The following is a 56,851-nucleotide window of genomic DNA, read 5'->3' as shown; positions in this document are numbered from 1 at the left end:
ACAGAGCCACCCACAGCATTCCGTCCCGGTCAATGGTCATCCCGTCGGGAGATCCTTGCGACTCCGGAAAGCGGTAGACTGTTTTCGGATCTGATACGGCTCCGGTTTTAGGATCGTATGCATAACAGACGATTTCCTGCGTCGGAGTATCAATATAGTACATCAGGTTTCGGTCCCGATCCCAATCCAAACCGTTCGAAGTGGAGACCTGGTCTTTTATTTTGGCAAGGCTGCCGTCCGTATTCAGACGGTACAGAGAAGCCTCCTCTTCTTTGCCTTCCATGCTCGTCGTCCCCGCCCATAATCTTCCGGACGGATCGCATTTTGCGTCATTGAAACGGATATCTTCCCGCATGTCTTTCGGCTGCTTCATCTTCGTCAATGTGTCTTCCCGGAGATTGTACAGGTAAAATCCGTCTTTCATCGTCATCACCAGCTCTTCCTTTGAATACAAGGCCAGAGCCGTGACAAATGATTTGAATTTAACGGAACGGTTGATTCCGTCAGCCGGAGTAAAAATATGGAGCTGGCTGCCCAGTATATCTACCCAGTACAGGCATTGCTTGTCCTTATCCCACAAAGGGCCTTCTCCTATAACTGCTCTCGTATCTGCTCGTAATGCTGCTTCCATGTGTGAACACCTCTTCTTTTGCTTGTCAGTCTTCTATATGTTATTCCCGACAAAGCGGCGTCCAAACTCAATCTTTTTTAAAAAGAATCGTAATCACCGTTCCGGCGCTGATTCTGCTGTTGACATGAATGGTTCCGTTATGGAGGTGAACCAGCTCCTTGGCAATGGCGAGCCCGAGCCCAGTTCCTTCTGACGGCCCCTTCGTATTCGTTCCCCGGTAATAACGGTTAAACAGCTGGTGAATCGTTTCGTCGTCCATTCCTCTTCCGTTATCTTTCACCTTCAGAATGAGCTGTTCTGCTGATTCCTCAAGCACGACCCGAATGGCGGTCCCTTTCTTATTATGCTTTACCGCGTTTGCCAGCAGATTCTCCAGAATACGGCGGAACCATGCTTCATCAATGGCGAAAAGAATATCTTCCTTTTTGGTTTCAAAGGCGATGTCATAGCCTTCCGAGAACGTGTTTTTCGTGAAATCGTTCGTGACGTTTCTGATAAACGGAACGACGTTGATCAGACGCCGTTCGATCGGGAGGGCGGCGTTTTTCAGACGGTATGTCAAGTTCAAGTCCTCAATCAGCTTCGACATATATTCTGATTTTTCCCGGACGATCTGCCCCATTTCTTTGACTTCTTCCGGGGTCCAATCGTATTGCTTCGATTCAAGCATCATGCTGTAGCCGTAAATCGTGCTCAGCGGGGTTTTCAAGTCATGGCTCAGCCCGGCGATCCACTCTTCCCTTGTCGCCTGGATTTTTTCTCTGTTTTTCTTATCCCGCTTCAGCGTGTCCGTCAGCTGATCCATTGATTCGAAAATCTCGGCGAAAAAGCGGAACGGCTGCTTTGTTTTGCCTTTTTTGTTTTTGCTGACCGGCTGTCCTTTGCGGTTCTTCGGCTCTTCAAGCCGGCCCTTTGATAAATTGACGAGCCATTTGATGGTATGAAACAGCGGCCAGCCGAAACGGAAAGAGTACCAGATGGTCAGGATGCAGATCATCAATACTAAGATTCCGATCAAGAGGAAGAGGGTTTTCATCACATTTCTCAGAAATGACTTGTTAAACTCATGATCGGGAATGTACACGGGATTCGGCACAGACGCGACCATCCATTTCGTTTTATCGAGTCTTTTAAAAGAAATTTCCCGCTTGTAATTCCACGGTTTGGAATTGTATTTCAGCAATTCAAGCTCATTGACGGTGTTCCGCTCTTTTTTGGTGCTGTTGATATCCCCGAGCAGTCTGCCGCTGTCTTCGAGAAGGTAGACCGCCCCTTTTTCCCGTTTAATATAATCAACCGTGCTTTTTTTATATTGAGAAAGAGAAGCGAGGGATGGCTCCTGGGACTCGATGTAAGTGAGAAGCTGCTCACTGGCGGATTTCCAGCCGAACAGAATCAGATAGGTCTCATCATTAATCGTGACCGTCCAGTAGTTCAGCTTATAGTTGTCAAAATTCCGGTACTGATAAATGGATAAGAGATCTTTTCTGCTGTAATGGCTCGGGACGTCTTTCGGCACTCTGTACGCGTAGTCCGTTTTTTCTTTGTCATTAATGATCTGCAGCCAGCCCTTCTGCTTTCTGACCGACATCTTTAAAAATTCATCGACATCCCATGTGCCGTCTTCGTTTTTATCAAGCCACGCTTCAAACGAGTCTGCCGTCGCTTTAGTAAGTCCCGCATTGGCTTCCGCTTCGCTGAAACGCCAATCCAAATAGAAGAAAGAAGCGACGGCCAAAACGGACATCAGCAGGATGACCAGCAGCAGCTGACCGAAAAAGTGAAGCAGAAATTTTCCGCGCATTCTCATGAGCGGGTTCCTTTTTCTCCTTGATCGGGAATAAACCGATAACCGAGGCCGCGCACCGTTACAATATAGGACGGATTGCTGGGGTCTTTTTCAATCTTTTCTCTGAGCTTGCGGATGTGAACCATGACGGTGTTGTTGTCGCCGTAAGACGGATAGCCCCACACTTTTTCATAGATCTGATCTTTCGAGAGCACCACATCAGGATGTTCACAGAAATATTGAAGCAATTGCAGAAGCTGTGCGGAGCAGCTGACGGGCTCGCCCCCGACGATCAGCTCGGCGTTTTGCGGCGAATAGGAAAAATGGCTGTATGAGTACGTTTTTACCGCCGTTTTCTCTTCGCGCTTATAGGTTCTCTTCAATGTCGCCCTGATCCGCGCCGCCAATTCCAGCGGATTAAACGGCTTTGTTATATAATCGTCAGCTCCCAATGCAAATCCTGACAGCTTATCCGCATCAGACGACCGGGCAGTCAGAAAAAAGATCGGAGCGTCGGTATAGTTCCGGATTTCGGCGCATGCCTCAAAACCGGACATGCCTTCCATCATCACATCCAGCACGAGCAGATCCGCTGTCTCATGTTTAACAAACTCAATCGCTTCCTCTGCGCTGCCTGCCGTCTTAATGTTGTGATAGCCTTCTTTGACGAGAACGCGCTTGACCATATCAACGATCGCCTTCTCATCGTCTACAATTAAAATTGACGCATTTTCCACCTTGGACGTTCCTTTCTCTTTGTTTTTTTCATCATATCATTATATGGATAAGATTTGGTACTTTTTTAGTGCGGAGGTCTTGCGGGGAAACAGAAAAGAAAAACGAGACCGGACGTCTCCTCTCGTTTTTCTCGCGGTGTCAGAGCGGAATCCCAATCATCCCGCCGCTTTGTCAGGAGCTTTCATTTATAAGATGAAGAATAAATTCCCAAAATCCCGGCACTTCCTGGCATAACAGCATGTCTGCTTTCTCTACGATTTTAATCTTCAATTCCTGTTCCAGATCTTCTCTTTCCTGGTAAGACGTATTGCTTAGTTTTTTTTTATCATTGGCGAAAAACGCGAAATCAAGAGTTCCATTTCGTCGATATCTGTTTTCCCCTTGTTGAAGTCAAATGGCCCGTTCACTGCTTATTTTCCCCCTTTTTTCTGCTTGTCCAGCTGCTTTCTGAGATTGTCGAGACCCTTTTTATGAATATTGGAAATGTTCTGCCGCGATTCCCCCAGAGACTCGGCAATCTCCTTCATTGTCGCTCCGTGAAGGTAAATATTCGTCAGCACGCTTTTTTGTTTATCGGTTAACGTCTGGAGCGCTTCGTATAAATCCCGGTTTTGGACATGCTGGCTCAAATCCCCCTGCTGCCGCAGAAACTCTTCATACGCGTCTTTTCCCATTTCATAGGGAAGCGCTTCACCTCCTTCCGGCTGATCCACCGTAAGCGGATAGCGCTTCTGATTTTTGCGGATGCGCTTGTCAAAGTCGATGGAGAAAATCCGGATCATAGAATTCATATATTTGATGATCCGGATTTCCTTATAAAACTGCTTAAAATGTTCGTCCAGTGATTTTGCATCCTTCTCGTCTGAATGTTCGAGCACATTTTTAAATTTCTCGTAATGCTTAGGGTCACTCAAGAAATGTTTGACGATCGGATGTTTCATGATTTCCTTGCATTTTGACCGTAAAAGAACTTGATAGTCCATAAAACCGCCTCCTATTTAAATTAAATGAAAGAAAGCAAAAAAAAGTAAACTACTCCTTTCCGACTAAGGTTCCACACTCCTTATGTCCCGGTTTTTCCGCAACAAAAAAAAGACCCTCCGCCCGGATATCAGGTTTACAAGAGCAGCACCTTCTTTCACTTATATACATGACTGCAGGTCAAGTCAGGAGGTGGCTGGTGATGGATCAGGTTTTTATAGAAGAAGTTGTCAGACAGATCGGCAATCTCGGCTTTCCGGCTCTGATTGCCATGTACCTTCTCACCCGGTTTGAGAAGAAGTTTGACGCCCTGATCGAGCTGATGGCGGAGCTGAAAGACCAGAAAATGAAAAATTAATTTTCACACGAAGTTGACTTTTCATCAGGACGCATCACTTAACAAAGCAGAAGGGAAAACGAAAGGCCTTTCACATTCTCTTTCTGAAAACCAAAGCTTGAGAGGAGACGATTTACATGTCAAAAGAAAACAACTGCAATATCCCGCAGCCGATCAGAGGAGACAAAGGAGCGACCGTCACGATACCGCGCAACCTTGAAAGAGACCGCCAAAATCCCGATATGCTGACGCCGCCGGAAACGGATCACGGCACGGTGGATAATATGAAATTCTCTTTCTCAGATGTGCATAACCGGCTGGAAAAGGGCGGATACGCGCGTGAGGTAACCGTCCGCGAGCTGCCGATTTCTAAAAATCTCGCATCTGTCAACATGCGTTTAAAACCGGGCGCCATCCGTGAGCTGCATTGGCATAAAGAAGCGGAATGGGCATATATGCTGACGGGCAAAGCGCGGGTCACAATTGTTGATGAACAGGGACGCAGTTTTATTGATGACGTGAAAGAAGGAGATCTGTGGTATTTCCCGTCAGGCCTGCCGCACTCCATTCAGGCGCTGAAAGAAGGCTGTGAATTCCTTTTAGTCTTTGATGACGGTTCATTCTCAGAAAACAGCACATTCCAAGTAACGGACTGGCTTGCCCACACGCCGCTTGATGTCATCGCCAGCAACTTCGGGGTTTCAGAAAAAGACCTTGCCGGACTGCCGGGGAAAGAAAAATATATCTTTGAAGAACCTGTTCCCGGCAAGCTGAAAGATGACATTGTGGAAGGACCGAACGGCGAGGTGCCTTACCCGTTCACCTACCGTCTGCTGGATGAAGGTCCGACTGCTGAAACGGACGGCGGCAAAGTATATATTGCGGATTCCACAAATTTCAAAGTGTCCAAAACGATCGCTTCAGCGCTTGTCGTGGTCGAACCGGGCGCAATGAGAGAGCTGCACTGGCATCCGAATACGCATGAATGGCAGTATTATATTTCCGGTAAAGGAAGAATGACGGTGTTTGCTTCGGACGGCCATGCGAGAACTTTCAACTATCAGGCCGGAGATGTCGGCTACGTTCCGTTCGCCATGGGCCATTATGTAGAGAATCTGGGGGATGAGCCGCTCGTCTTCTTGGAAATCTTCAAGGATGACCACTACGCCGATGTGTCTCTGAACCAATGGCTCGCCATGCTTCCTGAGAAATTCGTCCAGCAGCATCTTGATCTGGGCAAAGGCTTTACGGATATTCTTTCGAAAGAGAAACACCCTGTCGTCAAAAAGAAATGCTAAAGACACACACCGACTTGCAGAGTCCGTCTCTGCAAGTCGGTGTGTGTAAAAAGGAGCTGAGCAGATGATCAATCAAAACGGGCCGAAATTGTTTTTTCTCCGGGTGCTCAGGTATGCCCTGGCAGCGGCCGCCGTATTATTCGGGTATTTCATCGTGATGATGACCGTTTTTTCATTAGCCGGGACGAGCTACGGATCAATGGCGTACGTCCTGCTTTTTTCCGTGCTTTTTATTCTTCTCGGTTTATGTTTTGAACCGCTTGAGCGGCTGATGATACATAGCTTTATTTTTTTTGGGACGGGCAGGCTGCCTTTTCTTCTTTTAGCCAGCACCGTTCAGCTGCTGTTCCTCTGGATGACCGCGTATACGACGGATAAACTGATTGAAAAGATTTGGCTGTCAACGACCGAGGAGCTGATTGTGGCGGGGGTTTTTTTCGTTTTGGATAAATGCGTCTCCGGGCAAAAGCAGCCCCGGGCGCAATAAAAAAACGCAGACCGAAATGGTTCTGCGTTTTTACCGTCATACCGTGGCATTTTCATGCCGGATTAAATCGTATGTCAAGCAGACGGGTTTGTTCGTGCGCGGATCTTTAACGATCTGTGCGTCAATCTGAAACACGTCTTTCAATATGCCGGGCGTCATGACTTCCTCCGCCGTCCCTTCCTTGATGACGCGCCCTTTTTTCAGCGCAATCATATAATGGGAAAAACGGGCGGCATGGTTCAGATCATGAATGACCATTAAAATCGTGCGCCCCTGCTCTTTGTTTAATTTGTCCAGCAGCTGCAGTATCTCAAGCTGATGGGCGAGATCTAAATAAGTGGTCGGTTCATCAAGAAGCAGCAGCTCCGTTTCCTGAGCGAGCGCCATGGCGATCCACACACGCTGCCGCTGCCCGCCGGAAAGCGCTTCGATCGGCCGGTCGTAAAATTCGGCCATCCCCGTCTCTTCAAGCGCCCATTTGATCATATCACGGTCTTTATCACTCAAGCGGCCCATTCCGGACTGATGCGGAAACCTGCCGTAAGAAACAAGTTCGTATACCGTCAGCCCGCTCGGCGCTTCAGGCGTCTGCGGAAGGATGGCCATTTCCTTGGCGATGTCCTTCGTGGATTTTTGCATGATCGCCTGTCCGTTTAAATAGACGGCGCCGGATTTCGGTTTCATGATTCTTGACATCGTCTTAAGAACCGTCGATTTTCCGCATCCGTTTGGGCCGATCAGCGTTGTGATTTTTCCTTTCGGTATGGCGATGTCCAATTCTTTCGCTATCAGACGGTCTCCATAACCGACAGTAAGCTGTTCCGCCGATAATGAGTTCATCGCGGCAGTCTCCTTCCTCTATTTCGTTTTCATCAGCAAATATACAAAATACGGCGCTCCGAGCACGGAAATCACCAAGCCGACCGGAACCTCGGACGGCGCAAGCACATTTCTCGCCAGCGTATCAGCGAGCAGAAATAAAAATGCGCCGATTAAAGCCGAAACCGGAATAAGCGTTTGATGGCGCGGCCCGGTAAGCCTTCTCGCCAAATGCGGGGCAATCAATCCGAGAAAAGCGATTCCGCCGGCTGCCGCAACACATGACGCGGCCAAGGCGGCGGCTGAAAACAGCAGAATGCGCCGCTCCTTTTCGACCCGGGTGCCGAGTCCCGCCGCCAGCTGGTCACCGAGCTGGAGCACGTTTAAATATCTCGCTTTATAGAGGCTGAACGGCAAAAGAACCAGCAGCCACGGCAAAATGGACAGCACCATTTTCCAATTGGCATTCCAAATCGAACCGGAAATCCATACAAGCGCCTGCATGAAGTCCCGCGGGTCCATCTTCAGCTGAAAAATCAGGAGAAGCGCATTAAACCCCGCATTGACGCCGATCCCGACCAAAATGAGCCGGACAGGCGAAACACCTTTTTTCCAAGCGAGCACATAGATGAGCAGCGCAGCCAGAAAAGCCCCCGCCAAAGCGCTCACCGGAAGCAGCCATGTACTGAACATGCTTAAATCAGCAGCGGACCCTTGGAAAAAGAAGATAAACAAAACGACCGCCAAAGACGCCCCGGCGTTAATACCGAGAATGCCCGGCTCCGCCAAGTCATTTTGAGACACGCTTTGAAAAATCGCGCCTGAAACGGCGATTCCGGCACCGACCAGCAATGACAGCACCATGCGCGGCAGCCTGAATTCAAATAAAACGAGCTGATCCCGGGCATCCCCCTGTCCGAAAAAGACACGTAATGCATCGAAAGGCGCAATCCGGATCACACCCATATTTAAGCTGATAAAAAAGACGATGCATATGAGCAAAAACGTAACGGCTGTAACCGCCAGCGGTTTTTTCGATTTCACATTCATTACAGCCCTCTCCTTTCCCTGCGCGCCAAATAAAAGAAAAAGGGAACGCCGATAAGGGCCGTTAAAGCGCCGACCGGTGTTTCAAACGGCACATTGACGAGTCTTGCCGCAATGTCACTGAAGACTAACAAAACGGCGCCGAATACCGCCGAACAAGGAATAATCCATCTGTAATCTACACCGACTAAAAAACGGGTGATGTGCGGAATCACCAAGCCGATAAAAGAAATGGCTCCGGCGACTGATACTGAAGCCCCCGTCAAGAGGACAACGACAACCATTCCGATGACTTTCACAAGCGCCGTGTACTGCCCGAGCCCTTTGGCAAGCTCCTCACCCAAGCTCAGCACCGTCACTGAGCGCGCAATCAGAAATGCGAGCAAAAGTCCGATGACGCCGACTGCCAAAAGCAGCTGGACGCCCTCCCATTTCACGGATGCGACTCCTCCGGCATACCAGAACTTCACATCCTGAGCGACATCAAAACGGATCGCAATCGCGCTTGAAAGCCCCGTTAAGAAATAGCCGACCGCCGTACCGGCCAGCGCGAGCTTCACCGGTGTCAGCCCGCCTTTTGAAAACAGGCCGATGCCAAACACAATGAGCGCCCCGATTCCCGCTCCCATAAAGGACCACAAAACAAGCCCCGCGGCAGAGAGCCCCGGAAAAAAAGCAAATGCCAAAGCGATCGCAAATCCCGATCCCGACGTCACGCCCATAATGGAAGGCTCAGCAAGCGGGTTTCGCGTCAGCCCCTGCATAATAGCCCCGGACACAGCTAAAAAAGCCCCGACGAGCGCGGCGGCAGCAGTTCTCGGCAGCCTCAGATCGCGTATGATTTGATGAGATGTATTTTGCGGCTGAAAGTGAAAGAGAGCATCCCACACCGTCCGCAGATGAATATCGGCAGCTCCGATGGAAACAGACAAGGCCGCGCCGATCAATAAAACCGCAATACCGGCACACAGCAGCACAACCGCCCGGAATGAACGCGCCGTCCACTGGATTTTGCTCCCTGATGCCCCTTGAGCCGTCATTGTCTGCTTCTTTTTTAATAGACCCAACACTCGTTCTTCCTTTCTCAAAACAAGAATGGTAATGATAATGATTATCAATGACTTGTTTCAGTATAGCACTATTATCTTCTCTTTTAATAGACCTAATTTCATATGACAATAGAAAGTTTTTCTTTAAAAAGAGCGTGCTTCTCTATAAAAGCAGTGATATAATCACACTGATAATGATTCTCTTTATCACTATTTTTTTTATGAAAGAAGGAATGTCAGATGTTCCATACATACAAGAAAATCGGCGCTGCGCTGATTGCCGTGCTGCTCATCGCCGCTTTGGCCGCATGCGGAAATTCTTCAGACACGAAAGGCTCTTCTGAAACAGGAGAAACCGTCACTTATAAAGCCGAAAACGGCAATATTAAAATTCCGAAGCACCCGAAGCGTGTCGTCGTCATGGCTGACGGCTACTACGGCGACTTCAAACAGCTCGGCATCAATGTTGTCGGCGCGCCGCAAAACGTATTTAAAAACCCGTATTACAAAGGGAAAACAAACGGTGTGACAAACATCGGCGACGGCACGTCCGTTGAGAAAATCATTGACTTAAAGCCTGATTTAATCGTTGTCTGGACGACACAAGACGCCGATATTGAAAAACTGGAAAAAATCGCGCCGACCATCGCCATCAAATATGACAAGCTCAGCAACATTGATCAATTCAAAGAGTTTGCGAAAATGACGGGCACTGAAGATAAAGCAGACAAATGGCTGGCTGAATGGGATAAGAAAACCGCTGCCGCTAAAACAAAAGTTCAAAAAGCGGTCGGCTCAAAAACCATCTCCATCATGCAGACAAACGGAAAAGACATCTATGTATTCGGTAAAGACTTCGGCCGCGGCGGAAGCATCATTTATGACAAACTCGGGCTGAAAGCCACAAAACTGACGAAGGAAAAAGCCATTAATCAAGGGCCGGGCTACGCCAGCATTTCACTTGAAAAACTGCCTGACTTCGCGGGAGACTATATCTTTATGGGGCCATGGCAGGCCGGCGGTGACGACAAAGGCGTGCTTGACAGTTCAATCTGGAAGAATCTCGATGCCGTCAAGCAAAACCATGTCTATCACATTGATCCGATCGGCTTCTATTTCTCAGACCCGATTTCACTCGAAGGCCAGCTCGACTACATCACAAAAAGCTTAACAAAGTAACCCGGGAGCCGCTGTCACAGCGGCTTTTTATGACGACAAAACTTGACAAAAAAATTCATTTATGCTATAATTTACATTTTTGGATTAACATGTATAATAAGATTCTCCCGGCCGGAGATTGACGTAAATAACGGAGGATCTTTAATATGAGAGAAAATAAGGCGAGTATGACTTCCCTGCTGTCCGCTTTCGTAAGGGCGTACCACAGTAAATACGACACACCGGTGATATTTGATGATTTCTTGGCACAAGATCTTTTATCTGAAAAAGAGCTGTCGGACATCAGCGATCATTTGATTCAAGGTATATCATTTTTCAGCAAAGACATGGCCCGGAAGCTTCAAGGCAAACCGGATGACATCTTAAAATGGGTGACTCAAGTTCAGCTGTCTCCTACACCGTTAGCCCGTGCGGCGTATTGTGAAGAAGTGCTTTTGAATGAAGTGAAGCTCGGGGTTAAACAGTATGTCATCCTCGGCGCAGGGCTGGATACTTTCTGTTTCAGGCATCCCGAGGTGACAAACGGCACAGACATCTTTGAAGTGGATCTCCGCGCTTCACAGGAAGACAAATTAAACAGATTAACACGTCTTGAGCGCGATATCCCGAGCCGTCTTCATTTTGCGCCGATGGACTTTACGGCTCCGCTTTCTTTCAGCCGACTGAATCAGGAAGGTTTTTCCCGCCGAAAAACCTTTTTCAGCCTGCTCGGTGTGTCATACTATCTAACGAAAGAGCATCTCGCCCGCCTGCTTACACAATTATTTGCCGAAGTCCCGCCCGGCAGCTCTGTCGTGTTTGATTATGCGGATGAGTCGCTCTTTGAAGAAAAAGGACTGTCAAATAGAGTGGAGAACATGGTGAAAATGGCTGCGGCAGGCGGGGAACCGATGCTGTCGTGTTTCAGCTATAAAGAAATTGAAAAGCTGTTAGAATCATCAGGCCTGCTTATTTATGAACATTTATCTCCAGCGGTTATCAATGACCGTTTTTTCAGCGGGCGCACTGACCATTTAACCGCATTCGAGACCATTCATTATATACACGCCGTCAAAAAGTAATCCGCTGACGCCAAAAAAGACATCCCACAGACGTGAGATGTCTTTTTTTTATACGGATTGTCTGTTGTTTGCAAATTTCTTTGAAACAAAAGGATATAACAGCAAACCGACGAAAAACAGTCCGATACCGAGAATAAAGGTCGTTAAATCGGCCGTTCCGGTAATAATGACGTAAAAAGAATAAATGCAGGCAAGGATGGCGATGAAACCGTCCTTCACTCTTGAACCCTTGATTTCGTCATACGTTTCACCCGTCAGCACGAGCTTCAGGCTGTAAAACGCAGATACGAGATACGGAATCAGATAAGCGAGTGTCGCCGCCGTTGTTAAAAACGTAAACGCGTCACTGATTGTCCGGGAAATAACCGAAAAGATAAAGATCTGTGACATCACATTCGTGACGATTAACGACACAACCGGGCTTCCCTGTTTATTCGTTTTTGCAAAAGCGGCGGGAAAGTCTCCTGATTTCGCGGCTTGATACGGAACTTCAGAGCCGAGAAGAATCCAGCCGAGCATCGTCCCGAACAGACAGAGGATCGCCAAAATCGCCATGATGATGCTTCCCGCATTGCCGACAATCGCGTATAATACGTCAACAAACGGTTTTTCCGAGCCGACAAGCTTACCATGCGGAAGCACGCCCATCGTAATCAATGTCACGATAATATAGATGCTGAGCGCGATCAATAAGCCGGTAATGGTGGCGCGTTTCACGTCGCGCTGCGAACGGGCGCGCCCGGATAAGATGACGGCCGATTCAATTCCGACGAACGCCCATAATGTTGAAATCGCCGCATTGTGGACCTGACCGCCGATTCCCTCAACCGTGTGAGGACCTGTTTGAACCGGAAAATAAAAATGATCGAAAAACGACGTTTGAAACACAAACAAACCTGCAATGATAAAAAAGATAAATCCTAATACTTTTGAAAACGTCGTAACGAAATTTAATTTACTCGCACCGTTCATGCTGGAAACGAGAATCGTGTGAGTGCCCCACAATAAAACCGTACATACGGCAAACGTCAGCAGCTGGCCAAGTGTAACCGCCTGACCGCCGATTGAAAACATTTCACGCTTATCCGTTAAAATCGGGAAAAAAGAAGTTAAATATCCGGCAAGGCTGGTGATGATCGCCACGTTGCTGATCCAGCTCGCCACCCAGTAGCCCCACACCATCGTGAAACCGGCTGCGTTCCCTTTTTTCCGATCACTGAACAGCGCTCTCGCATAGCTTTGCGGCCCCGCCGTCAGCTCAGGCTTGCGGATGGATAAGTGACCGAAGACAAGCGCGATCATTAACACACCGGCTCCCGTTAAAAGCCACGCCGATGTAGCGCCGAACGGGCTCGCGATTTTTGCGAGCGTGCTCGGAAGGGAAAAGATGCCCGAGCCTACCATATTTCCTACGACAAATGCCGTTAATAACCAAAAACCCCATTTTTTCGTCTGTTCCATTCCTGTACCTCCTGGTTGTTCATTCGTACGGACCAGACCCCGAGACCATATTTACACACAAAAAAAGCCTGAACAAAAGTCCATGCTTAAAGAAACACACACCCTTGATCTCCGGATAGCCCTCCGCGAAAAAGCACGCGGCAGTCCTGCACTTATTCAGATACAGTCCCAGCATAAAGAAGGATCGGCTTTCTTTACACTTCGGCGCTGATGCCTTTAACACATGTTTTGCGGCCCCTTATCAGCCTGGCATGTGCGACTCATCATCAAGCGCAACCTCTACCTCACCGAGAAAGAGTGAGGATTTTTATCATTCAATTCTACTCAGAGGTTATCAGAGATAAAAAGATCTGTCAAAGGGAAAAATTAGACGGAAAACGGATAGAGCATTTGCCCTACCCGTTTTTTATAGTCAGCGGTTGTTTTTTTTCTTTTGAACAGCTTCTTGAAGCGGATCGTCTTTCAAAGCTGCACCGGCGTCCTCAAGCGCACCTTGAATGACGTTTTTGTTTTTATCGCTGTTTTTGCCTTTTTCTTTGTTAAAGAAAGCCATCTGTATCACCTCTTTATCAAATATAGGTACACCTATAATGTGTCTTTTTCCGCGGCAGAATATGCGGAATCCGATCCTCCTTCCTTTTGGCGGAACAGGTAAAGTTTGTTGATCAAACATGCATTCTCTTGATATATTTGTAATTCAGGGGATCTGGTAAAAATAAAAAGGAGAAGCGAAAAATGACAGGAAAAACACACATCATGGGAGGCATCGCTTCTTGTTCCGCAATTGCGTATTATTACGGGTATGATCCGGTCCTTATGACCTCTGCGGGTGCCCTCGGGGCGCTGATTCCCGATATATGCCATACGAAAAGCAAAATCGGCAGAACGCTGCCCGTTCTGTCCAAAATCGTAAGCACGGTGTTCGGCCACAGAACGTTTACACACAGTCTGCTGTTTATGCTTATTATGTTTTTCATCACGGCAGCCTATATCCCGAATCCAAGCATCTCCGCCGGACTGATGATCGGAATGGCAAGCCACCTTGTGCTTGACGCATGGACCGTCAACGGCATTAAACTGCTGTTTCCGTCTGCCATCCGCTTCCGTCTTCCCCTTTATATGAGGACGGGGAGCTTTTCGGAGCAGCTTGTGCTGGCCGGGTTAACGATTGTATCCTGCTATTATTTATACGAATTGGTTCACGGCCGCATCTCTTAGACAAAAAGCGTCTTTTCGCTTTTAGGGTGAGGAGTCATACATATGAAAAAATCCTTTTTCAGCAATCATCGGTTTTTATGCCTGTCCATCCTATTCATGTGGATAAAAACATACGCCGTTTACAAGCTTGGTTTTGATCTGCAAAACAATTCGGTTCTTGAGGAATGTCTGCTTCTCATTAATCCGCTGAGCTTTATTGTGCCGCTGTTCGGCATCGGCCTGCTGCTGACGGAAAAGAAGCAGCGGATCTTTCTGCTTTCGGCAAATGTGATGCTGACGGGGATTTTAATCGCGAATACGGTGTTTTACGGGTTTTATATTGATTTTATCACCATACCGGTTTTGTTTCAGGCGAGCAATATGGGCGATATGGGAAGCAGCGTCCAAGAGCTGTTTCACCCGCTGTACATCGCTTTATTCGCGGATATTGCGGTTCTGTTTTACCTATCTGGAAGGCATAAAGCCGGTAAGGGAAAAGCGGGCGCCCGGACCGTCAAAGCGTATGCGTGGGCATCAGCCGGCCTCATGCTGTGCAACCTTGCGCTGTCTGAGGCCGAGCAGCCGAAGCTGTTCAGGCATCCTTTTGATCGTGAAGCGCTCGTAAAAGGAATCGGCCTGTTCCACTTTCATTTGTATGACACCATTTCGCAGACGCTGAATGCAGGGGCTAAAGCGTTTGCCGACGAAGACAGTCTTGCCGCGGTCGCGAACTACACCCAAGCCGACTACAGCCGCCCGTCCGATGCAAAGTTCGGGCTTGCTAAAGGGCGTAATGTGATTTTTGTCACGCTTGAATCAACACAGCGTTTTGTGATGGATGAACGGGTCAACGGGCGGGAGATTACCCCGTTTATGAATAAGCTGCGGAAAAAAAGCTATGACTTCACTCACTTTTATCAGCAGACCGAACAGGGAAAAACCTCAGATTCAGAATTCATTACTGCGAATTCGCTGTATCCGTCTTCAAGCGGCGCCGTTTTTTTCACCAAAAGCGGCCACCGGTTCAATACGCTGTACCATACGTTAAAAGACCATCAGTACTATTCGGCCGTTCTGCATGCCAATCATAAAGCCTTTTGGAACCGGGATGAGATGTACGGGGCATTCGGCATCGACCGTTTTTTCGACGCGGATGAATTTAAGGTGACACCGGAAAATTCAACGGGCTGGGGTCTGAAGGACAAGGAATTTCTCGAACAGTCAGCGGAAAAATTAAAGAAGCTTCCGCAGCCGTTTTACGCAAGCCTGCTGACTTTGACCAACCATTTTCCTTTTGAAATTGATAAACAGGATCAGCTCATTGAGGAACCGGACACAAGCAGTGATTTGTTAAACCGTTATGTGACGACGGTCCGCTATGAAGATGAGGCGCTAAAACACTTTTTCAACAAGCTGAAAAAAGAAGGGCTGTATGACAACGCGATGATCGTCCTGATGGGAGATCATTACGGCATATCCGAAGCCCACAATAAAGGACTTGCCGAATTCTTGGGCAAAGAAGAAATCACGCCGTTTGATACGGTTCAGCTCCAGCGCGTGCCGTTTATCATTCATATTCCCGGGGTGACCGACCGTGACCCGGAAACGATCGCTTCCGCCGCGGGACAGGTTGATGTAAGACCGACGCTGCTTCACTTGCTCGGCATTGAAACGAAAGGCAGCATTCAGTTCGGCAATGACCTGTTTTCCAAAGAGCGGACTCCGTTTGCTGTGCTGAGAAACGGCAGCTTTATCACGGATGATCATATTTATACGAAAAATACATGTTACAGCCGCAAAACGGGCGAACCGCTTTCTGACATAGGCGCGTGCAGCGATGAGAAAGAAAAAGCGGAACAAGAACTGATGCTCTCCGATAAAATATTAAACGGCGACCTGCTGCGGTTTTACAAACAATAAAAAATCCCTCCGTCATTGGAGGGGTTTTTTATGTTTCATATATGAGCCGACCGGTCATTTTCGTATCATATCCGGATAATTGAGAAAGCTGAGACTTGAATTCCCCGGAATAGAGAATGTCCTGCACGCTTTGAACAAGCTCCCGGTTTTGTTTTAAGACGACCACATCGTACTGCTCACTGATTACCGGGATAAAATCCGTGCCCGCCATATGCGCCGCATGCTGCGAGCCGATTCCCGCATCCGCTTTTCCGCCTGATACTTGTGAAGCCGCTGACAAATGATCCGTGACAATGTCATGGTAGCCGGCAACCTCAGACGGCGTGATGCCGAATGATCTGAGCTGTTCGTCCAGCAGCACCCTCGCGCCTGATCCTTTTTCGCGATTGACGATACGGACATCCTTTCTGCTCAAATCCTGAAAGCCCTGAATGTTCAGCGGATTGCCCTTTTTCACGTATAATCCGGCCTGCCGAAGCACGACATGAAAGAGCGCAAACGGCTCTCCTGAAAGAATGCGCTTCACATACGGGATGTTATACTCCCCCGTCTCCCCATCATACAGATGCAGACTGACGATGTCGCAGGCTCCCCGGTACATCTCGATCAGGCTGTTTAAGCTGCCGCTGTACTTGCGGAGCGGGGACGCCTGTATTTTTTGTTCCAGCTGTTTGCTGAGGAGATCCATCGACACATCCTGGCCGCTGATGATAACAGACTGCCTTTTTTCCGGCTCCGGCCTGCGGGGCGGGTCAGCCGCCTTGACTGCTGATGGCTCTTTAGACATCCTCATGTTTGCTTTATATTGTTTTAAGCCTTCTTCATCGACCCTCATCTGTCTTCCGACCCTGTACGCCGGAATGAGTCCTTTTTTTATCAAATCATATACTGTCAGTTTTGAGACCTTCAAAAGGCCCGCAACTTCTTCTATTGTATAGGAAGTGGCTTCTGTCATATTATCACGCTCCATTTTTATTATAACTGTTCAGATATTGAAAAAAAACCGCACCATTACGTACAATTGCGTTATAATTAGTTTGATCTAATGATATTTAGCTATAAGGGGTGCACAATGTTGAAAAAGAAAGCGACACTACTCACAACTGCGGCTATGGCCGTTTTCCTCGCAACTGCGGGCTGCTCATCCGGACAATCGTCCAAAGGCGGACAAAACGAAAAAGTAACACTGACCGTTTCCGCGGCGGCGAGCGCTCAAGACGCGCTTGAAGAAATCCAAACCAACTACGAAAAATCACATTCAAACGTGGCCATTCAAGACAACTTCGGATCATCAGGCACACTGCAAAAACAAATTTCCCAAGGCGCGGGAGCTGATTTATTCTTCTCGGCAGCCGAAGATAAATTCGAAAAGCTTGTTCATGACGGCGATATCGACAAAAAGGACAGCACAGACCTTTTGAAAAACGATCTGGTCATGATCGTGCCTGAGAAAAACAGCGCACACCTTACACATCTGAATGACCTGAAAAAAGACAGCACGGAAAAAATCGCGCTCGGCACGCCTGAATCCGTTCCGGCCGGACAATACGCCAAACAGTCATTGACTAAATTATCCCTGTGGGACAAGGTAAAAGATAAAGTCGTCTATGCAAAAGACGTCCGCCAGGTGCTTTCTTATGTTGAAACCGGAAATGTCGATGCCGGGCTTGTCTATAAAACAGACGCGCTGATTTCGAAAAAGGTGAAAATCACCGATGAAGCACCGGCGAAAACGCACGATCCGATCGTGTATCCGCTAGGCATCGTCAAGGATACAAAGCACCGTAAAGAAGCAGAAGCGTTTTATCAGTATCTGCAGTCAGATGCAGCGATGAAAGTGTTTAAGAAATATGGATTTACTGCCAAGTAACATTACGGCTTCGGAATTTTTCACCCCAGTCGTATTGTCTTTTGAGGTGGCTTTGGCTTCGGGCATCGCCGTCATCCTTCTCGGAACGCTTGCAGGCGCCTGGATGGCGAAAGCGCGATTTCCCGGAAAAACGGCTGTGGAGACTCTGTTTATGCTCCCGCTCGTTCTTCCGCCTACCGTTGTCGGCTTCATTCTCATTATCATTTTCGGGAAACACAGCTTTATCGGCCGGGCGATTGAGCGGATTTTTCACCAGCCCGTCATTTTCACGTGGTGGGCCGCGGTGATCGCTTCGGCCATTGTCGCCTTCCCGCTTATGTATCAGTCTGCCAAAACGGGTTTCGCCGCGGTTGATTCTGACATCGAAGGAGCGGCGAAAGTAGACGGAGCCGGCAGGTGGCAGGTATTCACCCGCATTTCCGTCCCGCTTGCCTTTCCGTCCCTTTTGACCGGAAGCATTCTCAGTATCGCAAGGGCGCTCGGTGAATTCGGGGCGACTTTAATGTTTGCGGGGAATATCCCGGGCGTCACCCAAACGCTGCCGACAGCGATTTACGTCGCCATGGATTCCGGCAATGAAACACTCGCCTGGGTGTGGGTGATCTGTATTATGATGATTTCTTTTCTGATGCTGTTTTTCATCCAACTGAAAAAACCGGCTTGACCGATCCGCCTTCCGACCACATTTCGCCGGAAGGCTTTTTGATTTAAAATCGGATGGTATATAATGAAACAAAAACACAAAGGGTGCGGCTATGAAAATTAATGTCATTATCGCGGATGATAATTCTTTCATCAGAGAAGGAATGAAAATCATTTTGCATACATATGAGGAATTTACAGTATCGGCAACGCTGGAAAACGGATTAGAGGCGGCAGAGTATTGTAAACACAATCCCGTCGATATCGCCTTGCTGGACGTCCGCATGCCGGTGATGAACGGCGTCGAAGCCGCAAAACGGATCGCGGAGGAAACAGATACGAAGCCGATGATCCTGACGACATTTGACGACGACGAGTATATTTTAGAAGCGATTAAAAACGGCGCAAAAGGATATTTATTAAAAAATACCGAGCCGGAACGGATCCGCGATGCGATCAAAAGCGTCTTCAACGGGCACAGCATCCTTCAGGACACCGTGCTGGATAAAATAAAAGACAGCCTTTCCCGCCCGGCGGAAGCCGCGCATCAGATTGATGAAAGCCAGTTTACTGAAAGAGAGCTCAGCATCATGTCGCTTATTGCGAAAGGCCTGTCGAACAGAGAAATTTCAAAACAGCTTTTCATTTCTGAAGGGACGACGGCCAATTATATTTCATCTATTTTAGGGAAAACCGGTCTTGAGCACAGAACGCAGATCGCAATTTATTATATCACCGGGAAGGTGGATAACGAGCGTTGAACGGTTTGGATTTTTGGATGCTGATGAGCAGACTGATCGTCATTTTTTATACGGCCTTTTTGTTCGTATCGGCCGACCGCCTTTACATGCCGTACGCCGTCTTGTTTCTGCTGCTTTATCTGTGTCTGGGCATTGCGGTCTGCATGATCAGGCCGACCGCTTGGAGGCGCGGGATCACCCTCATGGCGCTGGCATTGACTGCTTGGCTTTCCGCCTTAGGCCATCCGGCGTTTCTATTTCTTTTGCCGCCCGCCATTTTTGCCGTTCTTGCCGAATATCCGGTTCACCGCTATGTGTTCTGCCTGCTCGTGTTTTTGCCGTTTTTATTTGTCCCGTACGGCGACCTTCCGACTTATATCGTCATGACCTTGTTCTGCTTGGCGATATTCGTTTTGGCCGCCCGGTCCAGCGACCGGCTGAAAAAATATGAAGAGCAGTCAGACAGCATGCGCTCAAGCATTGAAAAACTGACGAAACAGCTGCACAGCAGCACAGAATATATCAAACAATCGGAGTATACCGGCAAACTCGAAGAAAGAAACAGATTGTCCCAAGCCATCCATGACAAAATCGGCCATTCCATGACAGGCGCGCTCATTCAGATGGAAGCGGCGAAACGGATGCTCGGCTCCCATCCGGACAAAGCGGCTGAACTGCTCCAAAACGCCATTACCATTTCCAAAGAAGGCATAGAGGATATCCGCATAACACTGAAAAATATGAAACCGCCCGCTGAACAAATGGGCATTCACAGATTAAGAACGTTTATTGATGAATTTTCGGCCAAAAACGGGATGCCGGTTCCGTTTACGCATCAAGGCGATTTGGACAGGCTGACGCAAATGCATTGGAGAGTCATTCAGGAAAACGTAACCGAAGCCTTGACCAATGCAATGAAATACGCCGATGCCACGCAGATTTTCATTGATATCCATGTGCTGAACAAAGCCGTGAAAGCGGAAGTCAAAGATAACGGAAACGGCGCCGTCCGCTTTAAAAAAGGCCTCGGCATGCTCGGTATGGAAGAACGGGCGGCCGTCTTGCACGGAACCGTTATTTTTGACGGCACGGCCGGTTTTTCCGTCACGACATTGCTTCCGGTTGAATAAGTGAATATTTTCATGTGAAAAATATGAAGATTCTCACGTCAAAGGAATGAACAGCTGCACTAACGGCCGTTCATTCTTTTTTTTATAATTAGAGCATCATAAGACATAGAGGTGGAAACATGAACATTTTGGAGCTCAAACAGCTGAGTAAGAAATTCGGCGATTATGCCGCCGTTGACCAAATGTCGCTTGCTGTAAAAGAAGGTGAGATTTTCGGGTTTCTCGGCGCAAACGGAGCCGGAAAAAGCACGGCCATCAACATGATCTCAGGCCTTTTAAAACCTTCTGACGGAGACATTCTGTTTCTCGGAAAAGATATTTTCAAACACAGCAAAGCCGTGAAAATGAATATCGGCATCGTCCCGCAGGATCTCGCCATTTACGAAGAATTAAACGCCTATGAAAATGTGAAGTTCTTCGCCGGGCTGTACGGGCTGAGAGGAGCAGTTTTGAAAGAACGGGTCGAGGAAGCCCTGACATTCGTCGGCTTGAGCGATAAACATAAATATCTTCCGAAGCATTTTTCCGGCGGAATGAAACGCCGGCTCAATATTGCCTGCGCCCTTGCCCACCGGCCGAAATTGATCATCATGGATGAACCGACGGTCGGCATTGACCCGCAATCAAGAAATTATATTCTGCAATCAGTGAAAAAGCTGAATGAAATGGGCTGCACGATCATCTACACGAGCCACTACATGGAGGAAGTTGAAGAAATATGCACGCGCATCGCCATCATTGACCACGGGAAAGTCATCGCAGAAGGCACAAAGGAACAGCTGACTTCCATTATTACCGACACAAAGGACGTCGTGATTGAGCTGTCATCCGGAAACGGTATCAGCCTCGGCGATATTCAGGATCTTCCCGGCGTCAGAGCCGCCGCACTCGAAGAAAACAGCGTGAAAATCAGCTCTGACACAGGGGTCAACAATTTAAACCGATTGATCCGGTACTTCATGGACAAAGGAATTGAAATCCGCTCTTTACAGGAACAGGCCCCTGACTTAGAAACGGTATTTCTCACTCTGACAGGCAGAAGCCTGCGCGACTGACTCAACTGAAAGGAGGATTGCAAATGAATATTCTGCACATCGCCGGGAAAGAAATCAAAATCAGTTTCCGTGACAGACGGACCTTTATTTTCATGCTTGCTTTTCCGATCGTCTTTATGATGATTCTCTCTGCGGCATTATCAAACGCCTTTGATTCAGAGGTGACGGTCGGACACATCAAGGTCGAATATACGGACCAGTCAAACGGACCGCTTTCTCATCATTTTACTGAGTTTATGAAAGCCGCAAAAAAAGAGCATGTCTATTTTCACAAAGCGGACACGGAGGCAAAAGGCAAAAACGACGTTCGTGAAAATCAGGCGGATGCTTTCGTCACTGTCAAAAACAGCGGTTTTCAAGTTTATACAAATGACCGGAGCGGCATGAACGGCACGATCGTCCAAGGCATGCTGACCGCTTTTACCAACCAATACAAAGCAGGCGCCGCCGCATACAAGGCGCATAAGGCACCGGTCGCCGGACAAATAAAAAGCGATTATATGAAGCAGACGTCTTTAAACAAAGCGAAGGAACCGAAAGCGAAAGATTTTTACGCGGTGTCCATGACGACGATGATCGGGCTGTACGCCTCGATTTTTGCAAGCACCTTGTTCCGCGGGGAAAGAATACGGCACACAGCCGATCGCCTGATTGCCGCTCCGCTCCGAAAAAGCGATATCTTTCTCGGAAAGATGCTCGGCATTTTGGCTGTGAATGTTCTGACGATTCTTGCCGTTGTCGCCTTCAGCAAATTTATCTTAAAAGCGAATTGGGGCAGCCACATGGGCCTTGTGCTTCTGATTCTCGTTTCTGAAATTCTTTTGGCCGTCAGCTTCGGGCTCAGCCTGAGCTATTTGACCAGAAAACCCGAAAGCGCCAGATTAATCACCGTCATCATCGTTCAGGTGATGTCCATTATCGGCGGCGCCTATTACAAATATGAAGGCGGAGGAATTTCCGTCCTGTCGCCCTTATCATGGATCAATAAGGCGATTAACAACATCATTTACGCAAATGATGTATCAGCGGCATGGCCTGCACTCGGTTTAAATACAGCATTGGCGGCACTCTTTTTGCTGATCGCCGCATTTACGTTTCAAAGACGGGAGGGATTGTAATATGAAAAACTTCTGGTGGCTGTTTGCACACACTCTCAAAGGGATTACAAAAAGCAAAAAACAGCTTATTCTTTATATCGGGGCTCCGCTGATCGGCGTCTTCCTCTCCTTCATGACCAATGCCAACGGCGGAGCCGAAACGCTCAATATCGGCATTCTCAATCAGGACGGCGGAGAAGTGGCACAGGATACGGTCACGTTTTTAAAAGGACTGGATCATGTGAAGATTTCGGAGGAAACGGCTGCGTCCGCCACATCCAAGATCGCTTCAGGAAAAATGGAGGCGCTCATTACGTTTGAAAAAGGCTTCTCCCAAAGCGTAAAAGACGGGAAACCGGCTCACATCGGCATGACCTCGCTGAAAGGCGCCCAGGTCACCGGATATGTCAGCTCTTATTTGTACAATTATATGAACAGCGCCGCCTCAATCGGCAAATCTTCCGGCGGGGACGCAAAGGCCTTTCAGGCGATGTACGCCGATTTCAAGCATTCTCCGATTCAAACGGAGTCCGCTGTTTTACAAGATACATCGAACCATAAAGAAATGACTTACTCAGTCATCGGGTATCTCATTATCATTATGCTCTATTCCGCCGGCAACCTGACGGAACTGATGATTAAAGAGCGGGAAAACAGGACGTACTACAGGCTTCTGTCAACGCCGATCACATCAAAGCAATATGTACTGGCAAACGCAGCGGTGAATATCATTATCATGGCCGTCCAAATTCTATTCGCCGTTCTCTTTATGGGCGCCGCTTTTCATATTCATCCGTCATTCCCGCTGTGGCAGCTGTTCATCCTGATGATGCTGTTTGCATTAAGCGCAATCGGTATCGCCTTTATTGCCGTCGGTTTTTCCAACAGCAGCGCTTCGGCATCGGCGCTTTTGAATTTGATCGTTGTGCCGACATGCTTGCTCGCCGGCTGCTTTTTTCCGGGCAATATTATGCCGAAAACAGTGCAGACAATCGCCGAATTTCTGCCTCAGCGCTGGGTGCTTGATACGGTGGATCAATTGCAGCACGGCCGCACGCTCCAAAGCCTGACGCTGAACATCATCATTTTGGGAGCCTTCGCCGCCGCCCTGTTATTAATAGCCGCATACAGGTTCAGCGTAAAACGTCAGACACAGACATTTATGTAAAGAAAAACAGCCCCGTAAAGGGCTGTTTTTTTCTTAGAACAGAAGCTCGTCCGGGTTCGGGCCGACACGCTCATCTTTGTTCAATGCGCTGATCTTTTCCATTTCTTCCTGTGACAGTTCGAAATCAAAAATATCGGCATTTTCTATGATGCGGTGCTCTTTAATGGATTTCGGAATGGTAACGACTTCGTTTTGAAGATCCCAGCGCAAAATCACTTGAGCGACCGATTTGTTATGTTTTTCCGCAATTTGTGACAGCACTTCGTTATCTAAGAGCTGTCCCTGCATCAATGGAGACCATGCTTCCACTTGAATGCCCTGCGCTTTGCAGAAATCTCTTACTTCTTTTTGAGTCAGGCGCGGGTGGAATTCTATTTGGTTGACCATCGGCTTGATCTCAGCATCTTTCAGCAGTTCTTCTAAGTGATGCACTTGGAAGTTGCTGACGCCGATCGCGCGGATTTTGCCGTCTTTGTACAGCTTTTCAAGAGCGCGCCATGTGTCTTTATATTTATCCTTGCCCGGCCAATGAATCAGGTATAGGTCGAGGTAATCGAGGCCGAGGCGCTCAAGGCTTTTCTCAAACGCGTCAAGTGTCGTTTCGTATCCTTGATCTTCATTCCACACTTTTGACGTGATGAACAGCTCTTCTCTGGCAACGCCCGCAGCTCTGATGCCTTCGCCGACGCCCTCTTCATTTTTATAAATTGCCGCCGTATCAATGCTGCGGTAGCCATTTCTGATTGCCGCTTCGACAGAGTCCGCCGCTACGCTTCCGTTTTCCACCTTAAATACGCCAAGGCCGAACCACGGCATTTCAACGCCATTATGAAGCTTTACAGTATCTTTTAAGCTTTTTGCCACGTTGAACCATCCTTTCTAGTCATTATGTAAACGGTTATTATTATCTCACATTTACGCCGTATGAAACCAATTATACGCTCATCGTTATAACAGAAACCATCTTTAGTACTCCGGTACCACTAGCGTTATTATTTTCCTATTTTTCAAAAAATCCGGTTAGCCCGGTAACTGACCGGGTAAATCGCTAATGTAGCCACCAAACAATCGAAGGAGGAAATACGATGAAACGTATACGTATCCCAATGTCCGTTGCCCTTGGCGCCGCTTTGTCCCTGACTCCTCTGTCCTTTGTATCCGCAAAAGAAAACCCGGTCCCTCAAAACATGGCACAGCAAAAGTCAGATGTCTCTGCAAAAGATGTCGGTTTAAACATTGATGTTGACCTGCTCGGCATCGGCAATTCGATTGCTGACGCGATTAAGTCGGCGCAAAACCGAGACGGCTTCGTCAAAAACTTAATGGAATCTTCATTCTACGCTTCAGGACAAAAATATAATGTCATGGTGTTTTTTAAGCCAGGAATATGAAGATCATTTTAACGGCGTTCAGTTTTACGGTTCCGCCGTTTATGACGGCATCACATACGGCATTTGGGTGTTTGAAGACGGAAGCTTCACCAACAAAGGCGATGGCGGCTGGATCAACTGGGCCTTCAGAGGCTGGTTTGACCGTGACGGCGATCATGTCGAATTCCATCGTCCGTAATGTAAAAAAGTCCGGCACACAGATGCCGGACTTTTTTTCATTTATTCATCTCCGTCAAGCATCGCCGCTTCCACATCATTGATGTATTGGCGAAGCTCATGTGACATGTCGCGGGAGATTTCCCGCTCTTCGAATAATGTTTGGATTTCATTGCGGATGGCCTGCACGGCCCGCAGTTTGATCTCAAGTTTTTGATTTTCAAAACGGCGGCTCGGATTCTGTTCGTGATACGAGTGCCCCAGCCTGAAAATCAGGTGATTGTAAAAGGAAATGACGGCAAGCGTCACATCTTTATTTTCTTCGGTCATGTGTTTTTTCAGGCTTTCAATCGCCGCTTTTGCCGTTTTAACCCTTGTGGCGCGAATGAGGCCTTCTTCATTTAAAATCGACATTTCCGGCTTTTTTTGTTCACCGAAAAAGATCCAGTACATCAGGCGTTTCAGCTTTTTCTTAGATAAGCCGACTTTAAACGGATTCGTATACAGCACTTCCAGTTCATCAAACCGTTCCTGGAGGCTGTCAGCCGTTTCTTCCGGGATGTCGCCCCGCTCAATCAGCCGGAGCAGTTCTTCCTGTTCAGCCTGTATCCCTTGGGCGCGGACTTTCCGCTCATCTTTTTTCGTGCGGTTTTTTACGGTAAACTGCTGAAACCTGAGATTTTTCATTTTCTCATTGTATTCGGCAATGACCGCAAAAGAAGCCGTTTTGTTAGTCTCATTCATATTTTCTTTGATGGCCGATAAAGCAGCCTTTATCAGCTTCCGTCTCGCTGTCAGCAATTTGACTTTCTTCTCTTTCGCATTGTCTTCCGGCTTATCTGTCAGAATCGGCAGTACGATTGTCGCCAGCACCAATGTGCACAAAATAACGCCTGCGGCTAAAAAGAGAATCAAATTCCGTTCAGGAAACGGCGAGCCGTCGGAGAGCACGTACGGAATGGAAAAGGAACCCGCAAGCGTGACCGCTCCCCTGACGCCTGAAACTGAAATCAGCAGTGTGGAGCGCAGGCCTGGCTTATAAATGCTCTGATCCTTGTTAAAAAACCACTTGCCGTTCCAAAAAAACAGCACCCACAAAAATCTGAGAATCATTAACGTCAGCGTAATGACGATAATGTACCCGATAACCATCATATTGTTAAACGCGGTATCATTAAAAATAACAGAAACCACATCCGGTATTTGCGTTCCTAATATGACGAAAACAAGACCGTTAAGAATGAACAAAATAATATTCCACGTACTTGAAGAGACGATTTGCAGTTTGACCATCGTTGATTCAAGACGATCCTGCTCCACCGCATGCGTGATGCCGCCGGCCACAACCGCTAAAATGCCGGAAACGCCGATTTCTTCAGCCGCCAGATAAATGACAAACGGCGTCAGAATTTGAATCAGCATATGCATCGTGACATCCTGCATGCCGAGGCGGCGCAAAAACAGCCGGAAACGGATAATCAAAAAAGAAATGACGACACCGCTGAGTAAACCGCCGGCTGAAATCAAAACAAAGCTGAACGCGGCCTGCGCCAGCGAAAATGCGCCCGTCACGGCAGCCGCAATCGCAAATTTAAAAGCGACCAGGCCGGATGCGTCATTCATCAGCCCTTCTCCTTCAAGGAGACGCAGAATGCCTTTTGGCATCTTCACACGCCCTGACAGCGCACTGACCGCAACAACGTCAGTCGGTGACAGAATCGCCGCCAGCCCGAACGCGGCGGCCAGCGGAATGCTCGGAATCATCCAATGAATGGTGTAACCGCCGACAATGACCGTGGCAAACACGAGCCCGAGTGCGAGAAGCAGAATCGGCGCTCTTAAATTCCAAAGTTCCGCACGCGGCGTCCGTTTTCCATCGTTAAAAAGCAGCGGAGCGATAAACAAAACAAAAAACAATTCGGTATTCAGTTCAAAATGAAGCCCCTGCGGAAATGACGCCGCAATGATACCGAGCGCCACCTGAATCAGAGGCACCGGGATAAAGGGGACAAACCGATTTATAATATTGGAGATCGCAATGATGGTTAAAAGTACGAGTACGACTAAAAATATGTGCAAAGCATGACCTCCTTCATCTGCTGCATTGAATCATCATTGCCTGTTCTCATGGCCCCTGTCAAAGGCCGGAGCCAATTCCCGGGCTGGCCCGGTATATTTCCCGCACACAACCATTCTTCTTTTATTTTACCCGTTTTTATTTAAAATTTCTCATAACGTGCTCACGGGGAACTTTTTTTGCCTTCGGCTACTTTTTTCCGAAAAAAGAAAAAGCCTGTTTTCTATGAAAACAAGCTTTTCGCACGGCTGCGTTCTTACTGTTTAGTAAATTGTTTCAGCAGCTCATCTTATTCGTGAAAATTCGTTCCGTCTGTCGTCGCTTTAATAATGCCCGCACGGATGACGAAATCTCCAAAGTGTTCGCCTTCCTCGCGCTCTTTCGCATAACGCGGCAGAATGGTGCGGAGCTCACGGAGAATCTCCTCTTCACCGATATTTTCCCGGTACATTTTGCTTAAGCGGCTGCCGTCAAATGCAGCTCCTAAATACATATTATATTTTCCCGGCGCTTTTCCGATAAATCCGATTTCGCCGAGCGCATGGCGGGCGCAGCCATTCGGGCAGCCAGTCATACGGATGGTGATCTCTTCATCCCGCAGTCCGTTTTCGTCAACAATGGCTTCAATTTTATCAATCAGCTTCGGCAGATACCGCTCCGCTTCGGCCATCGCGAGCCCGCATGTCGGAAGCGCGACGCAAGCCATTGAACTGCGGCGCAGGGCGGAATGCTGCCGGCCGTCTGTCAGACCGTATTGTTCGATTAATGCGCTGATTTGATTCTTTTTCTCGCTCGTCACATTGCCGATAATCAGGTTTTGATTAGAGGTGAGACGGAAATCTCCCGTATGGACTTTGGCGATTTCACGTAATCCCGTCATCAGCTTATAATCCTCATAGTCCGTGACACGGCCGCCTTCGATAAACATCGTAAAATGCCATTTTCCTTTTACGCCTTTCACCCATCCGTAACGGTCGCCGTTATGGTCAAAATGATAAGGTTTCGCCTCATCCAGCTGCCAGCCGAGGCGGTTCTCCAGCTCTGCTTTTACATTTTCCAGACCGAGACGGTCAACAGTATATTTAAATCTGGCATTCTTTCTGACGGAACGATTTCCGTAATCACGCTGAATCGTAATGGTTTTTTCCGCTACATCATACAGCTGCTCCGGTTTGCAGAAGCCGATGACTTTTGAAAGCTGCGGATAAGTGGCCGTATCACCGTGCGTCATTCCCATACCGCCGCCGATTGCCACGTTGAATCCGATAAGTCTGCCTTCTTCTACAATGGCAATGAAGCCGAGATCTTGAGAAAAGACATCGATATCATTGGACGGAGGCACGGCGATTCCGATTTTGAATTTCCGCGGCAAATACAGCGGCCCGTACATCGGTTCCGTTTCCGTATCAGGAGTGCCCGCCACCCGTTCCTCATCAAGCCAGATTTCATGATAGGCTCTCGTGCGCGGAAGAAGGTCGTCACTCAGTTTTTTCGACCATTCGTACACTTCCGCATGGATTTCAGACTGATACGGATTTGAAGCGCACATGACGTTTCGGTTGACATCTCCGCAGGCCGCAATGGTATCAAGCAGCGCCGCATTGATTTTCTGAATCGTTTTTTTCATGTTCCATTTTAAAATCCCGTGCATTTGGAACGTTTCGCGCGTTGTCAGCTTTAATGTATTGTTTCCGTATTTTTGCGCCAGTTCATCCATGACAAGCCATTGTTTCGGAGTTGACACGCCGCCTGGCATCCGGACGCGCAGCATGAATTGATAAGCCGGTTCAAGCTTTTGTTTCTGACGTTCGTTGCGGAGATCGCGGTCATCCTGCAGGTAGCTGCCGTGATGCTTCATCAGCCGGTTGTCATCGTCCGGGATGCCGGCTGAAATCCGGTCAAGCATGACTTCTTTCAATGTACCGCGCAAATAATCACTTTTTTCTTTAATTTCCTCAACATCACTTGGAGGGCCTTCCGGCGCTTTTAAAATGTTGTTCACCATGCTGAATAAGCTCCTTTCAAACCAAAATCAATATACGTCACGCTGATAGCGTTTTTTCTGCTGCATGTCTGCCAGGAAGCTTGCCGCTTTTTCACGGCTCATGCCGCCTTCCTCCTGAATGATATCGAGAAGCGCCTGGTGCACGTCATGCGCCATATGCTGTTCATCACCGCAGATGTATACGGCGGCTCCCTGCTGCAGCCATTCATACAGCTCTTTGCTTTGTTCTTTCATACGGTGCTGCACATATACTTTTTCCTCCGAATCCCGGGAAAAAGCGACGTCCATTTTTGTAAGTACACCGTTTTGCAGCCATTTTTGCCATTCCGTCTGATACAGAAAATCAGTGACAAAGTGCTGATCTCCGAAAAACAGCCATGTTTTCCCTTCAGCTCCGGTTTCTTCACGCTCCTGCATAAAGGAACGGAACGGCGCGATGCCTGTCCCCGGTCCGACCATGATGATCGGTGTATCCGGGTTTTCCGGCAGCTTGAAGTTTTGGTTGTGCTGAATGTAAATCGGAAGCGTATCTCCCGGCTGGAGTCTTTCCGCACACAGAATGCTGCAGACGCCTTTTCGTTCTCTGCCGTGCGCGTCATATCTGACCGCTCCGATGGTCAGATGCACTTCTTCCGGATTCGCTTCTAAACTGCTTGCGATCGAATAGAGCCGGGCCGGCATTTTACGCAGGATAGAAAGAAAGTCTTCCGCGGACACTTCCCACGGACCGAAATCCCGGACGAGATCAAGCAGGTCACGGCCGTTGATGTATGCTTTCACCTGCTCTTCATTTCCTTCGGCCAGAAGTTCACTCAGCTTTTTGTCAGTCGTAAACTGCGCGGCCTTTTGCAAGAGCGGTTTTGTTAACACTGTAATTTCAAAATGAGAAGTAAGCGCGTCTTTCAGCGGACGGGTCTCTCCTTGCTTATTCACCGCCACTTCCTGTTGTGGGTCCCATTTCAGCTCATTGATCAGCTCATCCACAAGCGCCGGATCATTTTCCGGATAGATGCCGAGGCTGTCCCCGGGCTGATACGCGAGACCCGATCCTTCAAGCGAAAGCTCCAGATGGCGTGTTTCTTTATTCGAACCGCGCCCGTTCAGATTGATGTTCTCAAGAACCTCCGCCCGAAACGGGTTCGTTCTGGAATAAACGGATTCACCGAAAGCCGGCGTCTCGGCAGGAGCTTCAGCCGTTTGGTTTCCCGCTCCTTCGTTCAGGCCGCCGATAACCGCATCAAGCCATTCTGAGAACGGTTCATCATAATCAAGATCGCAATCAACCCGGGGCGCAAGCTGCGTGCCGCCGAGCTCTTTAAGACGCTCGTCGAACTCTTTGCCGGTCTGGCAGAAAAATTCATACGAGCTGTCCCCGAGCGCCAAAACGGAAAAACGGAGCGCTTCAAGCTTCGGCGCGCGTCTGCCGTGAAGAAATTCATGAAAAGCCAGCGCGTTATCCGGCGGATCGCCTTCTCCGTGCGTGCTCACCACGATCAGTAAATTGTTTATTTTTTTCAGATTATTCGGCTTAAAATCGTTCATCGACGCGACGGTGACTTGGAATCCCCGTTCCTCAAGCGTCTTTACCGTCTGTTTCGCAAGACCCTCCGCATTTCCCGTTTGCGATCCGTATAATACGGTCACTTCTTTCGAGACTGCCGGGCTTTCTGCCGCAGCCTGGGGAGCGGGTGCGGCTGCTTCACCGGACTCGGACCGGGCCGCAGCCAAATAACCGCTCAGCCAGATTTTCTGTGATTCTGTCAAGGTCGGCAGAAGGCGGTTAAGGAGCTCTGCCTGCTCCTGATTAAACGGACTGTTCATGACCTGAAGTTGCAACGATATCCACCTCACAAGGAATTAAACGTAACGTACGTTATTTCTATAGGAATTGTCAAAATAATATTCTAATTGAAACTTTACCGAAAGTTTGTGTGTAAGTAAAATATATAATCATGATGATAATGATTAAGATTACTAATGATTAAAAGCCCTTTGCACTTGGGCAAAGGGCTTACACGAATAAGCCGGCGGGCACTTCGTTTATAAAAGGAGAGAGTTCTCCCGGAGACAGCACGGTCAGATGATGCATCGCGCGCGTGCAGGCCGTATATAACAGCTTGCGGTCATGCCCGCTTTTGTACTGGTCAGCAGAGGCGTCAGCGACAATGACGGCGTCAAACTCAATGCCTTTTGCCAAATACACAGGAATGACGCATACCCCTTTTTGAAAAGGCTGGTTTTCTTTATTGATCAAACGGACACCGCTCCCGGCGCTGACTGTCTGAAACACTTTTTTCGCTTCCGCAGCCGTTTTGCAGATGACTGCGATCGTCTCCCGGCCTTTTTGCCTGAGCTCCCGTATTGTTTGAGTCAATTGCTCGCGGCGCTCTTTTTCAGTATCCGCCCGCAGAACCCGCGGTTTTTCCCCGTTCCGGTTAAAAGGCTCAATGTCATCACCGTCAGCCAGCAGCGCTTTCGTAAATTCAACAATCTGCCGCGTCGATCTGTAAGTCCTCTTCAGGCTGACATCCTTTTCTGCGCCATTGCGGAAGCAGCCGGCGAGTGAAGAAGGACCGGTAATGGTGTGTGCATAAATCGACTGGCTGACATCACCGAGCACTGTCATTTTTGCAGCCGGGAAGATGCTTTGAATATACGTGAGCTGAAAAGAGGAATAATCCTGCGCTTCATCAATGAAGACGTGCTTCATTTGTGTATTTATTCTTTTTCCTTCTATCAGGTCCTGCAAATACAGATACGGAGCGGCATCTTCATAGGGGAGCGACCGTTCTGCAAATGCGCTGCGGGTTAAAGCGCCGATGCTCTGCCAATGATCGGGCTTTTCATCAGCTCCCCAGTCTGAAAACAGCCGGAGGTACATCCGTTTTATATCGAGAAAGCCGAGCTGTCTGACGGCCTGCTTAATCGGTTTAAAAGCTTTGCGGACAATAATGGCGCCGAGCAGGGACTGTTCACGCTGGTGGTCGTCAAATACAGGTTCATCATCCGCCGCTTGCTTCTTAAGTTTTTGATAAACCTCAGCATAATCTTCTTTATCAAGCAGCTCACTCTCCTGCAGCACCCATTCCTTCTTACGCTCCTTTTTTTCGAGTGCGCTGATTTCCGTAAGAAGCCATTCCGCCGTCAGCTCCGCTCTGTTCGGAATCGGCAGCTGCTTATCAAGCGAATAAAAATAGGCTTCAATCCGCTCTTTTGAAATCAGGATGTCTCCCCGGAAGCTGATCTGTTTACATATCAGGCCGGAGACCGAAAGCGACCCGGCATAACGGTCAATCATGGCCTGAAAAGCTGGTGACGCTTTGTAAGCAATGGCTTCGAGCCTTACGGAAAGGGCTTCCTGATTCTGCTCGGTCAAGCAATATTCGAGCTGTTCGTACGGGCTTTCACATTCAAACTTTCGTCCGAGCCGGCGGGCGATATATTCCTGAAACGTGGCCTGCTCCATATTTTCTTCTCCCAGTTCCGGCAATACGGCGGAAACGTAACTGTTGAACAAAATGTTCGGAGAAAACAGCACGATCTGACGGGCGTCAAGCACACCGCGCCCGCGGTACAGCAAGTAAGCGGCCCGCTGAAGCGCCGCGGATGTTTTCCCGCTTCCGGCGGCTCCCTGAACGATGAGATATTTGCTTTTTTCATCACGAATGATTTCATTCTGTTCTTTTTGGATGGTTGACACGATGTTTTTCATCTGCTGGCCGGAATGGCCGCTCAGCACCTCTTGCAGCATTTCGTCACCAATCGTCATATCCGTGTTAAACATCGCTTTAAGCGTCCCGTTTTTAATGATAAACTGCCGCTTCAGTGTGATGTCGCCTTCTATCGTTTCTTCCGGAACTTCATAGCGGGCTTTTCCCGGGGAATATTGATAGTAAAGAGATGAAATGGGCGCACGCCAATCGTAAATGAGAAAATGCTCATTGTTTTCATCCATTAAAGAAGTCAGCCCGATATAAATCTGCTCGGCAATGGACTCCCCTTTTTCCGTAAAATCGACACGGCCGAAGTAAGGAGAGGCTTTCAGCTTTTGGATTTTTTGAAGCTGCCGGTATTGAAGCCGATGCGTCCGTTCACGTTCTGAAAGCATTTCAGCCTGCTGTTTAATGCTTGAAAATGTTTCCGCCGCTTCATGGGCATCATCCAAATTAACCGTGACATCATCCCAAAACGTTTTTCTCAGGCCGACAATATCCTGCTTCAATCCGCCCGATGATGCTTCAAGACGCGTTTGTTTCTGATCCAATTCCTTCATGACAAAATTGATTCTTTCCTGCTCTTCTTTCCATTCTTCATCACGTTTTGCCATCAGCGGCACCTCCGACATCAAGCTGACAAATCCGGCTTTCTTTACACAAACATATTATTCAGCATTATAGTCAAATACCCTTTTTCTTATCATATCGGGCGTCTTTTTTATCCGTTATGCAAAAAAACCGATTTCTTTTATGAAATCGGTTTTTTACTGATCTATATGATAGGAACGAATCGGCAGGCGCCACCTGAAAACATAACTGCAGATGCGGCATGCCACAAGCACTAGGAACAGCACATACAAACCTGCGGCATTCCCGGCCCAGCCGAGGCCCACGATTAATCCTCCGAGTGCGGCCCAGACTGCATAAATTTCCGACTTGAGCACAAGGGGCTTCCTGCCCGCGAGCAGATCCCGTATGATACCGCCCCCGCTTCCGGTCAGCACCGCGGCCGCAACCACCGCGCTGAGCGGATGGCCCATTTTCACGGCATATAAAGCGCCTTGGATGGCAAACGCCGAAAGCCCGATGGCATCGGATAAGTTGCCCCATTTACTCCAATGTCTTAACAGCAGCTTCGGAAACAAAAAGACAATCGTAACTGATGCGAGAGCGATTTGAAAAAACGCGCCTTGCTCCCACAAGGCGGAGACCGGAACACCGATCAGCAGGTTTCGGATGGCTCCGCCGCCGAACGCCGTTACAATCCCCAAGATATACACGCCTAAAATATCATACTCCTCTTCCATCGCAACAATCGCTCCGCTGACCGCAAACGCAATGATGCCGATTACACTAAGCAGCTCCCAGGCCATTCCATATGCTCCTTTTTATTTGTTAAATTTTCTGACGACCATTAGATTTTATAATCGCTTTCTCTTAAAATCAACCTTGTTTTTGAAAGATTCTGATTCCAAAATCGGGACAACTGCATTCAGCATGGCTGGAGGCGAGAATATTTTCCTATTTTATACTATACTAGGAGGTTTAATGGAAGTTTCATTGAATACCTTCTCTTAACAAAAAAGGGGGGTTATAAGATGAAAATCAGTTCACTTGTTTTTCCAGTTTTATTGGCCGCCGGATTAATACCCGGCCTGCCGTCAGCCGAAAACCATACGCATTCGCACACTCATGCGGAGCCGGCCAAAACGGTGTATACGGACCCGCTTCCGAAAGCCGATCATTTTAAAGATCTGAAAGGTCCGGTTCAGATTGAACAGACGGTTGATACAAAAATTCTGGATGAAAACGGTAAGCAGGTCGGAACGAAACGATTCGACGCCAATGTCAATCAGGATAAAGCTTCAACTAAAGCCAGCACGGGCTCTCAGAAGGTCAAAGTGCTGGCGGTGGCGGACGCTGAATACCGCGCCAAATACAGCGACTGGCAAACGCGAATCGTTCAGATCGTGGAGCAGGCTGATGTCGCCTTCAACCGTGATCATAACATTGATTTTGTCGTACAGGCCGTGCAAGCCTGGAATTCCTCCGGCTCAAACAGTTCTCAGATTTTATCAAATCTCCAAAGCAGCTTCAGAAATCAAAATTATCATTTTGTCGTCGGTTTTACCGCAAAATCGAGTTTTGACGCCGGCGGTATCGCGTATGTATATAACGGCAAACCTAGCGGCCCGGCTTTCAGCGTGAACCTTGATCAAGGAACGGCCAACACGGCGAAAGCGGCCCAGCACGAGTTTTCCCATAATTTCGGACTTCAGCATGACGCCCAAGGCAGCGGCATCCGCTGCGTCATGAATTATGATTATGCCTATTCCGTGGATATTTGGGACAGTTCCCATAACAGACAGATTGAGACTAACAAAGCTTGGTACAGATAATAGAAAAAGAGCCGCTCCCATGGAGCAGGCTCTTTATTTTGCCGTGCGTTCTGCTTTGACAAAACACATGCAGACAATAATGAGAATAAATGCCGTCAATGCTAAGAATGGAATGGTAATAAAACCGAACCAGTTAATATATTCAGAGGAGCAAGGCACGCCGTAGACGCACGGCTTGATGCCGCTGAAACCGGGCACCTTCTGCTCAAGGTAATGCATGATCGATATAAACGCGCCGATGACGGCCATCGGCAGCACATATTTTTTCACGCGCGTGTCACCCTGAAAGGTGGCGATTCCTAAAATCAGGACAAGCGGGTACATGAGAATTCTTTGATACCAGCACAGCTCACACGGTATGAATTTTCTGATCTCGCTGAAATATAGGCTGCCGAGCATGGCAACAAGAGCTATCACCCAAGAAGCATATAAAAATACGATTCTATTTTTCATTTTTCAGCTCTTTCTTAATCGTTTTTGAAATCTCCTCATAATTAGCGAATTCTTTAATCACTTTGTCATTTACGTAAATCGTCGGTGTCGCCGTGATGTTTAATTTATCATTCAGGTCAGTGTCAGCTTTCAGCTCTTTTGCGAAGGTTTCTTTATCAAGGTTTTCCTTCAGCTTGGCAGGATCAACCTTTTTCGCGGTGCTTTTGACCGTCTTTTCAAGCAATGCAGGCGTGACCCATTCCTGTTCGCTTGACGGCTGCTCTTCAAACAGCTTTTCATGGAAAGTCCAGAATGATGCCGGGTCTTCCTTCCACACCTCTTCTGAGGCAAGTGCCGCCAGACGCGAGCCGGTTCCGTGGAACATGACGTTCACAAATGAAAATTTCACGTCGCCTTTATCGATAAAATCTTTTTTGATTTTCGGAAAGATATCGCTGTTAAATACTTTGCATGACGGACATTTGTAATCTCCGAATTCAACTACCGTAACAGGCGCGCTGTCTTTGCCGAGCACGGGCTGTCCTTTAATGGAAGGCTGTTCGGCGGCTGTTTCGCCCGCTTTTTCCGTTTGGTTGTTAATAATTACGATGGCCGCAAATAAAACGACAACGATTAACGTCAGAATCACCGCAAATTTCGCAGACGATTGTTTCTTTTTCACTCAGACACCTCATTGTTTTTAAAATAAAAAAGAAGCGGATGCCGGATGGCCCGCTTCTCTATTTTACCAAGACAACCTTGTTTAAGAAAACCCTGAAAAACGAATTATCTTTGACAATTATTCCGCTTTCACTCTCATGACGCGCATCGCGTTGGCAACGGCGATCAGCGTGACGCCTACATCTGAAAAGACGGCTTCCCACATGGTGGCGAATCCGAATGCGCCAAGCAGGAGAAAAATGATTTTCACGCCTAAAGCAAATCCGATGTTCTGCCAGACGATCCGGCGTGTTCGGCGTGCAATCCGGATGGCTTCGGCTGCTTTTGACGGCTGGTCTGTCATCAGGACGACATCGGCCGCTTCGACGGCGGCATCAGAACCGAGAGCCCCCATGGCAGCTCCGATGTCAGCTCTGGCAAGCACAGGCGTATCGTTAATCCCGTCACCGACAAACATCAGTTTTTCATTCGGTGCAAGCGCCGCTTCGAGTTCTTCGACTCGGTCTACTTTGTCACCCGGCAGCAGTTCTGTATACACGTCATCAATACCGAGCTCGCGGCCGACCGCTTCACCGGTCTGCTTTGAATCACCCGTCAGCATCACTGTCCGTTTGACGCCAAGCGCTTTTAAACGGGCAATGGCCTGTTTGGCGTCCTCTTTGATTTCGTCGGCGATCACGATCGCCCCCGCATATTGCTGATTAACGGCAACGTAAACGACGGTTCCGTTGTTTTCAGCTGTGCCGAAAGCGATTTGTTCTTTTGCCATCAGTTTTTGATTTCCAGTCAAAATCGTTGATCCGCCGGTTTTCACCCGAATGCCGTGTCCGGGTATTTCTTCATATTCTTCAATCTCCTCAGCCGCGAGCGGTTGATTGTAAGCCTCACGGATGGATGAAGCAATCGGATGATTGGAATGGACTTCGGCAAGCGCAGCCGCATGAAGCAGGCTGTCTTGTGTAAATCCTGGCGCCGGTTTGATATCAGTAACGGCGAAATTGCCTTTCGTTAAGGTTCCCGTTTTATCAAACACGGCGTATGCCACCTGATTGAGCGCTTCTAAATAGTTGCTGCCTTTCACGAGCACCCCTGCTTTAGACGCGGCTCCGATACCGCCGAAAAACCCGAGCGGAATGGAGACGACGAGTGCGCACGGACAAGAAATCACAAGGAAAATCAGCGCCCGGTACACCCAGTCGGATAGCGCGGCTGAAGGCACGAGAAGCGGCGGTAAAAAGGCGAGAAGCACCGCAACAATGACAACGGCCGGTGTATAGTACTTGGCAAACTTCGTAATAAAGTTTTCCGTTTTCGCTTTGCGTCCGGCCGCATTTTCGACCAGATCCAATATTTTTGATACAGCAGAGTCTTCATATCCTTTAGAGGTTTCAATATGAAGCACGCCGTTCTGGTTCATAAATCCGGCCATCACATCTTGCCCCGGCTCCGCTTTTCTCGGCACGGATTCGCCCGTTAAAGCGGAGGTATCAACCATCGATGAGCCGCTCAGCACCTTTCCGTCCAGCGGAATCCGTTCTCCTGGATTCACGACGATGACCTGTCCGACTTTGACGTCCTGCGGCGGAACGGCAGTCATGCCGTTTTCCGTTTTCACATTGGCGTACTCAGGACGGATGTCCAATAACGCGCTGATCGATTTTCTGGATCGGCTGACGGCAGCTCCCTGAAACAATTCACCGATTTGATAGAACAGCATGACCGCGACGCCTTCCGGATACTGATGAATTATAAATGCGCCGATTGTCGCAAGCGCCATCAGAAAATGCTCATCAAATACCTGGCCGCGGACAATATTTTTTCCCGCTCTGGCTACGATATCGCCGCCGATGATCAAATATGAAGCAAAAAAGAGCAGAAACTCAAGGACGGCGCCTGTGTGCGCGAAGTAAGCAATGACGGCCAAAACGGCGCCCGCCGCCAATCTCACTAACATCAGCTGCAGCTTTTTGCGGTATTCATCCTCGCCGGGTTTGTCTTCATGCTTCGAACGGACGGTCACATGAGGATCAATGGACTTTACTTTTTTTGCAACTTCATCTTTCATCCATTGCTCATCTTTGCCCCCGGCCGAAACTGTAATGGTGCTTGCCGCAAAATTGACAGCACAGCCGTCGATGCCGTCAATGGCTTTTACGCCGTTTTCTATTTTTTTTGCACAGTTGCTGCAATCAAGTCCGTCTAACACAAATTCACCTTTTGCCGCTTTCATTTTCGACTCACCCTACTTTCCGTAATAGGATTCCCATAATATCAATGCAGCTAAACGAAATTATATATATGAGCATATGTTCATATAGTTGTTTTTTATATTATATGCAAGTTTTGAATAAAGTGTCAATAAAAAAGACAAAACCGGCATCAGCCGATTTTGTCTTTTTTCACCTTCTGTAAACGCAAAGCATTAAGGACGACCGATACCGAGCTGAACGCCATGGCGGCGCCTGCCACCCACGGAGCCAGAAAGCCGGCTGCCGCAATGGGAATGCCTATGGTGTTGTAGCCCAATGCCCATCCTAAATTCTGCTTGATGTTTCTCATAGTCAGCCTGCTCATGCCGATGGCGTCGGCAATGCCGTTCAGATCTCCGCGGATCAGCGTAATGTCCGCTGCTTCCATTGCGATATCGGTGCCGGTGCCGATGGCCATCCCGATATCGGCCACAGCCAGCGCCGGAGCATCATTGATGCCGTCGCCGACCATTGCCACGCGCCGGCCTTCTTTTTGCAGCCGGGAAATCTCCGCTGCCTTTTGTTCGGGAAGCACTTCGGCAATCACGCTGCCGATGCCTGCGGCTTTAGCAATGGCTTCCGCCGTCTTTTGGTTGTCACCGGTCATCATGATGACGTCAAGGCCCATATCCTTCAGGCGTTTCACCGCAGCCGGAGATGTTTCTTTGATCGTATCGGCGACTGCGATAAGCCCCGCCGCTTTGCCGTCTGCCGCAATAAGCATCACCGTTTTTCCTTCCGCCTCCAAGCGGGTCATGTGCGGAAGCAATGCTTCATGTTCAATGTGTTCCGCTTCCATCAGCCGTCTTGATCCGGCAAGAATCGTTTTCCCGTCAGCCTCTGCATAGATTCCGGAACCGATCCGGGCTTGGAAACGGGTTAGTTTCGGAATGGAAATCCCTCGTTTTTCGGCTCCTGAAACGATGGCTTCTCCAAGCGGGTGCTCCGATCCCGCTTCAGCGGCAGCCGCCAGCCGCAGGAGTTCCTCTTCGTTCATTCCCGCTGCCGGTACGGCGTCTGTCAGCACCGGTCTGCCGTTTGTCACCGTTCCGGTTTTATCCAGTACGATTGTCGTCAGACGCTGGGTCTTTTCTAAGTGCTCTCCGCCTTTAAAGAGAATGCCGAATTCAGCGGCGCGGCCGGAGCCCGCCATAATGCTCGTCGGAGTGGCGAGCCCGAGTGCGCACGGACAGGCAATGACAAGCACGGCGATGAATTTGCCGATCGCTTCAGAAAACTGTCCCGGCGCGGCCCATACATACCAAATGAGAAAAGTCAGCACGGCCAGCCCCAGCACAATCGGGACGAAAATGCCTGAAATGTGATCTGCGAGCCGCTGAATGGGGGCTTTTGATCCTTGGGCTTCTTCCACGATTTTAATAATGTGTGCAAGCGCGGTATCTTTCCCGACATTCACCGCTCTGATTTTGAGAAAGCCGTTTGCATTGATCGTCGCCCCGGTGACGGTGCTTCCGGGAGACTTATCTGCAGGCATGCTTTCTCCCGTTATCATCGATTCATCAATCGCGGAATGGCCTTCAATCACTTCGCCATCGACAGGAACGCGTTCTCCCGGTTTCACGTATACGATGTCCCCCGTCCGGACCTCGTCAATCGGAATCACCTGTACCTTCCCTACCCGCTCGACCGCCGCCGTCTTCGCCTGAAGCTTCATTAACTTTTTAATCGCTTCTGATGAGCGGCCTTTTGCTTTCATCTCTAAAAGCTTTCCAAGCAAAATCAAAGTCAGCAAAATGGCGCTCGTTTCATAATAAAGCCCCTCGGCATGGCCGTTTCGTCCGAGAGACGCAATCGTCATGTACAGGCTGTACGCGTAAGCGGCCGTCGTTCCGAGCGCAACGAGAACATCCATATTGGCGCTTTTATTTCTCAGCGCCTTGTACGCTCCCGTATAAAAAGGCCAGCCGATGACGAGCTGCACCGGGGTGGCAAGCGCGAATTGCAGCCACGGATTCATCAGGATATCCGGCATCCAGATAAAAGAAGTAAAAGAAAAATGGCTGACCATCGACCATAGAAGCGGAAAGGAGAGAACGGCAGAAAATATCAGCCTGATCAGCTGTTTACGCTGTTCTTTTTCCTTTTGAGATAATCCGCCGCCTTGGCCGTCCGCTTCCTTATCTTCTAATCGATAGCCGAGTTTTGCCACGGTCTCTTTCAGTTCTTTCGGTGTCACTTCTTTAGGGTTGTATTCAATGGAGACCGTTTCAAGGGCGAAATTCACCGGCGCGTCCACAACGCCCTCTATTTTGTTCAGGCGCTTTTCAATCCGATTGGCACAGGCGGCGCACGTCATGCCTTCAATCTGAAAATCGGCTTTTTCCGTCACGACGTGATAGCCGAGTTTTTCAATTTTATCCTTTATGGCGCCAGCTTCGATTTTGTCAGGCTGATAGGAAATATTTGAGGTCTCAAGCGCAAGATTGACGGAAGCGTCATTGACGCCGTCCATCCGTTTCAGTCCTTTTTCAATTCTTGAAGCGCAGGCGGCGCATGTCATGCCTCCCACTTGAATGGTCATTTCTTTCGGTTCACTCAATGCCCTCACCTCTTCTCACAAACCCCCAGGGGGTATCATTTTCATAAAAGAAAACCGCGCCCGTTCCCGAAGCGCGATATACCTTATACGACGTCATACCCTTGATCTTCAATCGCGTCTTTTATATCTGATACGGAGACTTTGTTCTCATCAAACGTCACATCCACCTGTCCGGCTTCCAATTTCACCTGAACCGCCGTCACTCCGTTCAGTTCTCCTACTCCGGTCTCTACTGCTTTGACGCAGTGCTGACAGGACATGCCTTCGACTTGCAGTGTTTTTTGTTCCATGATAATTCCCTCCACGTCTTGTTTTTTCTTCTTCATGTTACCATACCCCTGTAGGGTATTTCAAAACATTTTATTTCATGATTTCGCGATTTTTTTCACGACATCCAGCAGCTCGGCAATCGCCTGCTCCCCGTTTCCGCTTTCAATGGCGCCGGCTACGCAGTGATGGGCGTGATCTTCCAGCAGATGAAACGCGACTTTCTGCATGGCCGCCTGCACGGCTGAAATCTGCACGAGAATATCCACGCAATATCGTTCGTTTTCCACCATGTTCTGAATGCCCCTGACTTGGCCTTCAATCCGTTTCAGCCGGTTCAGAATCTGGTCTTTTTCCTTGGCGCTTTTATGATTTAACGATTGATGTTCGGTATGTTTGTCCATTTTCCACCTCGTTTTTTTCTTCGTTATCTTCATTATACAGACTTGAAAAACCGGTGTAAAAAATTTTCAACACACAAGTTTTACCAGTACACCCGCGGGGTATATATTGTTATCACATATCAAGAGGGGGAAGTTCATTGAAAACGATACAGGTTGGCATATTGGGATATGGTCTGTCGGGGAAAGTCTTTCATGCGCCGCTTTTGGACGTCCTTGATGAGTATCAGATCAAAAAAGTCATGACCTCCAGAACGGATGAGGTCAAACGTGATCTGCCGGGGGCTGAAGCCGTGCGCACGATTGAAGACATCACCGGTGACCCTGACATTGATCTCGTCATCGTTACGACACCGAGCGGAATGCATTATGAATCAGCGATGAAATGTCTTCTTGCGGGGAAACACACCGTCGTGGAAAAGCCGATGACGGCGACTTCAGCAGAAGCGGAGGAGCTGAGAAGAACGGCTGAAAATAAAGGCGTCTTGCTGAGCGTGTATCACAACCGGCGCTGGGACAATGATTTTTTAACGATTCAAAAGCTGATTCGGGACGGGGCGCTTCAAGACATTCATACATATCAAGTCAACTACGATCTATACAACCCGGTTGTACAAGAAAGATGGCGCGAAAAAAACGGACCCGCCACGGGAACGCTGTATGATCTCGGTTCACATATTATTGACCAGACACTCCTGCTTTTCGGAATGCCGGAATCCGTCACCGCACATGTGATGAAACAGCGGGACAACAGTGAAACGGCCGATTGGTTTCTGGCCGCCCTCCATTACGGCAAGCTTCAGGTTATTCTTCAATCCGGCTCCATGAATGCGGCAAGCGGCCCGCGCTATCAGATTCACGGACGGAATGCAAGCTTTATCAAATACGGAAAGGACGGACAGGAAGCTGCGCTTTCAGCCGGCCAAAAACCGATTGACGAGAACTGGGGCGCCGATGACCCTGACAGCTTCGGTGAGCTGACAACCGCAGCGGATGAGAAAAGACATACAGAAACAATCCCCTCTGAGAACGGCTCTTACCTTACGTACTACAAACTGCTGGCAGACAGCATCTTAAACGGAAAACCGCTTCCCGTTACGGCGGAAGAAGGCATCGATGTCATCCGTGTCATTGAAGCGGTGATGAAAAGCAGCGAACAAAAACGGACGATTGCATTTTAATGAAAAACCTCCCAGCCGTATCAGCTGGGAGGTTTTTTTAGATTAGAATGATTTTCCGGCTTCTTTCGCGCGGGCAATCGCATCTTCTTTAATTTGCTGTGCTTTATTCGGTTCAGCATTATGGCCTTCAACGATTAATCCGTCGAAAGAAGGAACGCCGAAGAAGTTCATCATGATGCCGATGTAACGGTGGCCCATTTCCATGTCAGCCGCCGGGCCTTCAGAGTAATAGCCTCCGCGCGCTTGAATGTGGAGCGCTTTTTTGTCTGTCAACAGACCGATCGGGCCTTGTTCTGTATATTTGAATGATTTTCCGGCTACAGCTACAGAGTCAAGGTACGCTTTCATAACAGGCGGGAATGAGAAGTTCCAAAGCGGTGTAACGAATACGTATTTGTCAGCTGATGCGAATTGATCGCTCAGCTCGTTCAGACGGCCGACTTTCGCTTTTTCATTTTCAGAAAGCTCTTCAAAACCTGTGCCGGATTGAAGTTTTCCCCAGCCGCTGAATACATCCGCGTCGATATGAGGAATGTTTTCTTTGTAAAGGTCGATATGTACAACCTCATCATTCGGGTTTGATTCTTTATAAGAATCGATAAACGCTTTTCCTGTCGCCATGCTGTAAGATGTCTTTTCATCATGAGGATGAGCAGTGATATAAAGTACTTTTGCCATTGTAAACAGCCCTTTCGTTTTCAAATTACACACATATTTATTATGAAATATGAATGTTTTTTTATACTGATCAGTTCTGTAATAATTATAGTTACAAAAAAATCTTTTAGCAACAATAATATCTCGAAATCAGTATATTTTTTTAAAAAGGCTGCAAGAAGTACCTCCAGCAAATCGAAAAAAACCTACGTTAAGCAAATTTCGACAAATAAAAGACCGATTTTGACCATGTTAAGGCTAAATCGGCTGTTTCATTTCAGACTTAGTTGTGTGGAATTTATCCATGCAAAATGTTCCTGCTTTTATAATATTAGAGACAAACGAATTCCGCTTAATACATTCGTATTTATCACACTCTTTTATTGCAGGTCTGCTTGCCAGTTTAACAAACGCTTCATTTTCTGTTCTGTTTCTCCCTCTTGGCGAGGTTGGTAAATGGTTAACTTTAGTTCAGGAGCATCGTACACCTGAAGAGTAATATGGTCCATAATCATTTCTCCAACTAAAGGATGCAGCAGTGTTTTTTTGCCGCAAGGAGTACCTAGAACTTCATGTTTGGACCACCAATTACGAAACTCAGGGCTCTTATTGGTAAGTTCTTTAATGATATCTTTAAACCACTCATCACCGACAAAACGTGTATAGGCTAAACGAAATTGAGCAATCAAGCGTTGCGCATGATCTTCCCAATTAAGAAAGAGCTCTCGGTATTCTTTAGACGTAAAGCAACGCCAGACTGCATTACGATCTCGTTCATTCATTTTATTAAAGTCACCAAAAACCACGGCAGCAGCTTTATTCCAGCTTACTATGTTCAATTTTTCGTCGGTTACATATGTAGGGCAGTATTCTAATTGACTCAATACATTTTTCAGGACGCTATTTACACTTTCAACGAGAGGTCTTCCCACCTTAGATAGCAATGGCTGATTTGCTAATAAAAATAGATGCTCTTTTTCCTCTTCATTTAACCTGAATACACGCGAAATAGCCTCCAATACGTCTGAAGATACCTGTATATCACGCCCTTGCTCTAACCATGTATACCAGGTTACTCCTATTCCTGCCAGCTGAGCTGCTTCTTCTCGGCGCAGTCCTTCTGTTTTTCTGCGCGGACCAATAGGTAAACCAAAGTCTTGAGGAGATAATCGCGCCCGTCGTGTTTTTAAGAAATCCCCTAGTTCTTTCCTTCTTTCTTTGTCACTTAACATGAACTTCTCCCCTTATAAGTAGTAGTTTTAATAATAGGATAAACACACTCCTATTCCCATTATAAACCTTCATCTATTCTAATAAATGAAGGAGGTGAGTTTTATGGTTTTCAAAAATAGGGCTGAGCCTTTCCCGAAAGGATTAGTTCTCCTCATGGCTGCAGCATGTGGTTTTACAGTAGCTAATGTCTATTTAAATCAAACGCTCTTAGTCAGTATGGCAAATACTTTTCACGTTTCTGAAAACTATATAGGAATTGTAGCAACTTTAACTCAAGTGGGATATGCATTGGGAAATCTTTTATTGGTACCATTAGGTGACATTTTTGAACGGAGAAAATTGATCCTAAGTTTATTATCTATTGTATGTATAATTTTAGCCGCAACTGCTTTATCAATGAATGTAACGTGGCTGATTGCAGCAAACTTAATTCTTGGATTTGTTACCATAGTCCCTCAAATTATTGTTCCTCTTGCTGCTAATTTAGCTTCAGAAGAGAACAGAGGAAAAGTGTTAGGGAATGTTGCCATTGGCTTAGTGTGTGGGATTTTAGGCGCTCGATTTATCAGCGGTTTTGCAGATTCCCATTTTGGATGGAGATCAATGTATTGGGCTTCTTTTGCTGGCACAATGATAATGATCATTTTAATGGCAATGTATCTTCCAAAAAGCAAAGGAAATCATGCAATGCAGTATAAAACATTACTTGCATCTTTAGGCCCGTTATTTAAAAAAGAAAAAGTGTTGCAAAAAGCTTGCCTGAGTCAAGGAATGATGTTTGGTTCCTTTAGTGCCTTCTGGACAACTCTTATTTTTTTATTAAATACTTCTCCTTATTCTTATGGGAGCACCGCGGCAGGTTTAATAGGTTTAGTGGGAATAGCTGGAGCCTTTGCAACTCCCATGATTGGCCGGGTGATCGATAAAAAAGGATCAAAATTTGCTAATACCTTATGTATGTTTATTTCTTTAATCGCTTTTCTGACCTTAATATTCTTAGGATATTGGTTACCGGGATTACTTCTTGGCGCACTATTAGTAACAGTTGGCACGCAAGCAAATCAAGTTGCTTGTCAAGCTGCTATCTTTCAACTATCTCCTGAAAAGAGAAGCAGATTAAATGGATTATACATGGTATCTACATTCTTAGGCGGATCTTTAGGGTCATATCTAGGTGTACTTGCTTGGAGCAAATGGCATTGGTATGGAGTATGTACAGTTGGGATACTCATGATAGGTATTGCTTTTAGTTCCTTATTTAGCTTGCCTAAACAAAAAACAACAGTAAAAAATAGAGAGTTCGAGAAAGGAAGTCATATAAGATGTCTGAAAATAAAGAAAACTACAAAAAGGGATTAGAAGTATTATCAAAAATAGATCCGGACAACTATCTAAATATCGTCAACAGTTTTAAAGATTCAGCAGCACCTGACTTGGGAACTTTGGCTGTGGAATTTAATTACGGTCAAATTTTTTCCAGACCAGGATTAGACTTAAAATCCCGCCTTCTTGCAGCAGTTGCTGGTCTAACCGCTTTAGGAAATACGGAACAATTAAAGTTTTATATTAACGGAGCTTTAAATGTCGGATGGACCGAAGAAGAAATTGTGGAAGCTATGATGCAAATGTTAATTTATGCAGGCTTTCCTGTCGCATTAAATACCATTTTAACAATAGCTACTGAAGTATTTTCTAAAAGACGAAATCAGTTGTCAGCCAATTTATTGGAAGGAGAGTAAAAAATGATTATTGATAGTCATGCCCACGTAGTTCTACCTGTAGAAAAACACATTGAAATGATGGATTCAAGCGGGATAGATAAAACTATTTTATTCTCTACGCTTGTTCATCCAGAAAAAAGTGAAAGCTACGATGAATTTATTCAGGAAATGGATGTACTGAATCAAATTTTAAATAACGAAATAAATCCCCTAGAAGCACGGTCAAAAGCTCTAGAAGAATTAAGGGATACTATCGCAAAATATCCTGACCGTTTTACCGGATTCGGATCAGTTCCCCTTTTAAGTTCCTCCGGGGAACTGCATGATTGGATGGAGAAGATTGTAAAAGATTATAAAATGAAGGGACTGGGAGAATTCACCCTTGGTTCAGGCCAAATTAAAATGCTTGAGCCTGTATTCCAGGCAGCTAGTGATTATAATTCCTTTCCGATTTGGGTGCATACATTCCATCCACTCAATTTAAATGATATTCAGGAACTGTTCGCTTTAACTCGTAAATATCCCACTGTCCCTGTAATCTATGGCCATTTGGGAGGGATTCATTGGCAGCAAGTTATTGCATTAACAAAAGAAACAAAGAACGCCTACCTAGATATCTCTGCATTTTATACAACCTATGCATTATCTTTGGCCATAAAAGAACTCCCAGAGAAAACTTTATTTAGTTCTGATTTTCCATATGGTGATCCATTCCTAAATAAGTTGGCAGTTGAACGCCATGCTTCAAGTGAAGAAGTGGTACAACGAGTACTAGGCGGGAACATTGCTAATCTCTTAAATATTTAACTTATTTTTATAACAATTTCTTAGGGAATATAAGTTTGAAGGATTGCATTCAACAGGTTTTCATTCCTTACGTCTTTTAAATAGTAAAGAGCCGATTTACTCTAAACGGGGTAAATTTCGGCTCTTTTCTTATTAATGACGGGGGGTTGAAGCACCAGAAAAAGCAGAAACATTTAGTTTCTGCTCAAAATCGGATTTGGTTTGCAGACCGGAATATCCAATCCGAGATTCCCCCGCAGTGTATCCGCCGGATAGCTTTTTCGGTACAGCCCCTTTTCCTGAAGGATCGGTATGACATGATCCACAAAGGCTTCAAGCATGCCCGGGATGTCAGAGTGAATGATAAACCCGTCCGCCGCTTCCCGCTGAAACCATGTTTCAATTAATGATGCCACACGTTCCGGTGTCCCGATAAAGTTGGTTCGCGGAAACGCGGCTTCGCGCGCCACTTCACGCAGCGTAAGATTCCGGGCTTTCGCCTCTCTTTTGATACGGTCTGTCGTGCTTTGAAACGCGTTTTTCCCGACGTCGCCCAAATCAGGAAACGGCTCATCCAATGGAAACCGGCTCAGATCATAATCGTCAAAAAATCTGGCCACATATTTAACGGCGTTCTCTATCGGAATCAGCTCGGCGAATTCTTGGTATTTCGCTTCCGCTTCTTCTTGTGAGCCGGCTATAATCGGACTGATTCCCGGAAAGATCCGCAGTTTGGAAGCGTCCCGGCCGTAATCCGCCGCCCGCTTCTTCACATCATCATAAAAAGCTTTCGTTTCCTCAAGTGAATTGGAATGCGTAAAGACTGCATCGGCATTTCGCGCGGCAAACGACCGGCCGGTTTCTGAAGACCCCGCTTGGAAGACGACCGGCTCTCCCTGTTTGGTCCGGCCGATATTCAGCGGGCCCTCCACTTGAAAATACTCGCCTTTGTGATACAGGCGATGCAGTTTGTCAGGATCAAAAAACTGCCCGGTTTCTTTGTTGCGGACGAAGGCATCTTCTTCCCAAGAATTCCACAGACCGCGCACCACGTCCACATGTTCTTGGGCGATGGCGTAGCGCCGGCTGTGGTCGGGAAGTCTTTCCTTGCTGTGATTGCGCGCAGCCCCCGCCTGCGGAGAAGTGACGAGATTCCAGCCCGCCCGGCCGCCGCTGATATGGTCAAGAGACATGAGCTGTCTTGCGATGGTAAACGGCTCAGTGAACGAGGTGGAAAATGTGCCGATTAAACCAAGATGGGTTGTAGAGGCGGCAAGCGCCGATAAAATAGTGATCGGCTCAAACCGATTTAAGAAATGCGGGATGGACTTTTCAGAAATGAACAAGCCGTCCGCAATAAAAGCAAAGCTGAACAGCCCTCTTTCAGCGGTCTGCGCTTTTTGCCTGTAAAACGCCGCATTCGTGCTTGCTGACGGATCGGCGTCGGGATGACGCCACCCATCCGTTGTACCGCCGACACCGTGAATCATGGCTCCGAATTGAATAAGATCCGTCCGGCTCATTTTCTCTCCCCCTTTTTTCCCTCGTAATCGGCAAGCGCCCGTTCTACGTATTCAATGCCGACTTGAGTAACGGCCTGATACACCCGCCTGTCACCGCTGCCGATTTCAACAACGGGGACATGGCGGATGCCGTACTTAGTGTGAAGCACGTCACGCAATTCATCCCGCTCCGTCACATCAATTGTTTCGTACGCAATGGCCTTTTCCCGCAAATATCCTTTCACTTCATCGCAATACGTACAGCCCTTTTTGCTCCAAACCACTACATTTGCTTCATGACTCATGTTCATCCCTCCTGTAATTGTGCGGCCGGCTGCACCGCTTCGCTTAACAGCCGGTAAGACAATCGTTTTTCTTCAGCGTTTTTGATAGGCGACAAAATCACAAAATCGGTAATGCTGTATTGAACCGATAACCGTCTCAGCTCGGAAGCGGTCTCTTCTTTTGTCCCGGCAATCACACCTGTCTTTTGTGTGATCAGCTTATATGGCTGCGTAACTTGTTCAAGAAACGCATCCGCTTGTTTTCGGGAAGCGACATTCACCTTTTTGCCGTCTTCGAGAATGATTTTGACCGATTCACGCGATACGACGTGTTTTTCCGCTTCCGCTTTTGTATGCGCGGTAAATACCATCGGCGCAAGGTGGAATTCGGCTTTTGCCCCTTTCGGCAGATGTTCGTCAAAAGCTTGGCGCGCTTTTTCTAACGCAGTGTCTTCACCGTTTATGAAATAGGCGAAAACGAAGGAAATGCCGAGTTTGGCCGCTGTGATCGCGCTTTCTGTGCTGCCGCCGAGCAAAAAGATGTCAGGCGCATACTCAGTATGCGGCGCCGGCCGCAATGACGCGTAGCGGTGCGAGTCCGGAAAATCATTGCGGATGAAATGAGTCAGCTCCTCAAGCTTTTCTTCAAATAAACGGGCGGGCTGGATAAGCTCCCGCTGCAGCGCATCGGTTGACAGCTGAAATCCGCCGGGCGCTTTGCCGACACCGAGCGCTACACGGCCGGGGGCAAGGGCGGACAGAACCCGGAACTGCTCCGCCACTTTATAAGGGCTGTAATGCTGCAGCATCACCCCGCCGGATGCGAGGCGGATTTTTTTCGTACTGGCGGCCAGATACCCCAGGACAATTTCCGGTGCTGATCCCGCTATCTCTTCATTGTTATGATGCTCCGCCGCCCAGAAACGGTCATATCCGTATTGTTCGGCCTCTTGAGCCAATCTCACCGTTTGCCGCAAAGCTTCTTCTGCGGTTTGGTTTTCCGCGGTGACACTTTGGTCTAAAATGCTTAAACGAATCATACGACAGGCTCCTTTATGTGTTCTTTTATGTCATAACCGTAATCAGGAAGAACGCGGCGGAGGAACTTCTTCGTTCTTTCTTTTTTCGTCTTGTAAAAGACCTCTTCAGGCGTTCCTTGTTCCACGATTGCTCCTTCATCCATAAACACAATTTGGTCGGACACTCTTCTGGCGAATTCCATTTCATGAGTAACAATGATCATGGTGGCGCCGGTCCGCACAATGTTAAGCATCACCTCAAGCACCTCGCCGACAAGCTCCGGGTCAAGGGCTGCGGTCGGTTCATCAAACAGCATCACATCAGGATGAATGGCAAGCGCCCTGGCAATTCCGACCCGCTGCTTTTGGCCTCCCGACAGCTGATTCGGATAGGCGTGCAATTTATCCTGAAGCCCCACCTTGGCCAGTTCCCGCTCCGCAATGGCGTACGCATCTGTTTTTTTCATTTTCCTTGCGACCGTCAGGCCTTCCATGACATTTTGAATCGCCGTTTTATGCGAAAACAAATGATATTGCTGAAAAACCATCGCCGTCTGTTTCCTCAGTCTGAGAATGTCTTTTTTGGCCGGCTTTTTGCAGTTAATGACTTCACCATGTACGGAAATGGCGCCCTCATCCGGCCGCTCAAGTAAATTAAGGCAGCGCAGAAACGTTGTTTTCCCCGAACCGCTCGGACCGATGATGGTCACGACTTCTCCTTTCCGGACACTTAAATTGATCCCTTTTAGCACGTGATGACTGCCAAAATGTTTCTGAATGTTTCGGATTTCGATCATACTGCGCCTCCTTGATATCTGGCCGCTCTTTTTTCCGCCAAAGTGTTTACGGCCTCGAGAATCAGCGTTAATCCCCAATAGATAATGGCCGCCCCGATAAATGCTTCCAAAAACGCATAGTTATCGGATGCCGCAATCGTCGCCGTTCCTGTAATTTCAGGCACTGCAACGATTGCCGCGATTGAAGTGGTATGCAAAAAACCGATGCCTATGTTGGTGAAGTTCGGCAGTGATATCATGAACGCCTGCGGCAGAACCACGCGCCGAATCATCTGGCCCCGCGTCAAGCCGATTGAATATGCCGCCTCCGCCTGCCCCGTATCGACGGCCATGATCCCGGATCGAAGAATTTCCGTCATATAAGCGCCTGCCGTTAATGACAGTGCCATGATGACAAACACGGCGACCGGAATCTGATTGGCCGACCAGCCGAGATGAAAGGCGCGGCTGAAATGATCGGCAATCAGCGGAACGCCTAAATAAATCAGCATAATATGGAGAATCGCCGGGGTGCTTCGAAAAAAAGACACGTAAAACGCTGAGCAGGCAAGCAGCCATTTGATGCGGAATATACGCACCGTGATATTGCCGAGAGCTATGAAAAATCCGGCAATAATCGGAATGACTGTCATTGCCAGTGTAAGCGGAACGGTTTTCATCATTTGTTTTATCGCAGTGCCGATAAACGGAATATCCAGCTCCACGTTCTCCCTCCTTTTCAGCTGTGCGCGCTCATGTCAAAAACCGTCACAAGCCGCGTCTCATCTTTCTTGATTCGTTTTTCACACCATCTGAAGACACATTCAAATAAAAGGGCGGCCGCGTAATACAGAACAGAAAGCGAGATATACACTTCAAGAGAATGATTGCTCGATGTAATCAATGTCTGCCCTCTGCCCGACATATCCATCACCCCGATTGAAAAAGCGAGTGACGTATCTTTTAAAAAACCGATCACCATATTCCCGATGTTGGGAAAAGCCTGCACGAGCGCCTGCGGCAGAATGATGCGCCGGAATGTCTGCCCCCCGTTCAGCCCGATGCTGAACGCCGCCTCCGCCTGTCCGCGGTCGACACTGTTCACACCTCCCCTGATGATTTCCGCCGCTCTTGCCGCGCTGCTCAGCGCATACGTGGCGATGGCCGCATACAAAGGGTCCATTTTGGAAGTGTCAATTCCGGCGAGCGCCGTGAGCGCCGGAATGCCGTAAAAAACAATAAACAGCTGCACCATAATAGGCGTTCCTCTGAAAAAAGAGATATACAGCTTCGCGATCTGATTCAGCACGGGAATGCGATAGATCCGGGGCAGCGCCAAAAGCAGCCCCAATAGAAAGCCGAACAGCAAAGACACCGCCAATATATACAGCGTGACGGGCAAATACCCGAGCAATGTCGGCACAAAGGATGCGATCATACTGATATCAAACGCTTTTTCCATTGCCGATCCCTCTCTTTTTCATTTAATATTGCTCCTTTGAATAATCCGCGCCGAGCCACTTTTCACTCAGCTTTTTGAGCGTGCCGTCATCAATGATTTCCTTGAGCGCTTTATCAATGTCATCACTCAGCGTTTGCTCATTTTTGTTAAACATAAAGAACACTTTGGCATTTGACAGCACCCCGCCGACCGTTTTTTCTTTGACCGCGCTCGTTTTGTTTTGGAAATCGACAGCAAACGGCGTGGAAATCGTCGCATCGGCGCGGCCGGATTTCAGCTGATTGGCCGCATCGTTGGAGCCTTGGCCAGCATAGGCGATTTCAAACGGACTGCCGTGTTTTTCATTCCATTTCTTCAGCACAAGCGCGCCGTTTGACGTCGGACTCGTAATGACACGCTTCCCTTTCAAATCCTCAATGCCGTGAATGTTCCCGTTCTCTTGGAGCACCGTGATTTTCAGCGGGAAGTTGTTATACGCGACTTGATTGAACAGAAATTTTTTCTCCCGTTCGGCGCTTTTCTCCATTTGATGAGCCACGATATCGACTTTATGCTGTCCGAGGCTGACAAGCAAATTGGAGAAATCCATCGTTTTAAAAGTGAAACGATAGTCCGGCAGGCGCCTGTCAAGCTCTTTCACCAGCTCAACATCATAGCCCGTCAATTTTCCTTTATCATCGATAAAGCAAATATTCGGAAATTGAGTTCCCGTGCCGACCGTGATGTTCTTCACGTTTTTCTGATTGCCTGATGCCGCCTCCCCGCCAGCGCCGCAGGCTGATAACACCGCCGTTGCGGCAATTGTTAATGACATGACCGCCAGTTTTATTTTCATGTGATCGCCCCGTTTTCTGCTTCAATTATTTCGTGAGACTTGATTTTGAATAATCCGCGCCGAGCCATTTCTCACTCAGCCTTTTCAATGTGCCGTCCTTCTCAAGCTTTTGAATCGCCCGATCCGTATCGTCCGCCAGGGTTTGGCTGTTTTTATTGAACATAAAATACACTTCTGTATCCAGCAGCACATCACCGACCGTCTTTTGTTTGAACGCGTGCGTCTTATTTTGAAAATCGACGGCAAACGGCGTAGATACAGTGGCGTCAGCGCGTCCTGTCTCAATTTGGTTCGCTGTATCATTGCTGCCCTGCCCGGCGTATTTCAAATGTATCGGGCTGCCGTGGGCTTTGTTGTATGCCGTCATATAATCCGCCGCGTTTGACGTCGCGCCGACGATGACGGTTTTTCCTTTTAAGTCCCGGAGCGTGTGTATCGCGTCATTATCCGCCTTCACCGTGATGTACATCGGCGAGTAGTTATACGGGATTTTGTGATACAAAAATCGTTTCTCCCGTTCCTTGTTTTTCGCCATATTGTGCGCGATCACGTCAATTTTCCGGTTTCCGAGACTTGTAAGCAGATTCGAAAAATCCATCGTCTTAAAGACAAATTTGTATTGCGGCAGCTGTTTATCAATGGCTTTCATCACTTCAATGTCATAGCCGGTCAGCTCGCCTTTTTCATCCATAAAAGCAATGTTCGGAAAATCAGTTCCCGTGCCGACAATGACGGTCTGCACGCCGCTCCCCGCTTTCGTGCTTTCTCCTTGTCCGCACCCGGCCAGCGCGCCGAGCAGCAGAAGCAGACAGCCGGCTCTGATCCGTTTTTTTATCATTGCGCCCAGCTCGGTGTGCCTAACAGCGACGCGTCAAACCGCTCCGGTATGAGCACCTTTCTCATCATGACCCCGATGTCTCCGTCTTTCTCCTGCTCAAAATACACTTCATAGCCCCTCCGTCTGTACATATCCAATAGCCAGGGATGCTTGCGCGCCGAGGTGCCGAGCGTGATGGCCGGGGCCTTCAGCGTATCCCGCAGCACGTGTTCCTCCACATAAGTCAAAAGTTTGCTGCCGATGCCCTGTCCCTTCAGCTCAGGAAGCGTCGCAAACCACCAGACAAACGGATATTTTGACGGAGGCGTGTCACTCTCCCACGGAAAACGGATTGTAATGGTTGAAAGAAGCCGTCCGTCCCGTTCCAGCACGACGGCTGAATGATTTTCAATATTTTCTGTTACCATGTCAATGTCAGCCCGCGCCGACGGCCAATCAATCTCCAAATTGCGGATCGGCTGAAACGCGCTGTACAGCAGCTCTAAAAACTCCGGCGCATCCTTTTTTTCAGCCAATCGAAATATGTCTTCACTCATTCCGTTCACTCTCCCCGAAAATATATATAATTCCAATTTGTTTACTAAGCTTTAATTGTTTATACTATAAAGCAAACTGATTTATTTGACTAATCAAAAAAAATAAAGGAAAAGTTCAAGAAAATTAATGAACAGCCTGGAGGGGATTTCGTTGGAATTACGCACCATTAAAACGTTTCATACCATCGTACAGTCAGGCAGCTTTTATAAGGCCGCCGAAATTCTGAACTATTCACAGCCGACGATTTCAATGCGGATTAAACAGCTGGAGCAGGATGTAGGCGCGCAGCTTTTTGAACGGGGAAAGAAGCTGAAACTGACAAGAGCGGGACGGCTGTTTCATGAGCGGGCCGGGCAGCTTCTCGCACAGTATGAGGTGCTTGACCATACTCTGGCCGACATCAGACAGGGGCAGGCCGCCCTTATTCAGATCGGCATATCCGAACCGACGGCAAGCCTGATCTTTCCTGCCGTGCTGCGGGAGTTTTTAGATGATTATCCTGACATGTCGGTCAATGTCAGCGTGGATGATGCCAATACATGCAGCCGCAAGCTGCTGGAGGGCGCCATTGATTTTGCGGTATGCGGCGAGCCGGAGCTGATTCTGGAAAACTACTTCGATCCGTTTTTCCATGACTCGCTCAATGTCATCGTGTCCGACACACATCCCCTTGCAGCCAAAACAAGTATCAATCTCGAAGACTTAGAAAATGAATGCCTGATTTTCACGCCCGCCAACTGCCCGATCCGGATTCAAATTGAACAGCACCTGCAGCGGGCCATCGGCAGCCGCTATCGAAAAATGGAGCTGACCAGCAGCATGGCTCACCAATACTATGTCAGGGAAAATATCGGCGTCTCGATCTTTACGGCGACGGCGCACTCAGAGCCGATCGAGGGCACGAAGGTCATTCCGATCCATAACTTAACAATTTCACCGCCGGTCGGGCTGTTGACAAACCAAAAAGAAGAGCATTTTGACTCCGCCACAAAAGATTTAATCAGCAGGATCATCAGCCGGTTTCAGCGTGATCCGCATTAAAAAACCCCCGCCACTTTGCGGGGGTTTTTGTATATTCATCTTATATAATGCTCCGCACCAAGCCGCCGTCGATCCGCAAAGCAGATCCGTTAATGGCTGACGACAGCGGGCTGCTTAAAAAGGCGACAAAATGGGCGATCTCTTCCGGACGGATCAATCGCTGAATGATCGACGTCGGACGATTTTCCTTCATAAATCGTCTCTCCGCTTCAGCCGCTGTCAGGTTTTCACCGGGATAAAGCGACTCCAGCATCGTTTCGACGCCCTCTGTTTTCGTGGAGCCCGGCATGACCGTATTCACCGTCACATTCGTCCCTTCCGTGAGCTCGGCCAGACTGCGTGACAGCGACAGCTGCGTCGTTTTCGTGGCGCTGTAATGGGCCATTTCCTGAGAAGGCATGACGGCCGCTTCACTCGCGATAAAAATCACCCGCCCTTCCTTCCGTTCAATCATCCGCTTTGCATACCGGCGTGTCAGCCGCACGCCGCTCATGATATTCACCTCGAAAAACCGGAGCCACTCCTCGTCAGGAATATCAAAGTATTCCGCAGGTTCAAAGATTCCTAAATTGTTCACGAGAATATCCACATCAGGATACTGCTGAAAAATCGCGCCGCATCCTTCCGCCGTGCCTAAATCAAATGCGGCCGGATAGAGCCGGGCACCCGGCGTCTGTTTCTCTAATTCCCGGATCGTTTCGTTCACCTTTTCTTCACGGCGGCCGTTAATGATCACCGCCGCTCCTTCTGCAATCAGCGAAGCCGCAATCGCCTTCCCGATGCCTGACGTAGATCCCGTCACAAGCGCCGTCTTCCCTTTCAACTGCAAATCCATCGTCCATTCCTCCCTATCGCAAGTCTCTTCTTATATATGGACAGAAATCGAAAGCCTGAAACCTTCCGTCCCTATTATCGGATAGAAAAATGGATGAGGGGAAGTACGCACTTT

At 48.0% G+C, this 56,851-nt stretch carries 54 protein-coding genes, 2 pseudogenes and 1 riboswitch (1 of these 57 only partly in view); of the genes and pseudogenes, 21 read left to right on the top strand and 35 right to left on the bottom strand.

Annotation, left to right across the window (positions count from 1 at the left end; genetic code table 11):
* From AUL54_RS14435 to AUL54_RS14415, 5 genes and pseudogenes are all read right to left on the bottom strand, one after another.
* Positions 1-631 carry the 5' portion of an SMP-30/gluconolactonase/LRE family protein gene (locus tag AUL54_RS14435; protein ID WP_060964298.1) on the bottom strand. It extends 248 nt beyond the left edge of the window, so 631 of the gene's 879 nt are visible here — the first part of the coding sequence; the start codon lies at positions 629-631; its stop codon lies off the left edge, out of view.
* A gap of 67 nt (positions 632-698) precedes the next feature.
* Positions 699-2,441: a HAMP domain-containing sensor histidine kinase gene (locus AUL54_RS14430; protein WP_060964297.1), complete on the bottom strand. Its 1,743-nt coding sequence runs from the start codon at positions 2,439-2,441 to the stop codon at positions 699-701.
* A complete protein-coding gene (locus AUL54_RS14425; protein ID WP_060964296.1) occupies positions 2,438-3,157 on the bottom strand; it encodes a response regulator transcription factor in 720 nt (239 codons plus the stop codon). Before AUL54_RS14425 ends, AUL54_RS14430 begins: the two co-directional genes overlap by 4 nt.
* A gap of 172 nt (positions 3,158-3,329) precedes the next feature.
* Positions 3,330-3,517: pseudogene (gene rsoA / locus AUL54_RS14420) on the bottom strand (sigma-O factor regulator RsoA).
* A 51-nt stretch (positions 3,518-3,568) separates the two neighbouring features.
* The gene (locus AUL54_RS14415; protein ID WP_095241447.1) at positions 3,569-4,099 is read right to left on the bottom strand and encodes a sigma-70 family RNA polymerase sigma factor; all 531 of its coding nucleotides are present in this window, start codon (positions 4,097-4,099) and stop codon (positions 3,569-3,571) included.
* 242 nt (positions 4,100-4,341) lie between these two features.
* On the opposite strand from AUL54_RS14415, the gene AUL54_RS20800 reads away from it, so the two are divergent.
* The 3 genes from AUL54_RS20800 to AUL54_RS14405 all read left to right on the top strand — a co-directional run bounded on the left by AUL54_RS20800 (position 4,342) and on the right by AUL54_RS14405 (position 6,261).
* On the top strand, positions 4,342-4,497 hold the full coding sequence (locus AUL54_RS20800) for a YvrJ family protein (RefSeq protein ID WP_016937956.1): 156 nt from the start codon (positions 4,342-4,344) through the stop codon (positions 4,495-4,497).
* Positions 4,498-4,613: 116 nt separating this feature from the next.
* Positions 4,614-5,774, top strand: coding sequence for an oxalate decarboxylase family bicupin (locus tag AUL54_RS14410; RefSeq protein WP_060964295.1), 1,161 nt, complete (start codon positions 4,614-4,616; stop codon positions 5,772-5,774).
* Positions 5,775-5,838: 64 nt separating this feature from the next.
* A complete protein-coding gene (locus AUL54_RS14405; protein ID WP_060964294.1) occupies positions 5,839-6,261 on the top strand; it encodes an acid stress-sensitive anti sigma factor RsiO in 423 nt (140 codons plus the stop codon).
* Between the two features lie 36 nt (positions 6,262-6,297).
* On the opposite strand, the gene AUL54_RS14400 is transcribed toward AUL54_RS14405, so the two are convergent.
* Genes AUL54_RS14400 through AUL54_RS14390 form a run of 3 tightly spaced genes read right to left on the bottom strand, consistent with a single transcriptional unit; the run spans position 6,298 to position 9,167 of the window.
* Positions 6,298-7,101: an ABC transporter ATP-binding protein gene (locus AUL54_RS14400; RefSeq protein WP_012118422.1), complete on the bottom strand. Its 804-nt coding sequence runs from the start codon at positions 7,099-7,101 to the stop codon at positions 6,298-6,300.
* Positions 7,102-7,119: 18 nt separating this feature from the next.
* Complete coding sequence (locus AUL54_RS14395; RefSeq protein ID WP_060964293.1) at positions 7,120-8,130, bottom strand: FecCD family ABC transporter permease; 1,011 nt, start codon at positions 8,128-8,130, stop codon at positions 7,120-7,122.
* The gene (locus AUL54_RS14390) at positions 8,130-9,167 is read right to left on the bottom strand and encodes a FecCD family ABC transporter permease (protein ID WP_201025267.1); all 1,038 of its coding nucleotides are present in this window, start codon (positions 9,165-9,167) and stop codon (positions 8,130-8,132) included. The genes AUL54_RS14395 and AUL54_RS14390 overlap by 1 nt, the downstream gene beginning before the upstream one ends.
* Positions 9,168-9,416: 249 nt before the next feature.
* On the opposite strand from AUL54_RS14390, the gene AUL54_RS14385 reads away from it, so the two are divergent.
* On the top strand, positions 9,417-10,355 hold the full coding sequence (locus tag AUL54_RS14385) for an iron-hydroxamate ABC transporter substrate-binding protein (protein ID WP_060964291.1): 939 nt from the start codon (positions 9,417-9,419) through the stop codon (positions 10,353-10,355).
* A gap of 146 nt (positions 10,356-10,501) precedes the next feature.
* Positions 10,502-11,416: a class I SAM-dependent methyltransferase gene (locus AUL54_RS14380; protein ID WP_060964290.1), complete on the top strand. Its 915-nt coding sequence runs from the start codon at positions 10,502-10,504 to the stop codon at positions 11,414-11,416.
* A gap of 48 nt (positions 11,417-11,464) precedes the next feature.
* Here the strand turns inward: AUL54_RS14380 and AUL54_RS14375 are convergent, their stop codons facing one another.
* Positions 11,465-12,877 carry an amino acid permease gene (locus tag AUL54_RS14375; protein WP_060964289.1) on the bottom strand — a complete coding sequence of 471 codons (1,413 nt, stop codon included), beginning with the start codon at positions 12,875-12,877 and terminating at the stop codon, positions 11,465-11,467.
* 108 nt (positions 12,878-12,985) lie between these two features.
* A riboswitch (Lysine riboswitch) is annotated at positions 12,986-13,167 on the bottom strand.
* Between the two features lie 122 nt (positions 13,168-13,289).
* Entirely contained in the window at positions 13,290-13,430 is a 141-nt protein-coding gene (sspJ, locus tag AUL54_RS14370; protein WP_007410034.1) for a small acid-soluble spore protein SspJ, read from the bottom strand.
* 182 nt (positions 13,431-13,612) lie between these two features.
* Here sspJ and AUL54_RS14365 point away from each other — a divergent pair, with 182 nt between their 5' ends.
* Both AUL54_RS14365 and AUL54_RS14360 read left to right on the top strand, forming a co-directional pair.
* Complete coding sequence (locus AUL54_RS14365; RefSeq protein WP_060964288.1) at positions 13,613-14,095, top strand: metal-dependent hydrolase; 483 nt, start codon at positions 13,613-13,615, stop codon at positions 14,093-14,095.
* Positions 14,096-14,137: 42 nt separating this feature from the next.
* A complete protein-coding gene (locus tag AUL54_RS14360) occupies positions 14,138-15,994 on the top strand; it encodes an LTA synthase family protein (protein ID WP_060964287.1) in 1,857 nt (618 codons plus the stop codon).
* 28 nt (positions 15,995-16,022) lie between these two features.
* Here the strand turns inward: AUL54_RS14360 and AUL54_RS14355 are convergent, their stop codons facing one another.
* Positions 16,023-16,949 carry a substrate-binding domain-containing protein gene (locus AUL54_RS14355; protein WP_060964286.1) on the bottom strand — a complete coding sequence of 309 codons (927 nt, stop codon included), beginning with the start codon at positions 16,947-16,949 and terminating at the stop codon, positions 16,023-16,025.
* 117 nt (positions 16,950-17,066) lie between these two features.
* Between AUL54_RS14355 and modA the strand changes: the two genes are divergently transcribed.
* The 7 genes from modA to AUL54_RS14320 all read left to right on the top strand — a co-directional run bounded on the left by modA (position 17,067) and on the right by AUL54_RS14320 (position 23,696).
* Positions 17,067-17,864, top strand: coding sequence for a molybdate ABC transporter substrate-binding protein (gene modA / locus AUL54_RS14350; RefSeq protein ID WP_060964285.1), 798 nt, complete (start codon positions 17,067-17,069; stop codon positions 17,862-17,864).
* Positions 17,845-18,528: a molybdate ABC transporter permease subunit gene (gene modB, locus AUL54_RS14345; protein ID WP_060964284.1), complete on the top strand. Its 684-nt coding sequence runs from the start codon at positions 17,845-17,847 to the stop codon at positions 18,526-18,528. Before modA ends, modB begins: the two co-directional genes overlap by 20 nt.
* A gap of 91 nt (positions 18,529-18,619) precedes the next feature.
* A complete protein-coding gene (locus tag AUL54_RS14340; protein WP_060964283.1) occupies positions 18,620-19,267 on the top strand; it encodes a response regulator transcription factor in 648 nt (215 codons plus the stop codon).
* Complete coding sequence (locus tag AUL54_RS14335; RefSeq protein WP_082761641.1) at positions 19,264-20,376, top strand: sensor histidine kinase; 1,113 nt, start codon at positions 19,264-19,266, stop codon at positions 20,374-20,376. Before AUL54_RS14340 ends, AUL54_RS14335 begins: the two co-directional genes overlap by 4 nt.
* Positions 20,377-20,495: 119 nt before the next feature.
* Entirely contained in the window at positions 20,496-21,431 is a 936-nt protein-coding gene (locus AUL54_RS14330; protein WP_060964282.1) for an ABC transporter ATP-binding protein, read from the top strand.
* 23 nt (positions 21,432-21,454) lie between these two features.
* A complete protein-coding gene (locus AUL54_RS14325; protein ID WP_060964281.1) occupies positions 21,455-22,549 on the top strand; it encodes an ABC transporter permease in 1,095 nt (364 codons plus the stop codon).
* Between the two features lies 1 nt (position 22,550).
* On the top strand, positions 22,551-23,696 hold the full coding sequence (locus AUL54_RS14320; protein ID WP_060964280.1) for an ABC transporter permease: 1,146 nt from the start codon (positions 22,551-22,553) through the stop codon (positions 23,694-23,696).
* A 33-nt stretch (positions 23,697-23,729) separates the two neighbouring features.
* Here AUL54_RS14320 and AUL54_RS14315 read toward each other — a convergent pair whose 3' ends face one another.
* Positions 23,730-24,560: an aldo/keto reductase gene (locus tag AUL54_RS14315; RefSeq protein ID WP_007410023.1), complete on the bottom strand. Its 831-nt coding sequence runs from the start codon at positions 24,558-24,560 to the stop codon at positions 23,730-23,732.
* Between the two features lie 221 nt (positions 24,561-24,781).
* Between AUL54_RS14315 and AUL54_RS14310 the strand changes: the two are divergent.
* Positions 24,782-25,265: pseudogene (locus tag AUL54_RS14310) on the top strand (stress protein).
* 41 nt (positions 25,266-25,306) lie between these two features.
* Here the strand turns inward: AUL54_RS14310 and AUL54_RS14305 are convergent.
* From AUL54_RS14305 to AUL54_RS14285, 5 genes are all read right to left on the bottom strand, one after another.
* Entirely contained in the window at positions 25,307-27,322 is a 2,016-nt protein-coding gene (locus tag AUL54_RS14305; RefSeq protein ID WP_060964279.1) for a Na+/H+ antiporter, read from the bottom strand.
* 287 nt (positions 27,323-27,609) lie between these two features.
* Entirely contained in the window at positions 27,610-29,325 is a 1,716-nt protein-coding gene (gene cysI, locus AUL54_RS14300; protein WP_060964278.1) for an assimilatory sulfite reductase (NADPH) hemoprotein subunit, read from the bottom strand.
* Between the two features lie 27 nt (positions 29,326-29,352).
* The gene (locus tag AUL54_RS14295) at positions 29,353-31,161 is read right to left on the bottom strand and encodes an assimilatory sulfite reductase (NADPH) flavoprotein subunit (protein WP_060964277.1); all 1,809 of its coding nucleotides are present in this window, start codon (positions 31,159-31,161) and stop codon (positions 29,353-29,355) included.
* 175 nt (positions 31,162-31,336) lie between these two features.
* Entirely contained in the window at positions 31,337-33,652 is a 2,316-nt protein-coding gene (helD, locus tag AUL54_RS14290; RefSeq protein ID WP_060964276.1) for an RNA polymerase recycling motor HelD, read from the bottom strand.
* Positions 33,653-33,805: 153 nt separating this feature from the next.
* Positions 33,806-34,414: a trimeric intracellular cation channel family protein gene (locus tag AUL54_RS14285; protein WP_016937932.1), complete on the bottom strand. Its 609-nt coding sequence runs from the start codon at positions 34,412-34,414 to the stop codon at positions 33,806-33,808.
* Between the two features lie 225 nt (positions 34,415-34,639).
* Here AUL54_RS14285 and AUL54_RS14280 point away from each other — a divergent pair, with 225 nt between their 5' ends.
* Complete coding sequence (locus tag AUL54_RS14280; RefSeq protein WP_060964275.1) at positions 34,640-35,440, top strand: zinc-dependent metalloprotease; 801 nt, start codon at positions 34,640-34,642, stop codon at positions 35,438-35,440.
* A 33-nt stretch (positions 35,441-35,473) separates the two neighbouring features.
* Here the strand turns inward: AUL54_RS14280 and AUL54_RS14275 are convergent, their stop codons facing one another.
* From AUL54_RS14275 to csoR, 6 genes are all read right to left on the bottom strand, one after another.
* A complete protein-coding gene (locus tag AUL54_RS14275; RefSeq protein WP_013353605.1) occupies positions 35,474-35,893 on the bottom strand; it encodes a disulfide oxidoreductase in 420 nt (139 codons plus the stop codon).
* Positions 35,883-36,554: a disulfide bond formation protein BdbD gene (locus tag AUL54_RS14270; protein WP_060964274.1), complete on the bottom strand. Its 672-nt coding sequence runs from the start codon at positions 36,552-36,554 to the stop codon at positions 35,883-35,885. The genes AUL54_RS14275 and AUL54_RS14270 overlap by 11 nt, the downstream gene beginning before the upstream one ends.
* A 117-nt stretch (positions 36,555-36,671) precedes the next feature.
* Entirely contained in the window at positions 36,672-38,783 is a 2,112-nt protein-coding gene (locus AUL54_RS14265) for a heavy metal translocating P-type ATPase (RefSeq protein ID WP_060964273.1), read from the bottom strand.
* 149 nt (positions 38,784-38,932) lie between these two features.
* Complete coding sequence (locus tag AUL54_RS14260) at positions 38,933-41,362, bottom strand: heavy metal translocating P-type ATPase (RefSeq protein WP_060964272.1); 2,430 nt, start codon at positions 41,360-41,362, stop codon at positions 38,933-38,935.
* Positions 41,363-41,445: 83 nt separating this feature from the next.
* Entirely contained in the window at positions 41,446-41,652 is a 207-nt protein-coding gene (gene copZ, locus AUL54_RS14255) for a copper chaperone CopZ (RefSeq protein ID WP_015240581.1), read from the bottom strand.
* Between the two features lie 75 nt (positions 41,653-41,727).
* Positions 41,728-42,033: a copper-sensing transcriptional repressor CsoR gene (gene csoR, locus AUL54_RS14250; protein WP_013353610.1), complete on the bottom strand. Its 306-nt coding sequence runs from the start codon at positions 42,031-42,033 to the stop codon at positions 41,728-41,730.
* Positions 42,034-42,170: 137 nt separating this feature from the next.
* Here csoR and AUL54_RS14245 point away from each other — a divergent pair, with 137 nt between their 5' ends.
* The gene (locus tag AUL54_RS14245; RefSeq protein WP_060964271.1) at positions 42,171-43,211 is read left to right on the top strand and encodes an oxidoreductase; all 1,041 of its coding nucleotides are present in this window, start codon (positions 42,171-42,173) and stop codon (positions 43,209-43,211) included.
* A 42-nt stretch (positions 43,212-43,253) separates the two neighbouring features.
* Here AUL54_RS14245 and azoRB read toward each other — a convergent pair whose 3' ends face one another.
* The gene (azoRB, locus tag AUL54_RS14240; protein ID WP_003151719.1) at positions 43,254-43,889 is read right to left on the bottom strand and encodes an FMN-dependent NADH-azoreductase AzoRB; all 636 of its coding nucleotides are present in this window, start codon (positions 43,887-43,889) and stop codon (positions 43,254-43,256) included.
* A 359-nt stretch (positions 43,890-44,248) separates the two neighbouring features.
* A complete protein-coding gene (locus AUL54_RS14235) occupies positions 44,249-45,100 on the bottom strand; it encodes a helix-turn-helix transcriptional regulator (RefSeq protein WP_060964270.1) in 852 nt (283 codons plus the stop codon).
* A 103-nt stretch (positions 45,101-45,203) separates the two neighbouring features.
* Between AUL54_RS14235 and AUL54_RS14230 the strand changes: the two genes are divergently transcribed.
* From AUL54_RS14230 to AUL54_RS14220, 3 genes are read left to right on the top strand one after another with little or no spacing between them, the layout of a single operon-like run.
* The gene (locus AUL54_RS14230; RefSeq protein WP_060964269.1) at positions 45,204-46,460 is read left to right on the top strand and encodes an MFS transporter; all 1,257 of its coding nucleotides are present in this window, start codon (positions 45,204-45,206) and stop codon (positions 46,458-46,460) included.
* Entirely contained in the window at positions 46,424-46,840 is a 417-nt protein-coding gene (locus AUL54_RS14225) for a carboxymuconolactone decarboxylase family protein (RefSeq protein WP_060964268.1), read from the top strand. Before AUL54_RS14230 ends, AUL54_RS14225 begins: the two co-directional genes overlap by 37 nt.
* A 3-nt stretch (positions 46,841-46,843) precedes the next feature.
* Positions 46,844-47,629, top strand: a complete 786-nt coding sequence (locus AUL54_RS14220) for an amidohydrolase family protein (RefSeq protein WP_060964267.1) — start codon at positions 46,844-46,846, stop codon at positions 47,627-47,629.
* A 173-nt stretch (positions 47,630-47,802) separates the two neighbouring features.
* Here AUL54_RS14220 and AUL54_RS14215 read toward each other — a convergent pair whose 3' ends face one another.
* Genes AUL54_RS14215 through AUL54_RS14175 form a run of 9 tightly spaced genes read right to left on the bottom strand, consistent with a single transcriptional unit; the run spans position 47,803 to position 54,860 of the window.
* Entirely contained in the window at positions 47,803-49,131 is a 1,329-nt protein-coding gene (locus tag AUL54_RS14215; RefSeq protein WP_060964266.1) for an LLM class flavin-dependent oxidoreductase, read from the bottom strand.
* The gene (locus tag AUL54_RS14210) at positions 49,128-49,415 is read right to left on the bottom strand and encodes a glutaredoxin family protein (protein WP_060964265.1); all 288 of its coding nucleotides are present in this window, start codon (positions 49,413-49,415) and stop codon (positions 49,128-49,130) included. The genes AUL54_RS14215 and AUL54_RS14210 overlap by 4 nt, the downstream gene beginning before the upstream one ends.
* 2 nt (positions 49,416-49,417) lie before the next feature.
* Positions 49,418-50,434, bottom strand: a complete 1,017-nt coding sequence (locus AUL54_RS14205; protein WP_060964264.1) for an LLM class flavin-dependent oxidoreductase — start codon at positions 50,432-50,434, stop codon at positions 49,418-49,420.
* Positions 50,431-51,210 carry an amino acid ABC transporter ATP-binding protein gene (locus AUL54_RS14200; protein WP_016937923.1) on the bottom strand — a complete coding sequence of 260 codons (780 nt, stop codon included), beginning with the start codon at positions 51,208-51,210 and terminating at the stop codon, positions 50,431-50,433. The genes AUL54_RS14205 and AUL54_RS14200 overlap by 4 nt, the downstream gene beginning before the upstream one ends.
* On the bottom strand, positions 51,207-51,914 hold the full coding sequence (locus tag AUL54_RS14195) for an amino acid ABC transporter permease (RefSeq protein WP_060964263.1): 708 nt from the start codon (positions 51,912-51,914) through the stop codon (positions 51,207-51,209). The genes AUL54_RS14200 and AUL54_RS14195 overlap by 4 nt, the downstream gene beginning before the upstream one ends.
* A 14-nt stretch (positions 51,915-51,928) precedes the next feature.
* Complete coding sequence (locus tag AUL54_RS14190) at positions 51,929-52,651, bottom strand: amino acid ABC transporter permease (protein WP_060964262.1); 723 nt, start codon at positions 52,649-52,651, stop codon at positions 51,929-51,931.
* A 22-nt stretch (positions 52,652-52,673) separates the two neighbouring features.
* Positions 52,674-53,486 carry an amino acid ABC transporter substrate-binding protein gene (locus AUL54_RS14185; RefSeq protein WP_060964261.1) on the bottom strand — a complete coding sequence of 271 codons (813 nt, stop codon included), beginning with the start codon at positions 53,484-53,486 and terminating at the stop codon, positions 52,674-52,676.
* A gap of 25 nt (positions 53,487-53,511) precedes the next feature.
* Positions 53,512-54,324, bottom strand: a complete 813-nt coding sequence (locus AUL54_RS14180; protein WP_060964260.1) for an amino acid ABC transporter substrate-binding protein — start codon at positions 54,322-54,324, stop codon at positions 53,512-53,514.
* A complete protein-coding gene (locus AUL54_RS14175) occupies positions 54,321-54,860 on the bottom strand; it encodes a GNAT family N-acetyltransferase (RefSeq protein WP_060964259.1) in 540 nt (179 codons plus the stop codon). Before AUL54_RS14175 ends, AUL54_RS14180 begins: the two co-directional genes overlap by 4 nt.
* A gap of 151 nt (positions 54,861-55,011) precedes the next feature.
* On the opposite strand from AUL54_RS14175, the gene AUL54_RS14170 reads away from it, so the two are divergent.
* Positions 55,012-55,902: a LysR family transcriptional regulator gene (locus AUL54_RS14170; RefSeq protein WP_060964258.1), complete on the top strand. Its 891-nt coding sequence runs from the start codon at positions 55,012-55,014 to the stop codon at positions 55,900-55,902.
* A gap of 40 nt (positions 55,903-55,942) precedes the next feature.
* Here the strand turns inward: AUL54_RS14170 and AUL54_RS14165 are convergent, their stop codons facing one another.
* Entirely contained in the window at positions 55,943-56,737 is a 795-nt protein-coding gene (locus tag AUL54_RS14165) for an SDR family NAD(P)-dependent oxidoreductase (RefSeq protein ID WP_060964257.1), read from the bottom strand.
* Positions 56,738-56,851 lie beyond the last annotated feature (114 nt).

The organism is Bacillus sp. SDLI1, assembly GCF_001553895.1.
In the GTDB taxonomy this organism is placed as follows: domain Bacteria; phylum Bacillota; class Bacilli; order Bacillales; family Bacillaceae; genus Bacillus; species Bacillus siamensis.
Note: the sequence above shows the minus strand (reverse complement) of the source record. Positions and strands in the feature narration are given on the sequence as shown.

What these genes read in the sequence shown, in the direction of transcription:
- sspJ (WP_007410034.1), bottom strand. Translation starts at nt 13,430, where the DNA reads ATGGCTTTCTTTAACAAAGAAAAAGGCAAAAACAGCGATAAAAACAAA.
- AUL54_RS14390 (WP_201025267.1), bottom strand. Translation starts at nt 9,167, where the DNA reads ATGACGGCTCAAGGGGCATCAGGGAGCAAAATCCAGTGGACGGCGCGT.
- AUL54_RS14330 (WP_060964282.1), top strand. Translation starts at nt 20,496, where the DNA reads ATGAACATTTTGGAGCTCAAACAGCTGAGTAAGAAATTCGGCGATTAT.
- AUL54_RS14275 (WP_013353605.1), bottom strand. Translation starts at nt 35,893, where the DNA reads ATGAAAAATAGAATCGTATTTTTATATGCTTCTTGGGTGATAGCTCTT.
- AUL54_RS14165 (WP_060964257.1), bottom strand. Translation starts at nt 56,737, where the DNA reads ATGGATTTGCAGTTGAAAGGGAAGACGGCGCTTGTGACGGGATCTACG.
- AUL54_RS14380 (WP_060964290.1), top strand. Translation starts at nt 10,502, where the DNA reads ATGAGAGAAAATAAGGCGAGTATGACTTCCCTGCTGTCCGCTTTCGTA.
- AUL54_RS14225 (WP_060964268.1), top strand. Translation starts at nt 46,424, where the DNA reads ATGTCTGAAAATAAAGAAAACTACAAAAAGGGATTAGAAGTATTATCA.
- AUL54_RS14320 (WP_060964280.1), top strand. Translation starts at nt 22,551, where the DNA reads ATGAAAAACTTCTGGTGGCTGTTTGCACACACTCTCAAAGGGATTACA.
- modB (WP_060964284.1), top strand. Translation starts at nt 17,845, where the DNA reads ATGGATTTACTGCCAAGTAACATTACGGCTTCGGAATTTTTCACCCCA.
- AUL54_RS14175 (WP_060964259.1), bottom strand. Translation starts at nt 54,860, where the DNA reads ATGAGTGAAGACATATTTCGATTGGCTGAAAAAAAGGATGCGCCGGAG.
- AUL54_RS14285 (WP_016937932.1), bottom strand. Translation starts at nt 34,414, where the DNA reads ATGGCCTGGGAGCTGCTTAGTGTAATCGGCATCATTGCGTTTGCGGTC.
- AUL54_RS14385 (WP_060964291.1), top strand. Translation starts at nt 9,417, where the DNA reads ATGTTCCATACATACAAGAAAATCGGCGCTGCGCTGATTGCCGTGCTG.
- AUL54_RS14280 (WP_060964275.1), top strand. Translation starts at nt 34,640, where the DNA reads ATGAAAATCAGTTCACTTGTTTTTCCAGTTTTATTGGCCGCCGGATTA.
- modA (WP_060964285.1), top strand. Translation starts at nt 17,067, where the DNA reads ATGTTGAAAAAGAAAGCGACACTACTCACAACTGCGGCTATGGCCGTT.
- AUL54_RS14415 (WP_095241447.1), bottom strand. Translation starts at nt 4,099, where the DNA reads ATGAAACATCCGATCGTCAAACATTTCTTGAGTGACCCTAAGCATTAC.
- copZ (WP_015240581.1), bottom strand. Translation starts at nt 41,652, where the DNA reads ATGGAACAAAAAACACTGCAAGTCGAAGGCATGTCCTGTCAGCACTGC.
- helD (WP_060964276.1), bottom strand. Translation starts at nt 33,652, where the DNA reads ATGGCAAAACGTGATGAAGAATGGAAAGAAGAGCAGGAAAGAATCAAT.
- AUL54_RS20800 (WP_016937956.1), top strand. Translation starts at nt 4,342, where the DNA reads ATGGATCAGGTTTTTATAGAAGAAGTTGTCAGACAGATCGGCAATCTC.
- AUL54_RS14340 (WP_060964283.1), top strand. Translation starts at nt 18,620, where the DNA reads ATGAAAATTAATGTCATTATCGCGGATGATAATTCTTTCATCAGAGAA.
- AUL54_RS14230 (WP_060964269.1), top strand. Translation starts at nt 45,204, where the DNA reads ATGGTTTTCAAAAATAGGGCTGAGCCTTTCCCGAAAGGATTAGTTCTC.
- AUL54_RS14185 (WP_060964261.1), bottom strand. Translation starts at nt 53,486, where the DNA reads ATGAAAATAAAACTGGCGGTCATGTCATTAACAATTGCCGCAACGGCG.
- AUL54_RS14355 (WP_060964286.1), bottom strand. Translation starts at nt 16,949, where the DNA reads ATGACAGAAGCCACTTCCTATACAATAGAAGAAGTTGCGGGCCTTTTG.
- AUL54_RS14395 (WP_060964293.1), bottom strand. Translation starts at nt 8,130, where the DNA reads ATGAATGTGAAATCGAAAAAACCGCTGGCGGTTACAGCCGTTACGTTT.
- AUL54_RS14405 (WP_060964294.1), top strand. Translation starts at nt 5,839, where the DNA reads ATGATCAATCAAAACGGGCCGAAATTGTTTTTTCTCCGGGTGCTCAGG.
- AUL54_RS14235 (WP_060964270.1), bottom strand. Translation starts at nt 45,100, where the DNA reads ATGTTAAGTGACAAAGAAAGAAGGAAAGAACTAGGGGATTTCTTAAAA.
- AUL54_RS14400 (WP_012118422.1), bottom strand. Translation starts at nt 7,101, where the DNA reads ATGAACTCATTATCGGCGGAACAGCTTACTGTCGGTTATGGAGACCGT.
- AUL54_RS14375 (WP_060964289.1), bottom strand. Translation starts at nt 12,877, where the DNA reads ATGGAACAGACGAAAAAATGGGGTTTTTGGTTATTAACGGCATTTGTC.
- AUL54_RS14410 (WP_060964295.1), top strand. Translation starts at nt 4,614, where the DNA reads ATGTCAAAAGAAAACAACTGCAATATCCCGCAGCCGATCAGAGGAGAC.
- AUL54_RS14200 (WP_016937923.1), bottom strand. Translation starts at nt 51,210, where the DNA reads ATGATCGAAATCCGAAACATTCAGAAACATTTTGGCAGTCATCACGTG.
- cysI (WP_060964278.1), bottom strand. Translation starts at nt 29,325, where the DNA reads ATGGTGAACAACATTTTAAAAGCGCCGGAAGGCCCTCCAAGTGATGTT.
- AUL54_RS14190 (WP_060964262.1), bottom strand. Translation starts at nt 52,651, where the DNA reads ATGGAAAAAGCGTTTGATATCAGTATGATCGCATCCTTTGTGCCGACA.
- AUL54_RS14220 (WP_060964267.1), top strand. Translation starts at nt 46,844, where the DNA reads ATGATTATTGATAGTCATGCCCACGTAGTTCTACCTGTAGAAAAACAC.
- AUL54_RS14215 (WP_060964266.1), bottom strand. Translation starts at nt 49,131, where the DNA reads ATGAGCCGGACGGATCTTATTCAATTCGGAGCCATGATTCACGGTGTC.
- AUL54_RS14365 (WP_060964288.1), top strand. Translation starts at nt 13,613, where the DNA reads ATGACAGGAAAAACACACATCATGGGAGGCATCGCTTCTTGTTCCGCA.
- azoRB (WP_003151719.1), bottom strand. Translation starts at nt 43,889, where the DNA reads ATGGCAAAAGTACTTTATATCACTGCTCATCCTCATGATGAAAAGACA.
- AUL54_RS14360 (WP_060964287.1), top strand. Translation starts at nt 14,138, where the DNA reads ATGAAAAAATCCTTTTTCAGCAATCATCGGTTTTTATGCCTGTCCATC.
- AUL54_RS14265 (WP_060964273.1), bottom strand. Translation starts at nt 38,783, where the DNA reads ATGAAAGCGGCAAAAGGTGAATTTGTGTTAGACGGACTTGATTGCAGC.
- AUL54_RS14325 (WP_060964281.1), top strand. Translation starts at nt 21,455, where the DNA reads ATGAATATTCTGCACATCGCCGGGAAAGAAATCAAAATCAGTTTCCGT.
- AUL54_RS14210 (WP_060964265.1), bottom strand. Translation starts at nt 49,415, where the DNA reads ATGAGTCATGAAGCAAATGTAGTGGTTTGGAGCAAAAAGGGCTGTACG.
- AUL54_RS14180 (WP_060964260.1), bottom strand. Translation starts at nt 54,324, where the DNA reads ATGATAAAAAAACGGATCAGAGCCGGCTGTCTGCTTCTGCTGCTCGGC.
- AUL54_RS14430 (WP_060964297.1), bottom strand. Translation starts at nt 2,441, where the DNA reads ATGAGAATGCGCGGAAAATTTCTGCTTCACTTTTTCGGTCAGCTGCTG.
- AUL54_RS14205 (WP_060964264.1), bottom strand. Translation starts at nt 50,434, where the DNA reads ATGATTCGTTTAAGCATTTTAGACCAAAGTGTCACCGCGGAAAACCAA.
- csoR (WP_013353610.1), bottom strand. Translation starts at nt 42,033, where the DNA reads ATGGACAAACATACCGAACATCAATCGTTAAATCATAAAAGCGCCAAG.